The organism is Dyadobacter sp. SRI_021 (assembly GCF_057586235.1).
Map to the genome: position 1 here is coordinate 1267325 of NZ_JBYCZM010000001.1, position 52066 is coordinate 1319390.

General features: G+C 49.4%; 46 protein-coding genes (1 of these 46 only partly in view). 27 read left to right on the top strand and 19 right to left on the bottom strand.

Features of this window, described 5'->3' with window-relative positions; genetic code table 11:
* From AC2YIT_RS05180 to AC2YIT_RS05200, 5 genes are all read right to left on the bottom strand, one after another.
* Positions 1-511: the 5' end (the start) of a hypothetical protein gene (locus tag AC2YIT_RS05180; RefSeq protein WP_487278454.1), read on the bottom strand. The gene continues 782 nt to the left of window position 1, outside the view; 511 of the gene's 1293 nt are visible here — the first part of the coding sequence; its start codon is at positions 509-511; its stop codon lies off the left edge, out of view.
* A 93-nt stretch (positions 512-604) separates the two neighbouring features.
* A complete protein-coding gene (locus tag AC2YIT_RS05185; protein WP_430841778.1) occupies positions 605-2248 on the bottom strand; it encodes a SusD/RagB family nutrient-binding outer membrane lipoprotein in 1644 nt (547 codons plus the stop codon).
* Positions 2249-2285: 37 nt separating this feature from the next.
* Positions 2286-5678 carry a SusC/RagA family TonB-linked outer membrane protein gene (locus AC2YIT_RS05190; protein ID WP_430841776.1) on the bottom strand — a complete coding sequence of 1131 codons (3393 nt, stop codon included), beginning with the start codon at positions 5676-5678 and terminating at the stop codon, positions 2286-2288.
* Positions 5679-5973: 295 nt separating this feature from the next.
* A complete protein-coding gene (locus AC2YIT_RS05195; protein WP_430841775.1) occupies positions 5974-6171 on the bottom strand; it encodes a hypothetical protein in 198 nt (65 codons plus the stop codon).
* A gap of 141 nt (positions 6172-6312) precedes the next feature.
* Complete coding sequence (locus AC2YIT_RS05200; protein WP_430841773.1) at positions 6313-7464, bottom strand: hypothetical protein; 1152 nt, start codon at positions 7462-7464, stop codon at positions 6313-6315.
* A gap of 277 nt (positions 7465-7741) precedes the next feature.
* Between AC2YIT_RS05200 and AC2YIT_RS05205 the strand changes: the two genes are divergently transcribed.
* From AC2YIT_RS05205 to rfbD, 4 genes are all read left to right on the top strand, one after another.
* Positions 7742-9166: a BamA/TamA family outer membrane protein gene (locus AC2YIT_RS05205; RefSeq protein ID WP_430841771.1), complete on the top strand. Its 1425-nt coding sequence runs from the start codon at positions 7742-7744 to the stop codon at positions 9164-9166.
* A gap of 116 nt (positions 9167-9282) precedes the next feature.
* Positions 9283-9879: a hypothetical protein gene (locus tag AC2YIT_RS05210; RefSeq protein ID WP_430841769.1), complete on the top strand. Its 597-nt coding sequence runs from the start codon at positions 9283-9285 to the stop codon at positions 9877-9879.
* A 5-nt stretch (positions 9880-9884) separates the two neighbouring features.
* Positions 9885-10592 carry a peptidylprolyl isomerase gene (locus AC2YIT_RS05215; protein ID WP_430841767.1) on the top strand — a complete coding sequence of 236 codons (708 nt, stop codon included), beginning with the start codon at positions 9885-9887 and terminating at the stop codon, positions 10590-10592.
* Position 10593: 1 nt separating this feature from the next.
* Positions 10594-11496 carry a dTDP-4-dehydrorhamnose reductase gene (gene rfbD, locus AC2YIT_RS05220; protein ID WP_430841765.1) on the top strand — a complete coding sequence of 301 codons (903 nt, stop codon included), beginning with the start codon at positions 10594-10596 and terminating at the stop codon, positions 11494-11496.
* Positions 11497-11567: 71 nt separating this feature from the next.
* Here rfbD and AC2YIT_RS05225 read toward each other — a convergent pair whose 3' ends face one another.
* From AC2YIT_RS05225 to AC2YIT_RS05245, 5 genes are all read right to left on the bottom strand, one after another.
* Positions 11568-12149, bottom strand: coding sequence for a Uma2 family endonuclease (locus AC2YIT_RS05225; protein ID WP_487278455.1), 582 nt, complete (start codon positions 12147-12149; stop codon positions 11568-11570).
* Positions 12150-12298: 149 nt separating this feature from the next.
* Positions 12299-13948: an alpha-glucan family phosphorylase gene (gene glgP / locus AC2YIT_RS05230; RefSeq protein WP_487278456.1), complete on the bottom strand. Its 1650-nt coding sequence runs from the start codon at positions 13946-13948 to the stop codon at positions 12299-12301.
* Between the two features lie 84 nt (positions 13949-14032).
* Positions 14033-14749 (bottom strand): RNA polymerase sigma factor, encoded by a 717-nt coding sequence (locus AC2YIT_RS05235; RefSeq protein ID WP_487278457.1) that lies wholly within the window; start codon positions 14747-14749, stop codon positions 14033-14035.
* A gap of 95 nt (positions 14750-14844) precedes the next feature.
* Positions 14845-15414, bottom strand: coding sequence for a hypothetical protein (locus tag AC2YIT_RS05240; RefSeq protein ID WP_430841757.1), 570 nt, complete (start codon positions 15412-15414; stop codon positions 14845-14847).
* A 205-nt stretch (positions 15415-15619) separates the two neighbouring features.
* The gene (locus AC2YIT_RS05245) at positions 15620-16384 is read right to left on the bottom strand and encodes a 3-keto-disaccharide hydrolase (protein WP_430841755.1); all 765 of its coding nucleotides are present in this window, start codon (positions 16382-16384) and stop codon (positions 15620-15622) included.
* Positions 16385-16577: 193 nt separating this feature from the next.
* Here AC2YIT_RS05245 and AC2YIT_RS05250 point away from each other — a divergent pair, with 193 nt between their 5' ends.
* The 3 genes from AC2YIT_RS05250 (at position 16578) to AC2YIT_RS05260 (ending at position 23166) form a co-directional block, all read left to right on the top strand.
* Positions 16578-18425 (top strand): 3-keto-alpha-glucoside-1,2-lyase-like domain-containing protein, encoded by a 1848-nt coding sequence (locus AC2YIT_RS05250; RefSeq protein ID WP_487278458.1) that lies wholly within the window; start codon positions 16578-16580, stop codon positions 18423-18425.
* Between the two features lie 28 nt (positions 18426-18453).
* Complete coding sequence (locus AC2YIT_RS05255; protein WP_487278459.1) at positions 18454-20400, top strand: c-type cytochrome; 1947 nt, start codon at positions 18454-18456, stop codon at positions 20398-20400.
* A gap of 201 nt (positions 20401-20601) precedes the next feature.
* Positions 20602-23166: an ATP-binding protein gene (locus tag AC2YIT_RS05260; RefSeq protein WP_487278460.1), complete on the top strand. Its 2565-nt coding sequence runs from the start codon at positions 20602-20604 to the stop codon at positions 23164-23166.
* Here the strand turns inward: AC2YIT_RS05260 and AC2YIT_RS05265 are convergent.
* Positions 23154-24527: a sigma-54-dependent transcriptional regulator gene (locus AC2YIT_RS05265; protein WP_487278461.1), complete on the bottom strand. Its 1374-nt coding sequence runs from the start codon at positions 24525-24527 to the stop codon at positions 23154-23156. The two genes, AC2YIT_RS05260 and AC2YIT_RS05265, sit on opposite strands and share 13 nt — an antisense overlap.
* 140 nt (positions 24528-24667) lie before the next feature.
* Positions 24668-24970, bottom strand: a complete 303-nt coding sequence (locus tag AC2YIT_RS05270) for a hypothetical protein (RefSeq protein WP_487278462.1) — start codon at positions 24968-24970, stop codon at positions 24668-24670.
* A gap of 586 nt (positions 24971-25556) precedes the next feature.
* Between AC2YIT_RS05270 and AC2YIT_RS05275 the strand changes: the two genes are divergently transcribed.
* The 13 genes from AC2YIT_RS05275 (at position 25557) to cysM (ending at position 38669) form a co-directional block, all read left to right on the top strand.
* Positions 25557-26282: a ferritin-like domain-containing protein gene (locus tag AC2YIT_RS05275; protein ID WP_487278463.1), complete on the top strand. Its 726-nt coding sequence runs from the start codon at positions 25557-25559 to the stop codon at positions 26280-26282.
* Between the two features lie 28 nt (positions 26283-26310).
* Entirely contained in the window at positions 26311-27102 is a 792-nt protein-coding gene (locus AC2YIT_RS05280; protein WP_430841741.1) for a ferritin-like domain-containing protein, read from the top strand.
* Between the two features lie 225 nt (positions 27103-27327).
* Positions 27328-28560, top strand: a complete 1233-nt coding sequence (locus AC2YIT_RS05285; protein ID WP_430841739.1) for a sulfite oxidase — start codon at positions 27328-27330, stop codon at positions 28558-28560.
* A gap of 35 nt (positions 28561-28595) precedes the next feature.
* Positions 28596-28988 carry a hypothetical protein gene (locus tag AC2YIT_RS05290; protein ID WP_487278464.1) on the top strand — a complete coding sequence of 131 codons (393 nt, stop codon included), beginning with the start codon at positions 28596-28598 and terminating at the stop codon, positions 28986-28988.
* 48 nt (positions 28989-29036) lie between these two features.
* Positions 29037-29606, top strand: a complete 570-nt coding sequence (locus AC2YIT_RS05295; RefSeq protein ID WP_487278465.1) for a thermonuclease family protein — start codon at positions 29037-29039, stop codon at positions 29604-29606.
* 4 nt (positions 29607-29610) lie between these two features.
* Positions 29611-30309, top strand: coding sequence for a hypothetical protein (locus AC2YIT_RS05300; protein WP_487278466.1), 699 nt, complete (start codon positions 29611-29613; stop codon positions 30307-30309).
* 97 nt (positions 30310-30406) lie between these two features.
* Positions 30407-31639, top strand: a complete 1233-nt coding sequence (locus tag AC2YIT_RS05305) for a DUF4106 domain-containing protein (protein WP_487278467.1) — start codon at positions 30407-30409, stop codon at positions 31637-31639.
* Positions 31640-31719: 80 nt separating this feature from the next.
* Positions 31720-33111: a hypothetical protein gene (locus tag AC2YIT_RS05310; protein WP_430841729.1), complete on the top strand. Its 1392-nt coding sequence runs from the start codon at positions 31720-31722 to the stop codon at positions 33109-33111.
* 32 nt (positions 33112-33143) lie between these two features.
* Entirely contained in the window at positions 33144-33653 is a 510-nt protein-coding gene (locus AC2YIT_RS05315) for a GNAT family N-acetyltransferase (protein WP_430841727.1), read from the top strand.
* A 134-nt stretch (positions 33654-33787) separates the two neighbouring features.
* A complete protein-coding gene (locus AC2YIT_RS05320; RefSeq protein ID WP_487278468.1) occupies positions 33788-35506 on the top strand; it encodes an AMP-binding protein in 1719 nt (572 codons plus the stop codon).
* Positions 35507-35573: 67 nt separating this feature from the next.
* Positions 35574-36305: an alpha/beta fold hydrolase gene (locus AC2YIT_RS05325; RefSeq protein ID WP_487278469.1), complete on the top strand. Its 732-nt coding sequence runs from the start codon at positions 35574-35576 to the stop codon at positions 36303-36305.
* A gap of 84 nt (positions 36306-36389) precedes the next feature.
* On the top strand, positions 36390-37601 hold the full coding sequence (locus AC2YIT_RS05330; RefSeq protein ID WP_487278470.1) for an alpha/beta hydrolase family protein: 1212 nt from the start codon (positions 36390-36392) through the stop codon (positions 37599-37601).
* A gap of 195 nt (positions 37602-37796) precedes the next feature.
* The gene (gene cysM / locus AC2YIT_RS05335) at positions 37797-38669 is read left to right on the top strand and encodes a cysteine synthase CysM (RefSeq protein WP_430841719.1); all 873 of its coding nucleotides are present in this window, start codon (positions 37797-37799) and stop codon (positions 38667-38669) included.
* Positions 38670-38739: 70 nt separating this feature from the next.
* Here the strand turns inward: cysM and AC2YIT_RS05340 are convergent, their stop codons facing one another.
* Positions 38740-39159 carry a cytochrome B gene (locus AC2YIT_RS05340; protein WP_430841717.1) on the bottom strand — a complete coding sequence of 140 codons (420 nt, stop codon included), beginning with the start codon at positions 39157-39159 and terminating at the stop codon, positions 38740-38742.
* 68 nt (positions 39160-39227) lie between these two features.
* On the opposite strand from AC2YIT_RS05340, the gene AC2YIT_RS05345 reads away from it, so the two are divergent.
* The 3 genes from AC2YIT_RS05345 to AC2YIT_RS05355 all read left to right on the top strand — a co-directional run bounded on the left by AC2YIT_RS05345 (position 39228) and on the right by AC2YIT_RS05355 (position 40652).
* Positions 39228-39530 (top strand): DUF4286 family protein, encoded by a 303-nt coding sequence (locus tag AC2YIT_RS05345; RefSeq protein WP_430841715.1) that lies wholly within the window; start codon positions 39228-39230, stop codon positions 39528-39530.
* Between the two features lie 231 nt (positions 39531-39761).
* Positions 39762-40139 carry a ribosome hibernation-promoting factor, HPF/YfiA family gene (hpf, locus tag AC2YIT_RS05350; RefSeq protein ID WP_430841713.1) on the top strand — a complete coding sequence of 126 codons (378 nt, stop codon included), beginning with the start codon at positions 39762-39764 and terminating at the stop codon, positions 40137-40139.
* Positions 40140-40238: 99 nt separating this feature from the next.
* Positions 40239-40652: a MaoC family dehydratase gene (locus AC2YIT_RS05355; protein WP_309990245.1), complete on the top strand. Its 414-nt coding sequence runs from the start codon at positions 40239-40241 to the stop codon at positions 40650-40652.
* Positions 40653-40712: 60 nt separating this feature from the next.
* Here the strand turns inward: AC2YIT_RS05355 and AC2YIT_RS05360 are convergent, their stop codons facing one another.
* A complete protein-coding gene (locus AC2YIT_RS05360; RefSeq protein WP_430841709.1) occupies positions 40713-40892 on the bottom strand; it encodes a histone H1 in 180 nt (59 codons plus the stop codon).
* 260 nt (positions 40893-41152) lie between these two features.
* Positions 41153-42424: an aminotransferase class I/II-fold pyridoxal phosphate-dependent enzyme gene (locus AC2YIT_RS05365; protein WP_430841707.1), complete on the bottom strand. Its 1272-nt coding sequence runs from the start codon at positions 42422-42424 to the stop codon at positions 41153-41155.
* 176 nt (positions 42425-42600) lie between these two features.
* On the opposite strand from AC2YIT_RS05365, the gene accC reads away from it, so the two are divergent.
* From accC to AC2YIT_RS05380, 3 genes are all read left to right on the top strand, one after another.
* On the top strand, positions 42601-44106 hold the full coding sequence (gene accC / locus AC2YIT_RS05370; protein WP_487278471.1) for an acetyl-CoA carboxylase biotin carboxylase subunit: 1506 nt from the start codon (positions 42601-42603) through the stop codon (positions 44104-44106).
* Positions 44107-44372: 266 nt separating this feature from the next.
* Complete coding sequence (queA, locus tag AC2YIT_RS05375; protein WP_430841703.1) at positions 44373-45422, top strand: tRNA preQ1(34) S-adenosylmethionine ribosyltransferase-isomerase QueA; 1050 nt, start codon at positions 44373-44375, stop codon at positions 45420-45422.
* An 88-nt stretch (positions 45423-45510) separates the two neighbouring features.
* Positions 45511-46191, top strand: a complete 681-nt coding sequence (locus AC2YIT_RS05380) for a 2-C-methyl-D-erythritol 4-phosphate cytidylyltransferase (RefSeq protein ID WP_487278472.1) — start codon at positions 45511-45513, stop codon at positions 46189-46191.
* On the opposite strand, the gene AC2YIT_RS05385 is transcribed toward AC2YIT_RS05380, so the two are convergent.
* The 4 genes from AC2YIT_RS05385 to AC2YIT_RS05400 form a co-directional block, all read right to left on the bottom strand.
* Positions 46175-47485 carry a dienelactone hydrolase family protein gene (locus AC2YIT_RS05385; protein WP_487278473.1) on the bottom strand — a complete coding sequence of 437 codons (1311 nt, stop codon included), beginning with the start codon at positions 47483-47485 and terminating at the stop codon, positions 46175-46177. The genes AC2YIT_RS05380 and AC2YIT_RS05385 overlap by 17 nt on opposite strands.
* 3 nt (positions 47486-47488) lie before the next feature.
* Positions 47489-48631: an acyltransferase family protein gene (locus AC2YIT_RS05390; RefSeq protein ID WP_487278474.1), complete on the bottom strand. Its 1143-nt coding sequence runs from the start codon at positions 48629-48631 to the stop codon at positions 47489-47491.
* A gap of 66 nt (positions 48632-48697) precedes the next feature.
* Complete coding sequence (locus tag AC2YIT_RS05395) at positions 48698-49471, bottom strand: glucosamine-6-phosphate deaminase (RefSeq protein WP_487278475.1); 774 nt, start codon at positions 49469-49471, stop codon at positions 48698-48700.
* 6 nt (positions 49472-49477) lie between these two features.
* A complete protein-coding gene (locus AC2YIT_RS05400; protein WP_487278476.1) occupies positions 49478-50881 on the bottom strand; it encodes a Gfo/Idh/MocA family protein in 1404 nt (467 codons plus the stop codon).
* Positions 50882-51032: 151 nt separating this feature from the next.
* On the opposite strand from AC2YIT_RS05400, the gene AC2YIT_RS05405 reads away from it, so the two are divergent.
* The gene (locus tag AC2YIT_RS05405; RefSeq protein ID WP_487278477.1) at positions 51033-52046 is read left to right on the top strand and encodes a LacI family DNA-binding transcriptional regulator; all 1014 of its coding nucleotides are present in this window, start codon (positions 51033-51035) and stop codon (positions 52044-52046) included.
* The last annotated feature ends 20 nt before the right edge of the window (positions 52047-52066 follow it).

Sequence of the window (52066 nt, forward strand, 5' to 3'; positions counted from 1 at the left end):
AATAGTTGTACGCGATCTTGCCTTTCGCATCGGCTACTGCTATTTTCAATGAAGCATCTTCCAGTTTCTCAACGGCCTCGTTCACGGCGTCGGCAATTTGCTGAACACAACGGTCGAGGTAGGCCATATCGGCAAACGACTCCCCTTTCTCATTGGGAAAGCCATAAGCATCAGGCCCGCTATGCGTATGCGTGGCGCCTATGAGCACGTTGTCGGGCGCGATGCCCTTGATCAGTTTCCGCGATTTGTTGCCCAATGCAGCCGGCCAGCCCAGGTTATCCACATTCACAACAGCAATCCTTACCGCCCCTTTCTCCATGACAAATGCCCTCGCATATAACTCCCCGTTCTTTTGCGTGGCTTTTTTAGGAGTACCAATCCCCCCGGAGACTGGCAAAAGCGGATCGGGCGTGATCACCCGCACAGCTGCCGCAGCCCTGAAATGCTGTCCGAATGCGACCTTGCTCAGGCACAGACATAAAAAGCAAATGAGAATGTTCCTCGCTTTCATTTTTGGGAGTGGTTTACCTGTTAAAACTAAACCGGAACTGAGGGATAGCCCCGACAGCCCCGGTTTTAAATACTCACCTTAAAACAAATATGACTACCACGGCTTGCCGGTTCCTTGCAAAAGCCATTGTTTAGACCATGCGCTGTTGCCGTTGTCGGCCTGCGAATAGTTGGTCACTTCCAGCTTGCTTACGGCAGCTTCCGCATTCGTTTTGTTGATACGCAGTTCATCCTGCATGTAATAGAAGCGTACTGGCAACACTTCGCGCTTAGCCGCAGGGCCGGCTTTCAAAGCAGGCAGGCCGGTCCGACGGAAATCGAACCACGCTTCGGTGGCAGCCGTCCAGCTGGCGATCCATTTCTGTTCGAGCACTTGTTTCAATGTATTGTCGAAAGCCACACCCGGTGTCGCAATGTAAGCGGCATACTTATCGCCTACTGTCCAGGTTGTCATCGAAGCCTTTATTCCGGCTTCGTAACGGTCTTTCGCTACACCGGCGGCCCAGCCTTTCAATGCGGCTTCGGCGAGAATGAAGTTCACTTCCGCAGCCGATATCAGCCGTGCGCGGAGCAACGGGCCTTTTGCTGCTTTGTAAATGTTATTCAGAAACGATACGTGCGGATTGAAGGATGTCTGGCCCGGCGTCGGGTTCAGGTTATAAGCTGACGGCAATGCTGAGAAACTCGGCGGCAAGCCAACGTATTCCGGATCCGTATCAACCAGTGTATTCTTCACTTTGTCCGGCGAAAGAATCCGCTTGCCATCCACGATTTTATCGGTTCCGGCTGGCTGTGTCGGATCTACTACCAATGGAATTTCAACCTTGTTGGCCCAGATTCCCAGGCGCGGGTCTTTCAATGTCTGCAATCTTTCTACCAGTGTAGCGCACATTTTAATGCGGCGGTAGTTGCTGCCGCTGGCGTCGGTCACGGTGTTGGCCGGCCACGAATCCGCTTCACTGTTTCCCGGGAAGCCCATGGTGGCATCATCAGCATTAGAAGTGATGATAGGATAATTTGCTGCATTGGCTACGATTTTCTCGATACCTGCCTTGGCAATATCAGGCTGCTTGGCCGAAATCCGCATGTAGTAGCGAAGCAAAAGCGAATTGGCCATCTTACGCCATTTGGCAGGATCTCCGCCATAGTAAACGTCTACATTGTCGACAATACCTTCATATTCGGCTTTCGATTTCGAAAGCAGCCCGTTTGCTTTTTCCAGGTCGGCGATGATCCCCGCGTAAATCTTATCCTGACTATCGAACGACGGTAGAATGTCGGCTGTCGAACCTGCTTCGCCTTTCAGCGCACTTGTGTAAGGTGCGTCGCCCCAGAGATCGGTAATCAGGCCGAACATGAACGATTTCATTACTAAGGTAACCCCCTGATGAAACTCGTAATTCGCTGCCACTGACCGTTGATACACGAGATCATTGTTGCGCAGTACATCGTAATAGGCATTCCAGCTCTGGTCCCCGCCCCAGTCGTAGTCGTTATGCCCGCTCGACCATGCGTCTTTCTGCGTATGCTGCACTACGCCCGCGATGTCCTGGTACCCCAGGTTGACGTACAACTTCGCAGCCTCCGTCAAAACGGTCGGCAACACCAGGTTAGGATTTACCGTTTCCGGGGCTACCCCATTCGGGTTTTCATTGAGCTCCGTCAGGTCTTTACAGGAAAAGACCATGCATGCCAGCAGCAGCGGTATGATGACGAATTTGTTATGAAGCTTTTTCATGAGTTTATTTATATTAAATAGACTATATGATTCTATATCAGAAAGTTAAACCAAGCTTAAAACCAACAGGTATCACCCACGGAGTTACGTTGTAACGCTCGATGCCCTGCTTGAACTGGGTACCAGCCTGCGCGCCCGACTCTTGCTGGAATGCCTGCTCGGGGTCAATACCGATTTTAGCTTTGGTCCAAAGAATGATGTTGCGGCTGTAAACGGCGATGTTGGCATTTTGCAAGCCCAGGCGTTTTACAAAAGTGGAGGGCAGGTCATATCCGAGCGACACCTCCCGCAATTTCACAAACGAAGCATCGAATGTAGCGGCACGGGTGAAATCCCAGGGGTAGTTGTCGCCGTAAGGAATGTATTTCGTACCAGGTCCGCCCAGGTTTTCAGTATACCCCGTGATTTCGCCGGCTTCGTTGTACTGCGCGATCACACCCGGGTTGAACACCGCGTAGTCGTAGGTATTCCCTCCGTATTCAAACGGGAAACCGCCATACTCTTTGGTAGGACCACCCACGATATTGAATTTGTTTCCGGTAACTACCACCTTGTTATTGTCCACGAGGTAGTTGCGCAGCTGATCGCCGGTCATGCCGTTCGGGTTGATCAGGTTATCCAGGAAGCGTTGGGATTTCAGGTCGGATTCACCGTAACGGTAAGTTTGCGACACGAAATTCCCGCCCTGACGCCAGTCGAACGACATGTTCAGTGTGAAACCTTTGTAGGACAGGGATGTTTGCAAACCCAACAAGAAGTCCGGATTGAAATTACCGATCTTGTTCCTGGTTTTAGAAGCGGAAATCGACTGCCAGGAACCGTTTTCGTCCAGAATAGGGTAGCCATAATAAGGCGAGCTTTTATCTTTCACAGTAACGAGCTCGGCATCGTAAATATCCCCGATCTGCTCGCCTACGTATGTCCATGCGCCACCTTTGGCATCGGTCCAGAGCGTGTAGAATTCAAGTCCGTCCGACAACGACTTGATCGTCGTGCGGTTTCTCGACCAGTTGGCATTGATATCCCAGCGCCAGCCATTTTTGTCGATCGGTGTGCCTCCTAACGTCAATTCAAGTCCTTTGCTCACGAGCAAACCTGCATTGATGTTTTTGGAACTGAAACCGCTGGATCCCGGAAGCTTGGTCGGGATAATCTGGTTGCGGTTCTCCACCTGGTAGTAAGTGGCAGTCAGCCGGACGCGGTTATGGTAGAGATTCAGGTCGAGCCCGTATTCATACGAAGTCGCGATCTCGGGTTTCAGATCGGGAAGCAATATCGATCCCGATTTCGACAAACGCGTAATGCCGTCCCAGGCACCTGAGTTCCCCAAAGTCGCCAGCAAGTTGTACGGCTGCGTATCGTTACCTACCTGCGCCCAGCTACCTCTTGCTTTGAGCAAGCTGATCTGATTAGGCATCCTGAACATCTCATTCAGCAACACGCTCAACGAAGCCGACGGATAGAAGTACGAACGGTTCGCTTTCGGCAACGTACTCGACCAGTCATTACGCGCGGTCAGATCGAGGTAAATCATGTCTTTAAAACCGATATTCGCCAAGCCGTAGGCGCTGAAAACAGCCCTTTTCGAGAGGTAGCTCGAATATGTGAGGTTCTGCGGTGCGATGTTCGACAGCGTATAAAGCCCCGGGATAACCAGCCCGGTACGATTTCCACTCGCCGTACTCAGATCCATGTTTTTCTGGTAACGTGTATTACCACCACCCGACACCGAGAAGCTGAAATTGTTGATATCGCGCTTGTAGCTCAGGAGGAAGTCTGCGTTGCGCTCAAATCTCGAAAGGTTGATTATCCCGTAACCGCCTCGACTGTCGTTGGTATAGCTATTGCCTATCTTCGTCTCACGCTGTTCTCGATAGGTATCGAGCGCGTAGCGACCCATCAGGCTCAAATGCGGTGTAATCTGCCAGTCAGCCTTAACATTCCCGAAAACACGGTCACGGACGAAGCTGTTGTTGACTTCGTAAGCCAGGAACCATGGGTTGTTATAATCGCCCGGGCCTTGCGACAGCTGCTGCAAGCCTTCCTGCCCCGGCACCCAGTAGTTGCGCAGATCGCGGATATCAATGTGAGGAGACACGGCATAGGCCCATTGCAGCGGGTTCGTACCGCGGTTGGTCGCCGGGCGGTTGTTGGAGTTGTTGCGGCTGATATCGACGTTCGTGCTGAGCGTCAGTTTTTTGGCCAGCTTCACCGCCGAATTGATATTCAACGAATTACGGAACAAATCCGAATTTGGGATAATACCGCGGTTGGTCATATTCGAATAGGATAGGCGGTAAGTCACCAAATCATTACTGTTTGAGATTGCTACGCCGTTGGTAGTGGTAATACCGGTGCGTACAAAGTTCTTCACATTATCCGGGTGTGAAACCAGTTCCGTCGGGATCGGTTTGCCATTTGCATCCTTCGGACTGTTCCACTGAATAGCCTTGTAGCCTTTGTCGAGTTCCGGCCCTACCCCGCCGGCAGACCCCTCGTCGATCATCAGCACACCACCTGGATACGGGTTGTTGTCCGGTGTAAAGGGAAGAATACCCGTTGCAAACTTGTGGTGCATGTTCAGGTATTTGTAAGGCTTGTCGAAGACAGTATTAGAGTTCACGGAAACTGTCATTTTTTTCGACTTACTACCGTTTTTAGTAGTAATGAGCACCACCCCGCGGCCTGCGCGCGAACCGTAAAGAGCCGCAGCATTCGGACCTTTCAGAATGGATACGTTTTCGATATCATCGGGGTTAAGGCTTGAAATGGCATTGCCATAGTCAACCCGGTTGTCGTTACCTACCTGGCTCACGTTGTTCAACGTATTGGCAATGGGCACGCCGTCGACTACGAAAAGCGGCTGGTTATCGCTGCTGAGCGACGTAGCTCCGCGGATGATCATACTTACTGACGAACCTGTGCCACCCGTGGAGCTAATTGTAACGCCCGGAACCCTGCCGGCCAGCGAGTTCAGCACATTTTCCTGTGCCACCCGGCTGATGTCTTTGCCATTCACCTCGGCCACCGAATATCCCAGTGAGCGTTTTTCTCGCGAAAGGCCCAAGGCCGTTACCACGGTTTCGTTGAGCGTTTCAACACCTTCCGCCAGCACCACGTCGATCACCGACTGATTTCCTACGATTACCTCCTGGGTTTCATGCCCGATGTAGGAAAATACAAGAACCGGCTTGGAAGCCTCGTTGACATTGATTGAATAATTACCGCCTGCGTCGGTGGAAGTACCAAGCTGGCTCCCCTTCACGACAATACTGACGCCGGGCAGCGCCGCACCGTCTATTTTGGAAGTAACTTTTCCCTTGATGGTCTTGTCGAGATTTCTCGCCGCGAATGCCGGGCCGACGAGCAAAACAGCCACGAAAATGCATAAGAGCAGCTTTCGCAGGCTAGCAGTAAAATTTGGATCCATAGTTTTTGCGTTTAAGGTGATGGGCACTGTTCATGATACTGATAAATAGAGCTTTATGTTAAAAAAATAGAAAACACAACAGACTTATATAATCCGTGTAAGCGGTATTAATAACATGGTATCAGGTGAGTAGCGGATCGCCTTCCGCGAGGTTTGCTCACGGGAAAAAACTTCTTGAAATCCTGCTCACATTACTAGAGATGGTGTCGTTTGGGCTATTCTAACGGATTTGACTTTTTATTTCTGAACAAACTATTGATAGAGGAGAGTGAGTAATTGTAAAATCTGTAATCTGCTATAATTCCTTCGGCCCGGCCTCACCGTTCGGCCGGTTTTCCTTCAATAAACGGTTGAAATAAATTTCGAGGGCGTCGGAGTAAGTTTTACCTCCTTCATCATCAGAAATCCCCGCGAGCAACTCCGCCAGTTCCTCCTCGGATATCTTATTGCTGATAAGCTTGTTAATCAAAATTTCAGCCCGGGAGAATGACATGGTGTTAGTTAGTTTTGGTATGTGACAAGGATACTCGCAAAGCTTGCGAACAGACTACTACCATGCGCGGATTTTTTTCCTCACGCCGCTTCTTTTTTGCGAGGCCCGCAGCCTCCAAATTTTCCTGCTTTTCGCCATGTGTTAACGCACCCTGTTCTGCCCTAAACTCAAACTGGCAAAATAGTGCAAGCTAATCCGCGGCTGAATAAGGAAGCTGGTCTTGGTCATGAAGCAGTAGAAGTTGGCAAAATGCCCGACTTCCACGCTAATTAGTCGCTTGTAGCTTATACCTGCATTCATTCCCAGGAAATCACTGCGGTAGCCTTTATTGACGATGCTCGCGTTAAGACCCAAAAAAGGTCGCACCTTTCCGGGGCCGAAGTAGCGTCCCAATCCCATTTCAAGCGTTCTCAACGTCTTTTTGGACAAAGTCCCGGACGGAAATCCCACGGGGAGGCCGGGCGTAAACAAAACACTGGCTTTCACATACCTGTTACGAAACTTGCGTGGAAAGTCCATCCGCAACCCAAAGCCATAGGTAGCCTTGTTGTGAATAACCATCTCCTCTCGCCAGTTCTCAATACCTCCGATGAGCTCCAAGTTGAAAATTAGCCTGTGGTTTTCTGCCAGGTATCGGATACTGTCTTTGGTAAAAAACGCATTGTACGACTTTATATACGCTTTCAAATACTTTTCCTGATATGGCGGCAGGGGTTCGCGGAACCGCTCTGCATCCGCACATAGCATCGCGAGCTGCTTTTTATATTCGTCGTAAACAACCAGGTAATTCCGATCGTTGACCGATTTGTAGAACGGATAGTAGAACAGTTCTTTCAGCTGATGCTGCTTTTCAATAAAGAAACGGGAATGCTGCGTCTGATCCAGGAACTCAAACAATGTTGCCACGCCGCCACTCACCACTTCCTGCAAAAACACCGTCGTTGAGTCCCTGGCCTCCAATGACGGTGCAAGCATATACGATTGCATGAGGCTAATATTCAATATCCCGATTTTCCTGCTCTTATAAATTTCCTTTGCCGCAACAAGTCCAAAACCAGCAATACGCTCCGCCGCGCAAGTCGATACCTCGCCATTCAGATTTTTAAACGCAATACGCTCCGGACTCGTCGCCCAACTCTCATCCCGGACAAGTCCCCATATAGTGTCTTTTTCATTAGTAATGATGTACCCATCGACAAACTTGCCCTGAGCGAAGGCTTGTGACAGTGTGATTAATTGAATTATGACGAGGTAAGTGATTATATAATGGAAGTAGTGTGTATAGTTCTTCATAATGTATGTTGAATGTGTTTTTAATAGCTACATGCGCACAGCGCGCGGCACGAGTATGAAAGTGTCTCCCGTTCCGCACTAGTTAAGCTCCGGAGTTCAACTAGTGCTATGCCGGCAAACATATACTGCTGCCGCTTGCTTGAAACTATATAATTATCAAGCAGCCCTTTTCGACCACCAAACGGCCTGATGTTCGGCGGGAACCCCTATTTTTGCTAAAATTTTATCATATTAACAGAAAGTATCGTTTCTATACCGAAACTCGGAACCGTGAAGAATGAACCCTAAGAAGTGCTGTCAGGAGATTTACTTTCTGCTTTTTATCCTGTTTTTTTCCCCTTTCGCCTCCGGCCAGACGGTCGTTGCCGACAGTGCCGGCAATGTGATCGTAGGCGACATTACGGTGGAAGGGAACCATCGTACCCGTACAGGCATCATCATGCGCGAAATGGCGATCCAGCGGGGCGATTCACTTACGACCGAAACGCTCCGGGAAAAGCTCGAAATTGACCGCAGGAAGGTGATTAATACCAACCTGTTCGTCACCGTTGACCTCCTGACCAAACCAAATCCAGACTCGGTTCATACCGACATACGCATTGTGGTGAAGGAACGCTGGTATTTTATTATGCTCCCGGTTTTCCAGCTCGCCGACCGAAATTTCAACGAGTGGTGGTACGAACGCAAGCGGGATCTTTCCAGAACCACTTACGGCGTATACCTTAGTTACGGTAATGTGACAGGACGGGCCGACAAGCTCCGTTTCCTGGCTGAATTCGGCTTCATCCCCAAGTTCGAACTAGCGTATACGTTGCCGTACATCGACAAAGCACAGAAGACGGGAATTACCGTCGGAACGTCGTATTCAATTAATAAAAATACCGCGTTCAGAACCTGGCGTGACAAGCTGCAATACCTCAGCAGCGAGGAAATCAACCGGGAACGGTTCTACACCTACGTGAGTCTGACGCGACGTAACAAGTATTATACATTCCATTCGGTGGACCTCCGGTGGAGTTACCTTACTATCTCCGACACGGTAGCAAAGCTCAACCCCAATTACCTTTTGAATGGGGATAAACGGCAACGCTATTTCCAATTGACCTACACGTACAGCTACGACAAGCGTGACAATGCGCAGTATGCATTGCAGGGCCAGACTGCCGGGTTACAAATTTCCAAAACCGGACTCCTGCCTTCCGACGACGTCAACACGCTGTACCTCTACGGATCCTATCGTAAATTCATTCCGCTTGGCAAGAAATGGTTTTTCAACACCAATGTCCGGGGACGAGTATCGTTTCCAAAGCGCCAGCCTTACACCCAAACCGTGGGCCTGGGCTATCGCAACGATCTCGTACGCGGGTATGAGCTCTATGTGATCGACGGGCAGGACTATGCATTGATCAAGAATGAATTGAAATACAGGCTTTTCTCGATCCAAAAGCATTTTTCATTCATACCTGTGAGACAATTCAACACCATTCCGCTGGCGGCCTATATCAACACTTTTGCGGATGCAGGTTATGTCAAAAACAGCTATCCGGAATTCAGCAATACCAAATTGGGCAACTCGACATTGTATGGTGCCGGGGCAGGACTGGACGTGGTGACATTCTATAATATCGTCGCGCGCTTCAATGTAACCCTGAACGGCTTGGGCGAACGCCGGTTCTTTTTTAACCTCGCAAGAGAGTTTTAACCGGAGTTCCGAAAGTGTTAAATATGTATAAATTGCAATTGACCCACAATCGAACTAGTTACAAGGCACGATAATTTCTCAACTTTAATTAACCGCATGACACAACCTCTACGATTATGAATACGCTGAAAAACGGAATCGCATTGCTGGCGATGGCATTACTCGCTTCGGCTTGCGACACTAAAACAAACGAAAAAACCGAGGCGGCGGCAGACTCGGTGGTCCTGCACGAAGCTGCTCCTGCTGACCTGAACAGCGACCAGTCGGCACTGTTGAAAACGATCCTCGGACCAGCCGAGCAGAATCCCGCCGGTGTAGTTCTGAGAGGCATTGCATTCGGTGATGCAGTTGCCAAAGTGAAGGCCACCGAAACCTTCGAGATGTTTGAAGAAACACCCGACCATCTAGGATACACTTCGGAAACGGCGCAACTGGAAACCATCGACGTGCAGTATTTTCTGACACCAGAAAAGAAGGTGAACAAGATCACGATCGACGTTTACCTGAACAGTCCGGATGCTACGAAACAGCTCTGGAATGCCAGCAAACAGTATTTTAGTGAGATCTATGCTTCCCCGAAAGAAGAAACCAAAAAGATCACCTGGAACAGCAAGACGATCAGGATGGACATGGAGGATGTTTCGGAAGGGAAAGATTATGGACTGAAATTTCAATTCTTCCCGGCCGACAAAAACGTTCTGGCCGCCAAATAACACCTATGAAAACCAAAAGATCAATTATCCTGGGCGCGTTGTGCCTTATTGCACTGAATGTTTGTGCGCAAAAATCTTCCAAAAAAGACGAGGTGATCACCATCGCTACCGACAAGGGCACGATGCGCTTCATTCTTTTCGACGAAACGCCGAAGCACAAGGCCAATTTCATAAAACTCGCCAAGGACAAATTCTATAACGGGCTCCTTTTCCACCGCGTCATCGACGACTTCATGATCCAGGGCGGCGACCCCAATTCCCGTAATGCAAAGCCCGACGAAATGCTGGGCCGCGGCGACAACGGCTATAAGATACCTGCCGAATTCAATGGAAAACTATTCCATCAAAAGGGTGCATTGGCTGCTGCGCGCGATAACAACCCTCAAAAAGAGTCCAGCGGATGCCAGTTTTATATTGTGGAAGGCCGCAAATGGAGCAAGGCCGACCTCGAAAAGCAATCTGCTCGCGCAGCACGCAAGCTGACGGACGCTCAGAAGAAAGTGTACGAGACCATCGGCGGCACACCGCACCTGGATGGTGCATATACCGTTTTCGGCCAGTTGATTGACGGTATGGACGTAATTGACAAGATCGCCTCAGTGGAGAAAGACGAGCGCGACCGCCCCGAAAAGGACATTTTGATGAAAGTGTCTGTCAAGAAGATGAAAAAGAAAAAGATTACCCGCAAATACGGCTGGAAATACGAAGCTTAAATTGGAAAAGAAAAAAATCCTGATCACTGGCTCCAACGGGTTACTGGGGCAAAAACTGGTGGAACTGCTGGTTTCAAAAGCACACATTGAAACAGTTGCCACGGCCAGGGGCGGAAACAGGTTGCCATTCAGCAAGGGATATCGCTATGTCGAAATGGACATCACCGACCCGGATGCGGTTGATCGGATACTTGACGCAGAGCGCCCCAATGTGCTGATCCACACCGCCGCAATGACGAATGTGGACCAATGCGAAGCGGAAAAAGACGCCTGCTGGAAGCTGAATGTCACCGCAACCGAGACGCTGGTAGCAGCCTGTGCGAAATACCAGATCTTTCTGGAACATGTCTCTACCGACTTCATTTTCGACGGCACTTCGGGGCCTTACCGGGAAGAAGACATTCCGAATCCTATTAGTTTTTACGGATGGAGCAAGTACGCAGCCGAAAAGGCCGTCAAATCTTCGGACATTGAGTGGGCCATTGCCCGCACCGTGCTCGTGTACGGGATCGCGCACGACATGAGCCGGAGCAACATCATCCTTTGGGTAAAAAAATCATTGGAGGAAGGCAAGGCTATCAAAGTGGTAACCGACCAATTCCGCACGCCTACGCTAGCCGAAGACCTGGCCATGGGCTGCTTTCTCATCGCGGACCAGGAGGCGAAAGGCATTTACCACATTTCCGGTAAGGATTTCCTGACTCCCTACGAAATGGCGCTCGCTACTGCCGATTACTTTGGACTCGATGCTTCTTTGATTTCCCCTACGGATGCATCGGCATTCACGCAGCCTGCCCGCAGGCCGCCTAGAACCGGTTTTAATCTAACCAAGTCGAGGAATGTGCTGGGGTACGAGCCGCATTCGTTTCGGGAAGGGATCGAGATTTTGGCGGGACAGATTTAAAGTTTTAATGCCACGAAGGCACGAAGAAACACGAAGCATATTCGTGTTTCTTCGTGCCTTCGTGGCATTCTTCACTTTTCTATTTCAGCCAGATTCAATACAAAGCCAGGGAAAAGCGGCTCACCTGAAAGCTGAATATCAAGGCTTGGATATTCGACAATGGCACGTTCAGGTTCGTAAACATACACCTTCTCACCATACCGATCGATCAACCAAGCGAGGCGGCAGCCATTGGACAGATATTCCTGCATTTTGTTTTGCAGGTAAATCAGGCTATCGGATTTAGAACGGATTTCGATTGCGAAATCGGGGCACATTGGAGAAAATCGCTCTTTATCATTTCTAGATAAAGAATCCCATTTTTCACGGCTCACCCAGGCAACATCCGGGGAACGGACTGCCCCGTTCGGAAGCGTGAAGCCTGCCGATGGGCCGAATGCCTTTCCGGATATCTTATTCTCCCGCAACCATGAGCTAAAAAGACCGAGAATGTCGGCATTGAAACTATCTGAAAAACATCCAGCAGGTGACATAAAGATAATGTTGCCTTCGCTGTCCCGTTCAAAACTGAGCGTATCGTTCATCTGGCAAAAACGGAAGAATTCGTCCTCGCTCATGATATCTCCCACAATGAATGTAACAGGCGTGTCCATAACTTAACGATGTCTTTGGAAGTCTTTCAATAATGCTATTTCAAATATAACGATTTGCTGCCAAGGCTACACGGCGGCCAACAGTCAATTTTCACCGGATAGATTCATCGGGATTAACTGCCGGCCGCCACTTTCCTGCGGACTAAAATTTAATTATACAGCAATTCATAATACTCCCGCGCCATTCTGTCGGAATTGAACGGTCCGGAAACGTCGTTCATACTGTTCAAAATCATCCTTTGCCACTTCTTAGGTGCATTGTAGTAAGTCGGGATCACCGTGCTTTGCAGGGTTTTCATCAGATTATCACAATCCTGCTTATTGATATCCTCTCCCTGGGCAACCGGCAGCAGAAACGCATTGTGCCCGTCCTTTGCGAACTCGCAAATCCAACCATCGAATGTGGACAGGTTCAATGCAGCGTTCATTGCCGCCGTCATACCGCTGGTGCCGGAGGCCTCCCGCGTCACGACAGGCGTGTTGAGCCAGATATCGGCACCGTCTTTGAGCATCTTGGACAATGCCAGTTCGTAGCCGGTCAGCACAGCCATATTGGGAAACAAATGGCTCAAATAGAAGAGATGGTTAAACGTCGCAATCGCTCCTTCATCTTTCGGATATGGTTTACCGGCCCATATCACCTGCACCGGCTGTTTCGCATTCTCCATAATCTTTTTAAATCTTTCGAGGTCCCAGACGAGCATATCCGGCCGCTTGTAGGCTGCAAACCGTCGCGCCCACACGATCGTGAGCACATCCGGGTCGAACAGCTTTCCGCTTTGGTCGGCAACGGTCTTGAACAATGTCCTTTTCAACTCCTTTTTACGTGCAACGATCGCGTCGATATCCTTTCCAAGCCTGGCCTTTTCCAAGACGGGGTCAACCCAGTAGGCATTGTTCTGCGCATTGGTAATGTGGCCGATCGGCGCAATTTTGGGATGCGATTTCCACATTTTCCTGGAGACCTCCCCATGCAGTTTCGAAACGCCGTTCGCTTTGCGGCTCAGGCGCAATGCGGCCAATGAGTGGTTGAACACGCTATCCCCTATTCCGCTGATCTTCCCCACCGTTTCGAGGTCGATACCGGAGAAAAAGCCCAGCTGCTCCAGAAAGTGAATGTCATGTTTTTCGTTACCAGCCTCTTCCGGCGTATGCGTCGTAAAAACAACCCGCTTCTGTACCTCGGCGACTTTTTTATATTTCTTATACAAATGGAAAAGGGCTGAAACGGCGTGTGCCTCGTTCAAATGGTATACTTCCGGCTCGTATTGCAGCGCTTCGAGCAGCCGTGCACCACCGATACCGAGCACCATGCATTGCGCCACTTTATAGGTTACGTCGGAATCATACAGCGAATAGCTGATCGCCCGCGTCGACTCATCGTTGCCGTCGGTATCGGTTGTAAGCAGAAATATTGGCGCCGAACCGAATGTTTCCGGGTCGAGGTAATAGGCGGCCACCCAAACGTTTTTGCCCATGATGGGTATCTGAAAGCGGATTTGGGTATCGACCAGGTAGGAATACATTTTCTCCCGGAACTCCGGCTCCATACTGCCGTCTTTCTTACGGCCCTGGTCGTAGTAGCCGTATTTCCACAGCATTCCGATACCCATCAGGTTCTGTTTGAGCGCGTACACGCTGCGCATATGTGAGCCCGCGAGGAAGCCCAAACCGCCCGAGTAAATTTTTAAAGCCTGATCGACAGCAAATTCCATCGAAAAGTAGGCCACCGATTTTTTGTACTGATTATCCGTCGCAAACGGATGACGGTAGGGAAGAGCGAAAGCTTGCTGTGACATTAGAAGCGATTTTGATAGAATAGAAGCATTGCATAAAAAACCCGGCCTATCGAAAAGGGCCGGGTCCAATCATCTTTTAAGGGCCTATTTGCCGAAGAGCCGCGCCCAGAATCCCTTCGCCTTGGTTTTCGTCTCGACGACCTTCTCCGAGGCTTCCTCCTTCAACTCCGCTATTTCCTCCGCTGCCTTCGCTTTCAGTTCAGCAGCCTTGGCCTGCGCTTCGGCCAGCTTCTCGGAAGCGGCCTCTTTTGCATCTTCAAATGCTTCGGCCGCATCCTCCCTGATATCCTCATACTTGTCTGCTGCGGCCACTTTAATATCCTCGAACTTCTCCGAGGCAACTTCCTTAATATCTTCAAACTTGTCGGCCGCGGCCTCTTTCAAGTCCCCGAATTTCTCTGCTGCTGCATCTGTCAGTCCCGCGAGTTTCGCTGCGAAACCGGATTGCACCTCCTCGACTTTTTCCACAACTTCCTCTTTTACAGCATCTACCTTAGCCGCAGCCTCTTCTTTCACGTCCTCCACTGCTTCCCCTGCAGCCGCTGCCTTGGTCTCGGCCTGCGCTTTGAGGTCGTCGATCGTTTCGTAAACTTCGGTCTTAATGCCATCCGCGGCTTCCTCGGCTTTCATCTCTACGGCAGCCACTTCTTCTTTCACTGCTTCGGTAGCTTCATTCTTCACTTCCTGCGCCTCTTCCACAATTGCATCTTTGGCATCGGCAGCAGTGGTTTTGAGTTCTTCAACTTTATTTTCCAGCGATTCTTTTGCATCTTCTGGTGTAGGTTCGGTATTCTCGGCCATGGGAAATGAGGTTTTAAGGTAAGAACAGTTGATACGATGAATGCGTAAGCTACAAAGGAGTTGCCAAGGTTGCAAGCAATACCCGCAGCTTTGTACTAGGTTAACCTTCTAACCATCAAATTTTTAACCAACCCATAAAATGGCTCCGGCTGCAATGTGCGCCAGTTATTGAGGTGCAGCGTACCACCGAAATTGATATAATAATCGAGCCGGTACTTCTTCCACTGCTCTTCCACATGCTCGCGGAAATTAATGGCGACAATCCAGCCGTCCTCCACGTCGTCAAACCATTCTGCATAATAGTCGTCCTCATTGCCTCCGTGAAAATCGAGCACATTTTCGCCCAGTAATATAAACTGGTTAATGCCCTGGTTCGTTAGCGGGTCAATGACCTGCCTTTTGAAGAACATGATGTCGTTATGCAGCGCGTCGTTCCATTCCCCGAACATTTCGATGATCACAAAGTGCTTATTGTAATCTGCAAACAGGATTTTCACATACAGCGTTTCCGACCCGATATCATCCCACAACGGGTGGATGTAGTAGCCGTAGATCGCATTTTCGTAATAATCCAGGTTATAGGTACGGCCATAGAAGGGCGAACGCTCGTCGTGGCTGGCCACATAATGCTTTTCCCAATTATAATAGGGTTCTATCTCCTGCATGGCAACGGTTTTGGGGTGACATTGAAAGCGAATATAAATGAAAACAGAAAAGACCTAATCTATGTTTCCAATCATTTAAGGCTTAAAACTAATATGCCGGCATTATGTGCCAGTGACCAGATTTAATTACGCTAGTGGGTCATAAATTAAAACGGGCTGCCTCTATTTGAAGCAGCCCGTTTCGGCATTCTATCTCTTCCGAATCCTACAACTCGCGGATCCAGATATTGCGGAAGCTGGTCGTGTTGTTGTGGTCCTGCAACTTGATAGGGCCTTTCCCGTGCGGCTCGATCGTCGGTTGGCCGATGTAAGGAGTAGTCCCCTGGATTGCGGTGTGGTTTTGAACCAATACACCGTTATGGATAACGGTAATGTATGGCGGATGTGTCATCTGGCCGTCTTTGTTGAAATGCGGCTGGGTATAGATCACATCATAGGTCTGCCATTCACCCGGGCCAACCGATGCATTTACAAGCGGCATTGTTTGCTTGTAGATCGAGCCAGCCTGACCGTTGGAATAGGTCGGGTTGTTGTAGCTGTCAAGCACTTGCAGTTCGTAGATTCCCTGCATGAAAATACCGCTGTTACCACGGCCTTGTCCGTTTCCATCCACTTTTGCAGGGGTCCTCCATTCGATGTGCAGTTGGTAGTCACCGAATGTTTGCTTGGTTTGGATGTCGCCTGATTTAGGGGCTACGGTCATGGCGCCGTCGGCCACGGTCCAGGGAGCGGCCGATTTACCGTCTTTTCCTGAAACCCACTGGTCGAGGTTCTTACCATCGAACAGGACGATCGCATCGGAAGGGGCTGTGAAGCCTGAAACCGCCGAAGACCCTTTACCGGGCGTCACCACGCGGGGAACAGGATTCCACAATTCGCTGGACTCAGGAGTTTGCTTCGCAGGCTGCAATTGCGCGTGTGCGGCAAAGGCAGCAGCCATGCTGAACGCGGTAAGCATCAATTTTTTCATTTGAAAGGTAACCGTTTTAGTCTAAAAACTCTTTGAAATAGTATCAAAACACAACATTAAGGAAAAAGCAACAACAAAAAGGATTCTCATCTATATAAATGTAATTTTCCCGATTCTTATCACGTAATTTGCAGGGCTAAAGGCATTCGTAGCCTGGATTGCTAATCTAAAACCGACTAAGCTTACTGCAAGTATGTCTAAAACCAACCGTTCACTTTTTCAATTAATCGCCTCTGGGGTAGCGGCTTTTGCCATGCACACCGCCTACGCCCAGCAGCCTATTCCCCTCGACGACCTCAGTGCTTTTACGACCAAGTCCAGTGACTGGAAAATCGTCGGCAATGCATCGGCCGATCTCACCAAGGAAAACGCGCTGCTAACCAGCCCAGGTAAAGGTGTGCTGGCCTGCCTCCACGAAAAAGGCAAGTATGGCAGCGACTATGAACTGATTTCCAACTTCAAACACGGCGATCTCGACCTTGAACTGGATTTCATGATGAGCAAAGGTTCCAACTCGGGAATCTATCTGCAAGGCAACTACGAAGTACAGCTTTTCGACAGCTGGGGTAAAAAAGGTGCTAAATACAACGACTGCGGTGGTATTTACGAGCGCTGGAACGACTCCAAGCCGGAAGGCGAAAAAGGCTACGAAGGATATGCACCGCGTTTCAACGTGGCCAAAGCGCCAGGTTTGTGGCAGCATATCAAAATCTCCTACCAGGCTCCCCGTTTCGACGCCAGCGGTAAGAAAATTGCGAATGCGGTATTCCTTTCAGTGGTACTGAATGGTGTGACAATTCATGAGAACGTAGAAGTTAGCGGCCCTACCCGGGGTTCACTCACGGCTGAGGACGTGCCAATGGGCCCGATCCGCATCCAGGGTGACCACGGTTCACTGGCGATCCGCAATATTGTAGTTAACAATTTTGACAAGAAACCGGCGACTCTTTCCGAACTGACCTATAAAACGTATTACGGTGGTCTATCGGAAACCGAAGACCTTTCAAAACTCACTCCTGCTGAAACCGGCAAATCGGAATCGCTTAACTGGGAAATTTTGAAAGAAAACAACAATTACTCCTTCGTTTACAACGGCCGTTTGAATGCAGCCAGCGAAGGTGAATACACTTTCCGTTTGCAGGCTTCGGGTAATGCTTACCTGAAAATTGACGGTAAGGATGTGATCAAGCCAGAGTGGAAATCGAACAATGAATTCCGTGTGGGCAAAGTGAACCTGACCGCAGGCGACCATAAGCTCGAATTTTTTAACAACAAGAGAGATGGCTGGATGCGTCCGGTATTGGGGCTTTGGGTAAGTGGACCAGGCTTCCGTGAAATCGCTTTCCATTCGAAAAGCTCGGCGATGGGCGGCGGTTCTACCGACCCAATCCTGATCCAGGCATCTACCAACACCATTACCCGCTCTTTCATGGATTTCCGCAAGGATGAAAAAGCGAAAAGAACCCGCGTAGTTCATGCGGTTTCGGTCGGCAGCCCGGCAAGCCTGCATTATACATACGACCTCGACAAAGGCGCGATCCTGCAAGTTTGGCGCGGTGAGTTCCTCGATGCTACCCCAATGTGGCACGACCGCGGTGACGGCTCTTCGCGCCCGCGCGGCAGCGTGACGTTGCTTGGCGACGATATGTTCCTGGGTAAATCAGGGAAATCTAAATGGGAAGCGGACACAACCGGCAGCGGTTACCGTCCGAAAGGTTACGTACTCGACGATTCGGATGTTCCTACATTCCAGTACCAGGCATTCGGTTCTTCCATCACCGACTACGTTTCTGTCGTGAACAACCAGTACTTCGAGCGCATTGTGAAGGTGAATAACCCTGCCAAAGACCTCGTAGCACGCCTGGCTGATGGTGCATCTATCGAAAAAATCTCGGAAGGACTTTATGCGGTAGACGACAAATCGTACTACATCCAGCTGGCCGACAAGAAACTTAAACCAGAAATCAGAGGTGCCAAAGGCGAGCAGGAACTCATCGTGCCTGTCACCAACGGCGAAGTGAAGTATTCTATCCTGTTCTGATTTAAACCTTATTATTCCTGATTGAACAATGAAAAAACTTGCTCATATAGCATTTGCTCTTTTGGCCTCCCTGTCTACGCTGAAAGCGCAGGAGTCTCCGAAAGAAGAAGATTTTTACAAGATCGTCACCCCACCGATTCCCGAAGGCATTATCCTTGAAGTAGGTGGTTTGACAACGATGCCAAATGGCTCCCTGGCGATTTCAACCCGCCGTGGTGAGGTCTGGATCGTGGATAACCCTACCAGCCGTACGCCGTACTTCCGCAAGTTCGCGACCGGTTTGCACGAAATCCTTGGTCTGGCTTACAAAGAAGGCGCACTGTACTGCGCACAACGCGGCGAATTGACCAAGCTCGTTGACAAAAACGGCGACGGCAAAGCGGATGTTTACGAAACCGTGTACGCATGGCCGCTTTCAGGTCACTACCACGAATACTCGTTCGGTCCTAAACTGGCTCCGGATGGCAGTTTCTTCGTGAGTGGTAACGTTGCATTCGGTGACGAAGAATGGTGGAGAGGCGAAAGCCGCGTTCCAGGTCGTGGCTGGATTTTCCACATCACCAACGACGGCAAATACGAACCGTACGCAACCGGCGTGCGCTCCCCCGCGGGTATCAGCATGCTGAACGGCGAGCTGTTCTACACCGACAACCAGGGCGACTGGATGGGTACCGGTGCGATTTTCCAGGTAAAAAAAGGTGGCTTCATGGGTCACCCGGCAGGATTGAAATGGGCCGGATTGCCTAACTCTCCTGTAAAACTGACTGAAAAGCAATTCTTCGCAGAGCGTGACAACCGCCAGCACCGCAACGAACAAGGGCGCGCGATCAAGCCTGAAAATACATTGGGAGAAGAACCACAGTTCCTGTACCAATTGAAACAGAAATACGACATGGTACAGCTTCCGGCTGTATGGTTGCCTTATGGCGTACACGGCGTTTCTACCTCTGAATTGATCCTCGACGATACCAAAGGGAACTTCGGGCCATTTACAGGCCAGGTTTTCGTAGGCGACCAGGGACAAAGCAACATTATGCGTGTTGTTTTGGAAAAAGTAAAAGGAGAATATCAGGGCGCTAGTATCGGTTTCCGTAGCGGATTCCAGTCGGGTGTGTTGCGTATGGCGTTCGATAAGGACGGATCGATGTTCGTAGGCGAAACCAACCGGGGTTGGGGCTCAGCCGGTGATGCCAACCAGGGCTTGCAGCGTTTGGTATGGAATGGCAAAATGCCTTTTGAAATGTACACTGTGAAAGCACAGCCTGACGGTTTCGAAATCGAATTCACTATGCCGGTTGACCGTAAATCGGCGGAAGATCTGGATTCTTACAAAGTGAGCAGCTACCTGTACAAGCATTACCCAGTTTACGGTAGCCCGCAAATCAACCTGGAAGATGTGAAAATTACCGGTGTGAAGGTATCCGATGACAACAAGAAAGTACGTATCGTGCTCGAAGGAATGCGTCAATATTACGTACACAAGATCTCTCTGGAAGGCGTTCGCTCGGCTTCAAACAGCTGGTCGCTCGTACACCCGGATGCGTATTACACGCTGAACAACATTCCTGACGGTGAAAGATTGAAGGTTTCCGACCTGAAAACTACCCGTTCGGGCAAAGCACAGGCATCTGTTTCGGCTGAACCTGCAAAAGAACACGTTTCTCCGGATGGTAAAGGCAAAGCAACCCCTGCAAAAGCCGGGGCAGCAGCCAAAGCGCCAACCTGGGAAGAAGTGAAGCCATTGCTGGCGAAAAACACTTGCCTTGCTTGCCACGCGCCGGACAAAAAGGTAGTAGGACCTTCTTACGCTGACGTTGCGAAACGCAAATACAGCAACGAGAAGATCGTAGAGCTGATTTACGCGCCGAAGCCTGAAAACTGGCCTGACTACGCTACGCCAATGGCGCCTATGCCCCAGGTTCCTAAGGCGGAAGCGGCTAAAATCGCGGCGTGGATCAATTCACTTGCGAAATAATCGTAATGGTACCGGGCTCGGCCCGGCATTAGTCCAAAAGGCTGCTTCCCCATCGGAGGCAGCCTTTTTTTAGTTGACGATCAGCCTGTTCAGAATACATTTTAATGCATTATCTTCACATTGCGAACCAGACTAATGCAGTACAAATCGCACGTTTTATCCTTGAAAATGCGTTAGTTGTAATTGAATGTAACTAAAACTATGTTTACGCTGCGTGGCCCGTCTTTCTTGAATTCGGTAAAAGGAAAAGTCGTTGTAGGCTTTTTCATTGCCTCTCTCGCCCTGGCTGCATCCTGGGTAACCAGCAAGCTGGCATTCGACAATATGCTCACCACGCTGGATACGCTCTCCACTCCGGATGACAAGATGCGGCTGGTTAATAAGATATTTCAGGACATCCTTACGCTCGATCACCTTCAGAACGAACGAAAGCTGAAAGGGGAAGAACTCAACGACGAGGTACTTGCCCAATCGGTGGAATTGATCGCCACGCTCGATACCCTCAGTTATCTTAGCCTGGAAGACCCGTTGCAGGTAATCCGGATCGATTCCATGAAGAAGATCCTCAAAGAACGCGAGAAGATCTATGGCGACTATGTGAAGGTGCGGTCCAAACTGGTGAGCAACAAAGCACTGGAAGACGAGGTTAAATCAATTTCCGGATTGATTACCACGAAGACAGTCAAACCAGACAGCACGGTGGTGAAAACCGAAAAACGTACGACTACGACCACTGTTTACACCGAAGTACCCGACACCAGCCAGAAAGCCAGCACCAAAAAAGGCTTTCTCAGCAGGGTATTCCGTGGAAATAAAAAGAACCAGGCACCAGCCAAAGAACCGACAAAACTGGTGCAGAAACAGGAAGTGAATGTACAGGTCGACACGATCCGCGTGGCCAAAAAGGACAGCACAATCGAAAAAGTAGGCGAGGCCGTTCACGCCATCGAAAAATCACAGAAAAAACGGGCGGTAACATTCGTCGACAGGGAGCAGGAGCTGGCAACGGCCGGCAACTCCCTTGTAAAGCAACTGCTAGGTGTTATGCAGGATGTTCAACGGGACGTAATGCAGGATTCCAATAAAAACAACGCCAAGGCGAAGAGCATGGTGGAAGGTAGCGTGAATTATCTTGAATGGATCATGCTGGGTTTCTTTTTCCTGACAGCAGTAATGGCCTACTTCATTTTCACAGACATTACCAAAAGCAACGATTACCGCCAGCAGCTCGAAGAAGCCAAAGAAGAAGCCGAATACCACAGCATGGCCAAACAACGGTTCCTGGCTAACATGAGCCATGAGATCCGCACCCCCCTGCAATCGATCATCGGCTATGCGGAAGCATTGAAAAACGAAGAGAAACCGCGGAAGCAAGACCTCGAAACGCTGCATTCGGCCTCGGAGCACTTGCTATACCTTGTTAACGAAGTGCTCGATTACAGCCGCATCATTTCCGACCGCTTTACATTCGAGGACAGGGTATTTTCTATTAATTCACTCCTGAATGAGGTAGTACAGGTACTCAGGCCGAATGCCATATCCAAAGGTTTGGTATTGAGGCTCGAAAACTCCCTGAAACCCAACCTGTACCTGCACGGCGACCCTTTCCGACTGCGGCAGGTACTGTACAATTTGCTGACTAATGCAATAAAGTTCACCGAGAACGGCGAAGTAGTCCTCAAAGTAGCTGGTCATGAAAGCGGTAATCTTGTTAAAATCGAATACCAGATTTCCGATACAGGTATCGGACTGTCGAAAGAGCAAACAGAACGCATTTTTAACCAATTCGAGCAGGCCGATCCCTCCATTCAGCGTCGTTATGGCGGTACAGGACTCGGCCTCAGCATTGTAAAGGCGTTGGTAGAAGGCATGTCGGGTAGTATCCATGTCACCAGTAAGCCGGGAGAAGGCACGACTTTTTTTGTCACCACCAGTATGAAAAAGGCAGACACACTGGAATTGACAGAAGAAGCGCCGGAACGGAACTATCGGATTAATGGTAAAGTCTGGCTCGTAGACGACGATGCCTTTATTCTCAAATGGTGCTCTTCGGTACTCGAAATGAACGGCATTCAGCATGCTGCATTCTCCTCGGCTGAGGAGGTGCTGAGCCGGCCATGGAATGATGAGGTCAAATTCGTGCTCACGGATATGCGCATGTCGGGCATGAATGGGGCCGAGCTTGTGAAGCGCCTCCGCAAATCGGCACCAGAGGATGTAAAATTCTTCGTTCTCACTGCTCAGGCATTGCCGGAGGAACGCAAAAAACTACTGAGTATGGGTTTCGACGGTTACCTGATGAAACCTTTCCATTCCAGAGATCTGCTGGAATTACTCGAATCGTCCTCGGCACCGGAAAGAGATTCTCCCGCGGTTATACCCGCAGAGGCGAAGCCGGGAAACGGCTGCACAGCCCACAACCTGGATTTTGATTTCACGATGCTCACCGAAATGACTTTCGGCGACGAAAGCCTGTTGCGTGAAATCCTCGACCAGTTTGTGAAAGATTCCCGCGCCGATATTGAGTCACTCCGGCAGCATATTACTGCCAACGAGCCCGATTATACACAAGAACTGATGCACCGCATGGCCGGCCGCACCGGGCAAATCGGCGCCCGTGACCTGTCGGCAAGGTTCAGGAACCTGGAAATCGCATTGCGTGAGAACGCTGCGGAAGTCTCGGAAAAAGAAATGACGCAGGTCGTGAATGACGCTGCGTCAGTGATTGAGCAAGTAGAGGAAAAAGCGCTCTCTTACTCGATATGATATTTTTCGATTTTATAATACAAAGTCTTGCGATCGATATTCAATAATTTGGCCGCTTTGCTTTTGTTGTAGCGCACTTCCTGCAATACCTTTTCGATCATTTCTTTCTCATGCGTCTCCTGCAATGCCTTCAAGTCAGAACCGGGAGCAGGTTTCTGCTGGTCTTCCATAGCGGTAATCATTTCCGACGGCAATGCACTTAATGTAGCCACCTCTTCTTTGGACAAGAGCACCAGGCGCTTGATCACATTGTTGAGCTCACGGAGGTTACCGGGCCAGTCGTATTTCTGAAAAACATCCATGACCTCTTTCGAAAGCTCCCGCACATTGCGGTCGAGCTCTTCATTGGCTTTATCTACAAAATGCTGGACAAAAATCGGCAGGTCTTCGCCGCGCTTGCGCAATGCAGGCACTTCGATTTTAAATTCATTCAAACGGTGATAAAGGTCTTCGCGGAAATCACCTGCTGCTGCGCTGGAAATCAGGTCCTCATTGGTCGCTGCAATGAGGCGCACATCTACTTTCACCTGCTGAGTACTGCCAATCGGAACGATAATACGCTCTTGTAATGCGCGGAGCAGCTTGATCTGCACATCGTAGCTCAGGTTTCCGATCTCATCGAGGAATAGCGTACCGCCATCTGCCGCTTCGAACTGCCCAATCTTATCCTGCAATGCACCGGTAAATGCCCCTTTTTTATGACCGAAAAGTTCACTGGCTGCCAGGTCTTTCGACAACGAACCACAGTCGATCGCTACGAACGGCCCGTCGGCGCGCTTGCTGAGGCGGTGAATCGACTTCGCCACATGCTCCTTGCCGGTACCGCTTTCTCCCTGGATAATCACCGACATATCTGTTGGTGCCACCAGGCGCACATATTCGAAAAGTTGTTTGGCAACTTTGCTTTTACCTTCGATATAATCAAGTGATTGTTTCTCCGTCTTGGAACTATTTTTGGCTTTCGGCGCAGTCTTCACGCTCGTCACCTCTCCTTTGTTCAGCGCTTCCCTGAGTACCATAAGCAGTTCTTCCGGATTCACCGGCTTGGTGATATAATCGAAAGCCCCGATTTGCATGGCGGTTACAGCAGTCCTCACATCGTGAAAACTGGTCATGATAAAGGCCGGGGTACGGTTTCCTTCGCTTCTGAGCGTTTTGAGAAAATCTACGGAATTACCATCCGGTAGACGGTAATCGAGCATCAGCACTTCCAACGGCCCGTCGGAATTACTCTTTCCGAGTGCTTCTCTCGCCTCTTTTATGTTTGTACAAACTTTTACCTGATGACCATGCTTGCCGAGGAAATTGGTGAGCAACTTTGAAAATGTAGAATCGTCTTCAACGAGGAGCAGATGAGCCATGGGTGATACTATTTCTAAGAAAAATAAATACTATTAAACGAGTGGGTATTATGTAAAAGTACAAAAAACAAACACCAAAAAGCCGGAGAAGTCTCCGGCTTTTCATTATGAGCCTGTCAGACGCCGGGAATGGCCTTTTACTAGTCGATTTTCTTCCCGTACTTGTCCAGATTAAGTGTAGATGTTTCTTCCGCTCGTTTGATATTTACTTCGTAATACTGTGAGTTATCGTCCCGCGTGACCAGGTATGCGCTGGTTACTTTCCATTCGGCATAGGAGCCGGACAAGGTACTTTTAACAGCCTCCGGAAGGTCTTCCGGGCGCACGGCAACCTTGCTATGTTCGGCAATAACGGCCACATCCGCAAGAGATTGTACGGCTGCCTCAGCATCCGGGGTCACTACTGCTAGCAAGAGGGCAAAGGTTGTCGGGGTTATTCGCATGATGGATCGGGCATTTAATTTTTAACGTAAACTAAAAGAGATATTCGTGCCAATGGGAATATGCTACAAAAAAAGTTGATAATCAGATATTAACCAATTTTACCTCGCAACTATGTAGCCAGACGTAACGGGAGCTATGCCTCAGGTTGTGGAATTTCACATCAGTTATGTGAAATTTAATAATCACTTTGACCACATACACGGATCTTATTACCCAAACTAAAAAAAATTCAAATTTTTTTACCCATTATTGTTTTGTTCGGAACATATTGTCTTATATTTGCGTAGTAATTATTTATCTGCAATAAGTAGCACAACTACTACACACCACCAGAGACTTAACGCTATACATTCATATATTGAATTATATCTCAGGCATTATTTACTCAACGTTATTTAAGAATTCCATCGGTTAGTCTGAAACATCAAGAGTCCCCACCCGGGACTCTTTTTGCGTTTTTAAACCCACATCATTTCGGCTTCCTTCCTCCTTTTTCTCAAAGCCCGATCTAAAGCAATCCATCCCACGTAGGTCTGTCAAAACTCTTCCGACATACGGAGAGTGGCTCAATAACCTTTTATTGCTATGAACAAACACACGAAAACGAAGAACACCTCCCGCAATGGAGAAGGGGAAATTACCTCACTTGTTAACAGGCGACTCTTTCTGCGCTCGGCAGGATTAGCCACATCGTTAGGTACCATCGTGATCGCTGCGGGTTGCAACGACGATGATGACGACCCGATGATTCCCGGCACTGGCGACACCGTCGATCTCGGCTCGGGTGACATTGGTGTGCTCAATTACGCATATGCGCTGGAACAACTCGAAGCCGCGTTTTACACACAAGTGGTACAAACGCCTTACAATGGTATCACCGACGCAGAGAAAGCCATCCTGACCGACATCCGCGACCACGAGATCATTCATCGGGACTTCTTCAAGGCTGCATTGGGTGACAAGGCTATCAAGGGACTAACCCCTAACTTCGCCGCCATCGACTTCACCAAAAAAGAGGCCGTTCTTGGGGCTGCCAAATTATTCGAAGACACCGGCGTAGCCGCCTACAATGGCGCCGGAAAGCTCATCAAAGATCCGAATTACCTTTTGCTTGCAGGCAAGATCGTCTCCGTGGAGGCCCGTCACGCGGCCGTTATCCGTGACTTGATCAACCCGAAATCCGCCGATTTTGCCGGAGACGACATCATCGACGCCAACGGAATGGATAAGGCCATCGCGCCTGCCGACATTCTCGCGGCAGTTAAGGGCTACGTGAAGGATACCATCACCGGTGCCAACATAGGTAAATAATCATTCACACTAATAGGAGGCAGAGACAATGGATATTTTCAAAATCATACATCAGTTTCAGCAAATTGACGGTGATGCAGTCGGGAGACTCGAATACGCGTCGCGCCGCCACTTTATGAACAAAATAGGAAGCAAGTTGGCCTCGGCGGCAATCCCTACCACATTCGCGGCAATCGTCAACAAGGCATTCGCACAGTCGGCAGCCGCTGTGGACGTGCTGAATTATGCCCTGACGCTGGAATACCTCGAAGACGAGTTTTACAAAGCCGGCAATGCGGCTGCAAACCTCATTCCGGCATCCGACAAGGCCATTTTCATGCAAATCGGTAAACACGAAACGCAGCACGTGGCATTTCTGGTGAAAGCGCTCGGGAGCAAAGCCATTGCAAAGCCAACTTTCGATTTCCAGTACGGCGGTGCATTCGGCGATGTATTTACCAACTACAAAACGTTTGTAACCGTGTCGAGTGCGCTTGAAGATACGGGCGTACGTGCCTACAAGGGCCAGGCGGGTGCGTTAATCGCCGACCCGCAGATTCTCGAATACGCATTGCAAGTGCATTCCATCGAGGCGCGGCACGCAGCTGTGGCGAGGCGGCTTGCTGCCACCTTGTTGGGCAACACAGCGATGAAAGGATGGATCACAGGCAAGGAAGGCGCAGTAGCCGCCATCTACGCCGGCGAAGATAACATGACGCAAGGCGGAGTAAACCTCAAAGGACTCGCTTCCAAGAGCGATGCCGCCATTACCGAGGCGTTTGACGAGCCGCTGACCAAGGAGGCGGTACTCGCAATTGCCGGGCCATTCATCAAAAAATAATCGCACCGATAACGTAAACTTTCCCTGTTAGGCTTATACATGCACTTTTCAAAGAGCTATGGCTCAGAGTGCCCTACTACACACTATTATGAATCAGGAGGTTACCGGCAACGGTAGCCTCTTTTTTATAGGTAAACAACCCGATTTGGCCCGAAATAATGGTTTAAGCCGCTCGGTTTATGTAAATTTGGAAATAATGTTTTACAAGTTTTCCTGAACCAGTTAATGAATTCCGAATTAAACAGAAGAGATTTTCTCAGAAAAGGGAGCCTCACGGCACTAGTTACAGCAATGGGCAGCCAGATCGTTTTTGCTAACCGGATGCCCGCCGGGTACCGTCCTATTTTCCTCGATGAGAAAGATGCGTTGAAAGGCAAGAATGCGGAAATGATCGTGCAGGGCGATAGACCCTGGAACGTGGAAACGCCGGTACATTTGCTCGACGACCGTATAACACCGGTCGAAAATATGTTCATCCGTAACAACGGTCTTGTTCCGGAAAAAATAGATGCAGCCAACTGGACGCTGACAATCGACGGCGAGTCGGTGAAAGCACCTAAGACCTACACATTGGCCGACCTCAAAAAGAAATTCAAACAATATACTTATCAGCTGGTGCTGGAATGCGGCGGAAACGGTCGCTCGGGCTATCAGCCACAAGCCTCGGGTAATCAATGGGGCCAGGGTGCAGTGCATTGCGCACAATGGACGGGCGTACGGCTGAAAGACATTTTGAATGACGTAGGCATTCAAAGCGATGCCGTATATATAGGTTACCACGGCAAAGACCTCCACCTGAGCCGCGATCCAAAAAAAGAAGCGATCTCGCGCGGCGTGCCCATTGCGAAAGCCATGGAAGACGAGACGCTCATTGCATGGCAGATGAATGGCAAGGACATTCCCGAATTCCACGGCTACCCGCTCCGGCTCGTGATCGGTGGCTGGCCTGCTTCGGTTTCCGGGAAGTGGCTGAGCGGCATTTCGGTACGGAACAAGGTACACGACGGCCCTAAAATGGAAGGCCACAGCTACAAACTGCCCCGCAACCCGGTAGCGCCTGGTACTGAAATTCCGGCTACCGATGAATATTACAAAATCATCGAATCCATGCCGGTGAAATCATTGATCACCTATCCCAAGACCGGTGCGATGATCGACCCGGGGAAGGAGCTCGCATTGCGCGGACACGCGTGGGCGGGAGACCATTCCGTTAAAAAAGTAGAGGTTTCGATTGATTTCGGGGCTACCTGGAAAGAATGTAAACTCGAAGCGCCGGTGAACCGCCTGGCGTGGCAGCATTGGAATACCCATATTAAATTTCCGACTAACGGATATTATGAAATATGGGTGAAAGCCACCGACGAAACCGGCGTTGCGCAACCAATGCTGGCACCGGCCTGGAACCCTGGTGGGTATCTGAACAATGCTTGTGAAAGAATTGCCGTGAAAGTAGGATAATGTACCACAATGCTCCCGGGCAAATACGATAGTTTATGAAAGTCCTTTTAATTGCCATGCTCGGCGCGGGTATTGTTTTTCAAACCCTCCCCGAAATACCGGCCAAACGTCACAATGCGGGCGCGGCAGTGGCCGATACCACTAAAAAAGATCCCGAAACGGGACTCATCGTGGACGAAAACCTGTACATGGTGAAAGCGCAATGTACCAATTGCCATTCAACCAAGCTGATCACGGCTAACCGTTTTACACGCGACGGCTGGAAGCAGAAGATCCGCTGGATGCAAGCCAACCACAACCTATGGGAGCTGGGCGATGCCGAGAAACCGGTACTCGATTATCTCGAAAAAAATTATTCGCCAACTGCCTCAGTGGCAAGGAGAGCGCCTTTGAAGGACATCAAATGGTACAAACTGGAACAACACTGATCGGAAACAATAGCTATCTTTGGCACTCAAACTTTATGAATATTACGCGTGCCTGATTTCCGTTTTCTCGTTTCCCGATTTGCATTTTCCAGCCTGCTGTTCCTCGTTCTCACAAGCACCCCGACCATGCTCGCGTCGTGCGCGCTCGCATCTGAAGAAGGCCGGCAACTAACCAGTAACAGCGATTTACCTAATCCACTCAAAGCGGAAGTGATCGGGATCCAGGATGGTGATACGATCGAGCTCAAATATATTTATTCCGGCAAAAGGGCGGGGCGCAGAATGGGCAAGAATGTGCGGATACGTCTGCAGCATATCAACTGCCCGGAACGCAATATGCCTTTTTACAACAATGCGAAGCAGTTTACGAGCGAAAAATGCTTCCGGAAGGTGGTTAGTATCCGTCACAAAGGTGAATTCGATAAATATGGCCGCTTGTTAGGTGAAGTGGTACTACCGGATGGTAAGGTGCTAAATAAGGAATTGGTCAAGAAAGGCCTGGCCGTGCATTTCAAAAAGTATTCGCACGATCAGGAATATGCCAAACTTGAAATAGCCGCTAACAAACAAAAAATAGGCATCTGGACCCAGCCTGGAATGGAACTGGGGCATTTGTAATAATATGGAGCATTCGTCGGTAGCACTTTTTCAGATCCTTTATCAGAATGAAACTTTGTTTCAGCTGGAAGATCGTGTGCCGACCGAACATTCCATACATGCCGCGGCAGAATTTCAGTCCGCATCACAGGTACCCGAACCTGCCCATGTACAGGCGCCCGTGTCCTCATTGCCGGCGACACCTGCGGTTCCGACGCAGCCTCCCATCTCATTGCAGGCAGCAACGCCGGCAGTACCGACCAACACCCCTGCATTACCTCTGACACCAGCAGTACCGGCCCCAACGCCTGTAAATACGCTCGTTCATGCGCCTTCCCCTGCGTTCCCCGCATTGAAGCACAAGGTACTTGTCCTCACCGATGAGCCGAAGCAGGAGGAAATGCTCATGTCCGAAGCATTATTCCTTGATAATATCCTCAAAGCCGTCGGCCATTCGCTCGAAACGAGCGATGTCTTGAATTTCAGTTTCATGCCCGGCCAGGATGCGCGTAAGGTGCTTTCGGGTAAAAAGACCCACTTTTTCATATCGTTTGGCGTACCGCTGATCAAGCTCAATCTCGACCTCTTGCTGGTGCCTTATACGCCTAAGAATCTGGAAGGTATATGGTTCCTGCTCGTCGATCCGCTCGTGGTGATCGAGGCCGACCGGAACCTCAAGAAGAAACTCTGGCAAGCGTTACAGAAGATGTTCGAAATGTCCTAATTCCCAGGCGCTTACCTATTTTAATAGCCGGTCATCACAATATTATAGCGAATTTGTTTGTTTTCATGGATAATCGCAGGCTAACCCATGAAAAACTATGGCCAAACTGACTGAATTAATTGCCGGCTGGTTTCGTCCGAGAGAGTCCGACGAAAACGAATTTTACGATGATGAGCCTGTTCAGGCGAACGACACCCCTACTCGATCAGTGGAACAAAATCCGATCAATCAACCAACCGTTACCCACAACAGGCAACCGGTAATGGCTGCTGCGCCGCAGTCTCAGCAACCAGCCTTTCAGGCACCTATGCAGGCCGCATCTCAGCCGGCCGCACAGCCCGTACCTCAACCATTTGTAACGCAGTCGACAGCGGCCCAGCCCATTCCGCAAAATCCGGAGCCACAAAGCGTGGAGGTTCCTATTCCGTACTGGCTCGAAGACGAGGACACATTGCGTGATGAGGGCGTGCTTTTCGGCCTTTCGGAGTCCGACCCGCACGAGAAAACCGACATTATTCACAAATATTTCTCAAACCTGGCCGCGTGGCATATTGCGGATATCGAGCAGCATAACGAGCGCATTCAGGAGCTGAATCTTTTCATTGGTCAGAAACAAAACCGGATCGATGAATTGCAGGAACGACTGAAAACACCGGGCTCCCGTACGGAAGGCGAACATCATCTCCCGCGCACGCTCATAGGCATTACACTATGCGCGGCCATGTGCGTGGGTAACTTCTTCCTGATCCGCGAGTCGCTCAAACCCGCGTTTGCGGATAATTCGTGGATCGCGCTGGGTGTATTTCTGGCGGGGATGTTCAGCTTGTTCGGCCGCATTTCGCTTTTCCACGATACCGATTCGAAAGTGACCTGGAAATCGCTGCTGGAAGAAATAGGATTGCCGTTCGCATCTGCCTTGTTCGTGTTTGCGAATGTAATTACGTACCAGACTTGGTGGCAGGCGTTTGCGTTGTTCGTTTTCGTGTTTTTCCTCTTCCTTTTTGCTGGAAAACTCCTGCTCAGCAACATTACCGTGCTGCGTAATGACCTGCAAGTTTGGTTAAATATTCGTCGCGATCGCCAGGATTTTGTTGAAAATAACTACAACTGGGAGTCGGAATGCCAAACATTACAGGAGGAGATCGATAATCTGCGGGTAAATAAATGGCAGGTACTCCGCGAGCAGAGCCACGCCGAGACCGAGCGCGACCGCCTTTTTGCCAAGCGGGACATGCTGATCAAGCTTTTTGAGAGCGAATTTTACCTTGCGCGCCGCATGAAAAACGAGCTGACCACCCGGCAGCTTAACCTGATCCAGAAGGGCAAATAGTGGCGGAAAGATGATCAGGCGGTGCGCCGATGGCGCGGTTTTTTACCTTAACTCACATTCGATCAACCCTAAATAGGATCATGAACGAGCAAAATCTAAATGAAAACGGAGATTACCAACACGGTTACACACGTGGAATGGAAGGTATCGACCGTGAAGTATATGAGAATTATTTGTCCAGTAATGTAAATCATGGCTGGATCCAGGACCGGCTCAATGAGAAGAGACAAGAGCTCACGGAAACGCGGTCACGGAATCAGCAGGCGCTGACAGAACACAAAGCTGCATATGGAAGACTGCAAAACGAGGTAATGGGCCTCAACAATGCAGCCACGCAAATGAAGGACATGGAACGCTCGATCAACGAAATCGACACGCAGACGGAGGAGTTGAAAGAGAAACGTGCTGAGAAAGCGCCTTCCTATTCGCTTATCGCCGGCTTGATCTTCCTCGCCGCCGGTATTTCATTCATCGCCGGTGACCTGATTATCTCGCATGAAATCGTAGCGTATGCATTAAATATCCGGAACTCCAACGAGGCCTGGGCATTTGCGATCGGTTTGGCGATGCTTTCGGTATTGTTGAAACCGGCCTATGACCGACTGGTGGAAGAACCTTACCACAAGGATGAATCGCCGAAAGCGAAATCGCGGTACGCGGGTTTCAAGCTGGTATTATCCATTTTCGCGATCGTTACGCTGATCGTGCTCGGCTGGTTCCGGTACGAAGCCTACCGCACGGATAAGCTGAAAGAGGCGATCAACAAATCGGTTAAAAACCTGCAATTGAATGCGGTGGACCCATTGACCGGTGCGCCGGTAGATAGTCCAGCCCTGACCAAAAAAATCGAGCAGGCATTGCAAAATTCCGATCAGCTTAACCTCGACCTCGTAAACAGTCCGTGGGCATTGCTGTCGTTCGTGTTGAGCGGCGTGCTATTCGCGATCGCGGGTGCGGTATCGCTGGGTATGGCGTTGCCGGTGTTGCAAGGCTTCTGGTACCGCTGGTTGCAGGTCGACCCGAAACTATGGCGACTCCGCAGAAGAAGAAAGCGGATCCTGAAACAAATGGAGCCTTTGCAGCAGACTGTTACGCAGCACATGACTCAGAAAACCGTTCTGGAAAACGAAATCGAGCTTTTGCCTAAACTGGAAGAGCTGAAAGCGGAGGAAGCGAAAATCAGGGCCGAAATAGAGGCGCTGGAAAATGAACGCAAGCAAGCATTGACCGACAGCCGTATTCAATCGTTCGGCGACGGTTATGCACACGGACAGGTAACCCGCGATGTGATGAACGAGGAAGAATACGATGCCTGGCGCAACAGCCATCTGACGGTTTCGAACCTCGCATTACGTGCCAAATCGAATGCCTCCGCCGATCGTGCCGTGCCGCGTACCCGCAGCACGGGAATGCGTCCGCACCAGGCCATCCGCAAGGCAATCACCGACCGCTTTGACGAAAACAATTTATAGTTTCTTAAATTGGGGGGCTCATTTCCTTTATTATGATTTTGACCCCCCATTTAAGAATTATCTCCTGCGACGATACGCTTTATGATGCTATCCGCATGGGAAACAATACATTAGCCCGCGTTATGGGTGTAAACGTCCCTAAAAAGTGGACGGATTTCCGCGATACTTTTACACCATCTTATCACCGTTGGAAAGCCCACCCGCCATTGCGCGACTGGTGGGTTTATCTCATTATACACGTTCCTGACAATATGCTGATCGGCTCCTGTGGCTACAAGGGCGAACCCGATTCGAATGGCGCAGTAGAGATTGGCTATGAAATCATTCCGTCGTACCGGGAGAAAGGGTTAGGCACGGAAACGGCCAAAGGCCTGACGGATCACGCGTTTCAGCACCCATCCGTACGTAAGGTGATCGCTCACACGCTGGCAGAAGAGAATGCTTCCGGGCACATTCTGGAAAAGTTGGGTTTTGCCCAGATCGAGGATGTCAACGACCCCGACGAAGGGTTGCTCTGGCGCTGGGAAATTAACCGCCGATAATCGGAATGTCCGCGATCTAACTCAAATTCGCGGGTTTTCAAGGTCAAAAATAAATTGGATTGGTTCGATATTTTTTTGGCTTAATTGATTATCTTAATTCACAAATAGTCATTCTTACCCTTTGCTCTGAAATTATGGTCTCGATCTCGAAGGATACCTATCCATGGCTTAAAAACTACCCGGAAGGCATTCCCTATGAAATAAATCCCGATGCGTACTCGTCCTTACTCGAACTGATGGAGTCGAGTTTCCGGGAAAATGCTGATAAGGCTGCTTTTACGAATATGGATAAAAAGCTGACTTTCGGGCAATTGGATGAACTTTCAAAGAATTTTGCCGCCTACCTCCAAAGCATCGGCCTGAAACAGGGTGACCGCATTGCCTTACAAATGCCTAATCTGCTACAATACCCCGTCGTGATGATGGGCTCGCTGCGCGCAGGGCTAACAATCGTGAATACAAACCCCTTGTACACGCCGCGTGAAATGCAGCACCAGTTCAAGGATTCGGGAGCGAAGGCAATTGTCATACTGGCCAATTTTGCGTCAAACCTGGAAAAGGTCATTGCCAATACTGATATCGAGCACGTAATCATTTCCGAAATCGGCGATATGCTGGGCTTTCCTAAAAAGCTGATCGTGAATGCCGTGGTGAAATACGTGAAGAAGATGGTGCCTGCTTACCACCTTAAAAACACAGTGACACTCGCCCAGGCCCTATTGGCCGGCTCCGGCGTCACTTATCAGAGACCGAACGTTTCCGGTCTCGATATCGCATTTATTCAATATACCGGGGGTACCACTGGTGTATCTAAAGGCGCCATGCTTACGCACAGGAACCTGATCGCCAATGTGGAGGGCATTAATGAATGGCTGATGTCCAAAATGCGCAACTCGGAAACAACCGGGCAGTTGACGCTCATCGCCGCGTTACCGCTGTATCACGTCTTTGCTATGACAATCAACGGGTTGTGCGGTATCAAATGGGGAGCATTGAATGTGCTGATCACCAACCCGAAAGATATTCCTGCATTTATTAAAGAACTCAAAAAATACACTTTCCATATTTTCCCGGGCTTGAATACCCTCTTTAATGGCTTGCTGAACAACCCGGAATTTGCTTCGGTCGATTTCTCGAACCTTAAAATAACGATCGCGGGCGGCATGGCGCTGCAAAAGATCGTCGCGGAGCGCTGGGAAAAAGCGACCGGCTGCCCGCTGGTGGAAGGCTATGGACTTTCCGAAACCTCGCCGGTACTCTCGGTGAACCCCTTGAACGGCAAACACAAGCAAGGTACCATCGGCTTGCCCTTCCCGAGTACCGAAATGCGTATACTTGGTGAGGACGACAAATGGCTGCCGGTAGGAGAGCGCGGCGAAATCTGCGCGAAAGGCCCGCAGATTATGTTGGGCTACTACAACCGCCCCGATGAAACCGCCAAAGTAATCCTCGAAGACGAATCTGGCCGCTGGTTCAAAACGGGAGACATCGGTATCGAGGACCCTGACGGTTTCTTCAAGATCGTAGACCGGAAAAAGGATATGATCCTCGTTTCGGGTTTCAACGTTTATCCCAATGAAATAGAAGATGTGGTAGCCCAATGCCCCGGCGTTGCGGAGGTGGCCTGTGTGGGCATCCCGGACGAAAAATCAGGGGAAATGGTGAAAATTTTCGTAGTCAAAAAAGACCCCGAACTGACTGAGGAAAAGGTAAAAGCATACTGCAAGGAAAACCTCACGGGCTACAAGAATCCCCGGCAGATCGAGTTCCGGAAAGAGCTTCCCAAAACCAATGTAGGCAAGATCCTCCGCCGCGCGCTGCGCGAGGAAGAAATGGCGAAAGTTAGCCACTAGGACCGCAAACGGGCGAAGGTTTAGTATATTTAGGCAAACAAGTTCTCAACCTTGAATGCAAATCTATATGAATCTACACCGGAAAACTTTGGTATTACTACATGGTCATGGCATAGATGACACGATTTGGGACAGCCTCGACGCTGCGATCAACGACTCTTACACGGTAGTAAGACCGAACATTTCGTTACTTACTTCCTGCCATTCGGTGGAGGAATATGCGGACGAACTGCATCGCTTCCTGACCAACGCCAACATTCAGAAATGTACATTGATCGGCCATTCGATGGGAGGCTATATTTCTCTTGCATTTGCTGAAAAATACCCCGATATGCTTGAAGGTTTCGGGCTTTTCCATTCCACAGCGTACGCCGATGATGATGCGAAGAAACATCAGCGCGGCCAGATGATCGACCTGCTAAGGACCTACGGCACCGAGTCCTTCGTCAAAAGTACTGCCGCAAACCTTTTCGGTGAGCGTTATAAAGAACTTTATCCGGAGCGTATCAAAGAACATATCGCATATTTTGGGAAACTCCCGGCCGAAGCGCTCATCGCCGGTATCACAGCCATGCGCAACCGCCCCGACCGCACCGCGGTGCTATCCGGCCTGCCCTTCCCTGTTTTGTTCATCATCGGAATGCAGGACAAGCTAATCCCCTTCGAGAGCGTCATCGAACTCGCCGAATATCCGAAAAAGAGCTATCCGCTGATCTTCGCCGAAGCAGGTCATATGGGCATGGTGGAACGTCCGGATGCCACGGCCAGGATGATCAATTGGTATATGAGTAAAATTTAACAGAAGAAAAAGGAGAATTTCTCATCAAAAACAGGCCATTATGCGTTACCACTGATATACTAATGGCCTGTTTATCTTTTAGCTATGCAAAAATCTATCCCTTCCCTTTCATTTCGATACCTTGGCTTCCTGCTCATTTGGAGCCTGCTAATCCTCAACTCATGTAAGGATGATGATACCAAACTGGTACCGCCTACCGAGGAGAATGTCTATTTGAAGGAAAGTACTTCGATTACGACGTTAACCAAAGAACAAATCATTCAAAAAGCCGGAACATTAGGCGGGTTGGCGAGTGCGTATGTAAAAAATGGGGTTAGGGTTTATAAAATCACCTACAAAACCAAAAACACCGATGGCGCTGAAATAACTGCTTCCGGAGCGCTGGTATTGCCCGTGGTTACGGGCCCGGTATCAATGATCAGCGTGCAGCATGGAACCATCACCAACAAGAATGAAGCACCATCCCTCTTCCAGGATGGTACTGAGGGGGCATCGTTCGGGTCTCTTTTTGGCTCAATGGGGTATATTATAGCATATCCCGACTACATTGGCTATGGCGCTTCCGACAATCTCCCGCACCCGTACGAGCATGCTGCGAGCCTCGCATCGGCATCCCTGGATATGATCCGCGCCTGCAAAGAATTTCTAAGAGGCCAAACAGAAGTCAAATGGGATGAGAAATTATACATTGCAGGCTACTCGGAAGGCGGATACGCGACGATGGCACTGCAGAAGAAGATCGAAGAAGAGGCTGCGTCGGAATTCAATCTTCGGGCGTCGAGTTGCGGGGCAGGTGCATACGATAAAACCGCGTTCATGAAATACATCATCAATTCTCCCACGCAAGGCATTTCATCTTACAACTCCCTGTACCTGTGGGTGCTATTGACGTATGACAGAATATATAAGCTGAATAAACCATCCACATACTATTTCACCGATAAGTACGCGTCCCAAATCGCAAAAAACGGCGTTAATGTGGCAATCAACGAAAGTTTCAGCAACATCCTCAACGATTCTTTCAAAAGACAACTCAACGACGGTACCGATAAGGGATTCATCGATGCCATTGCTGATAACGATGTTTACAATTGGAAGCCGAAAACGCCGACAAGGCTCTATCATGGCGATGCGGATCAGCTGGTTTTCTTTTTCAATTCCCAGAATGCCTACAATGCAATGCAAAAACTGGGCGCTACCAACGTGGAGCTGTTCAAGTATCCGACAGGCACTCATAGCAGCACAGTTCTTTTCTTTCTCACCGGCACTCAGGATTTTTTCGCCAATATTCAGTAAATATTCAGATATATTTGCATCCCACTAGTTTCATAGGGTAAATATGCTTTTTGCAACCAAGTTTTCTACATTTTCTTTCCGGCGGGCATTCTTTCAGTCCGTTCGATGTTGTTGATTTACGCTTTCCGAAAGTCGCCGGACCGCCGGTAACTTTGTATACGTACCTTTTTTGAATCACAACATCACGAATACACCATGTCATCATTACTGGATCTGGTAGGCAATACACCCCTGGTTGAATTACGAAGAGTTAATCCCAATCCCAACGTCCGCATATTCGGCAAGCTGGAAGGCAACAATCCCGGCGGCAGCGTGAAAGACCGCGCGGCGTACAGCATGATCAAAGGCGCGCTCGAACGCGGCGAAATAAAGCCCGGCATGAAGCTCGTAGAAGCTACCAGTGGCAATACCGGCATTGCACTGGCCATGATCGCCCGGCTTTTCGACCTCGAAATAGAGCTACTGATGCCGCAGAGCTCCACCCGCGAACGCGTGCTCACGATGGAGGCATTCGGAGCAAAGGTGATCCTCACGGAAACGATGGAAAGCGCCCGCGACCTGGCCGAAGAAAAAGCGGCCGCCGGCGATTATTTCATGCTCAACCAATTTGCCAATCCCGATAACTGGAAAGCGCATTACCGGACCACAGGGCCGGAAATTTACCGCGATACCGATCAGCAGATCACCCACTTCGTATCTTCAATGGGGACGACCGGCACCATTATGGGGGTATCGCGCTATTTGAAAGAGCAAAACAGCAACATCCAGATCGTAGGCTGCCAGCCCAACGACGGGTCGAATATTCCTGGCATCCGCAAATGGCCGGTGGAATATCTCCCAAAAATATTTGAAAAAGAGCGCGTAGACCGCGTGATCGAAGTGTCGCAGGACGATGCCACACTCACTACCCGCCGACTGGCCAACGAAGAGGCAATTTTTGCCGGAATGAGCAGCGGAGGCGCTGCCTGGGCCGCCATAGAGCTGGCGAAGGAATTGAAAGAAGGCGTGATCGTCTTCATCATCTGCGACCGCGGCGACCGATACTTGTCGAGCGAGCTGTTTGGGTAGAACTTCGGCTATCGGCTGTCGGCTATCAAACTAAAAAAGCCGACCGCCGATAGCCGACGGCCGAAGTACCTTAAAACCATCCCGATCCCAGATTCCGGAAAGGCCAGGGAATAGCTACCAGGATAATGATCAGGGCCAATGCGTAGAAGTACAATACCGTCCGGTGCTTGTCGGCACCGGTGAGCTTCTTCGAGCGCACCCTTCCCACAGTAATGAGCACAATGGCGATCAGCATCATGAATACGTGTTCTATCGAATAAAACCGAAATACTTTCTCGCTGATCAGATCGAAGTTAACTTTGGGGCTCATGAAATACAGCACCAGTCCGATCAACAACTGAGTGTGGGTTGCGATGAGGGTAAAGAGGTACAGCTTGCTGTCGTCCTGGCTGCCCTTCTGCCAGTTGGAGTACGCCGTAAAAATCGCTGCAATCAAAAGTCCTAACACCACATAACGGAGCCCCGAATGGGCGTGTAGAAGAATATTCATGATAATACTGGTTACGGTGAATAAGTATATGCATGCAAATGTAACTCGCAAACATAAATTTTTATAAAATGATCGTCTATAACATCACAGTCAATATCAGTTACCAGGCCGAAAAAGATTGGCTGCATTATATGAAATCGGTGTATATCCCGGAAATCAATGCTACGGAGCTACCGCTGGAATGCAAGCTGCTGCGGCTTCTCACCGAGATCGAGAACGAAGGTTCGACCTACACTACCCAGTTTAAATTCAGGACGATGGAAGATTTTCTGGCATATCAAACCCATTTTCAACCGGCCATGCAGGAGCGCCATCACGAGCTTTTCAACGGGCAATATGTCTCTTTCAGGACACTTTTGGAAGAGGCGTAAGACCCGTATACGTGGTTTTTACAGGCAAATAAATGTACCTTAAAAACCACGGTTATTACTTGACATTAACTTAATATTTCCTTTTATTTAATCTACCGTTAAGGCAGATTCAACCAGGAGATCAGCCCGGATAGTACGCGTTTTTTATAACTATCCGAAGATGAATAAACCTCCGGTCCGAAATCTGGAAAACGGTTGGAAATATGTTTTACTTTAAAATGATGTGTGCTTATGAGACTGCAGATGCAAGCAATTCACTTTGATGCCGATCCCAAATTGCTGACATTTATTCAGCAAAAATTGGATAAACTGGATACGTTCTATGACCGGATCACCAGTGGAGAGGTATTCCTTAAGCTCGACAGGAATGAAAACACCAAGTTGCATACCAAACTCCTCGAAGTGAAGCTCTATGTGCCCGGCGGGACGATGTTTGTGAGGGAGCAGGGAACCACCTTTGAAGAAGCAACCGACTTAGCAATAGATACCCTGAAAATGCAGGTTAAAAAATTCAAAAATAAAAGGAACAATGCCAGGGCTCCGAAAGCCCTTGACGGACTATCCGAAGACAATGGGGTAGTCGTGCTGGCCGAAGATATAGAAGAATAGACCAGCGTTCAATTTGAAGCAGGAAGCCGCCTACCGTCAGGCGGCTTTTTGCGTTTTAGATGTATTTTTGAAATTCCAATCTAAGTAAATGACCCATTTATGCAAATAGAACCTGTTGTCGACTCGACATTCGACCATCTTTTCAAATTCACGCAAGAGCAAGTGCAGGCATTCGCTGATCTGACTGGTGATAACAACCCGGTCCATCTCGATGCTGAATACGCTGCCACCACGCAGTTCAAAAAACCGATTATCCACGGAATGCTGGGTATCACGGTTTTCACGAAAGTACTCGGCACGCAGTTCCCCGGTTTCGGCTCCATTTATCTGAAGCAAACCGTGGAGTTTTTGCGACCCATGTATGTCGAAACGGAGTATCGCGCCGTTTTCAAGATCGTATCCATCAATCCAGCCAAGCATATCGCGGAAATATCCACCGAGATTTACGACGCCACTACCAAAAAGATCGCCGTCCGTGGTATTGCCACGATGGTGAACGAAGCAAAATTCTGAAAAAGGAAAAGCCCCGGCGATCATCGTCGGGGCTTTTAAAGTCTTCCGTGTGCTTGCTGATTATTCGCCTGCGTTCTTTTTGTTCTGAACTTCCGCGCGAATATCCTGAGCCAACGTTTTCAGGTCCTGCATGCCCTTACGTACACGAGTTCCGGCAGCCTGGTTACCTTTGTTATAGAACTTATCGAAATCGCCCTCCAGTGAAAGAACCAGTTCTTTTACTTCATCGAATCTTGCCATGTTTTCTTTGTTTTTTAGTTTTAAAAAATGCCTCTCACACGCTAAAAACGCATGTTTTGACCGAAATTTAGTAATTAAAACCATTTAAGCAACCCAAAAAACAAAAAAAAACACTTCTAAAATACAATTAAACACCCAACCAAAGATAATACACTCATTAACAATGAGTTAAGATTGGCAGGTTTTATTGTCCGATAGTAAATAAAAAAGAGAGCTTTTTCAAAAAAAGCCCTCTGTACGCAAAAAAAGCGGTTTTATAACTATTCCACGACTTCTTGTACTGCGTCGCTCTGGTAAACTCTGTTTTTGAGTTTTTCGGCGAGCGTCGTGAAAGCGTTCAGCGTATATTCAACATCTTCGAGCGTATGCGAAGCAGTCGGAATGATGCGGAGCATGATCTGGCCCTTCGGTACTACCGGGTAAACCACGATCGAACAGAAAACTCCCATGTTCTCGCGCAAGTCGCGCACCATGCGGGTAACCTCAGGCACACCGCCCTCGCTGTGAAGGAAAACCGGTGTTACAGGCGACTCAGTTTCACCGATATTGAAGCCACGGGCACGCAAACCGTCCTGCATAGCCCTGACGTTTTCCCAAAGCTTCGCACGCAGTTCCGGCATTTGCTTGATCATCTCAAGACGTTTGCGGCCGCCTTCTACGTAAGGCATCGGGAGTGCCTTCGCGTAGGTTTGCGAACGCATATTGTATTTGAGGAACATGATGATTTCCGGATCGTTCGAAGCGATGAACGCTCCGATAGCCGCCATCGACTTCGCGAATGTAGAAAAATAAAGGTCAATTTCGTCTTGCACACCCAGCAACTCGCCTACACCGGCACCAGTTTCGCCCATTGTGCCGAAGCCGTGCGCGTCGTCTACGAGCAAACGGAAGCTGTATTTCTTTTTCAATTCGGCAATGGCTTTCAGATCGCCTACTTTACCTGACATTCCAAAAACGCCTTCGGTAATCACCAACACGCCGCCGCCTTTCTCCTCTGCGAGTTTGGTCGCACGGATCAGATTCTTTTCAAGGCTCACCATGTCGTTATGGTTGAACTTGTAATATTCACCCAGTTTCGCTTTGTGCAGGCGGATACCATCGATCAGACATGCGTGCGATTCGGCGTCGTATACGATCACGTCGCGGTGGTCGCAAAGACATTCGATCGCGGACATGACGCCCTGGTAACCGTAGTTGAGGAGGAATGCATCTGTTTTACCGACAAACTGCGCCAGTTCCTTTTCAAAAATCTCATGCAGGGTAGAGTTTCCCGACATCATCCTTGCGCCCATCGGGTACGCGAGGCCCCATTTGGCAGCGGCTTCGGCATCCGCTTTACGAACCTCCGGATGGTTCGCCAGACCCAGGTAATTATTGAGACTCCAGTTCAGCACTTCCCGTCCCATAAATCTCATGCGCGGCCCAAGCTCTCCTTCCAGCATCGGAAACGAAAAATAATGGTGGCTGTTCAGCATTTTGGCTGGCGTTCCGATCGGACCTGAGTTGTTGCGCAATTTCTCGAAAATATCCACTCTCTCTTTTTTTATGTGGGTAACTGATGATTTAAATGTTAGATAAATGCAAAAATAAAAAATTTACATTTAACTAAAAAAAGACCTTCGTCATTGCAACCTACGGTAAGTTAGTAAATTAATGGGAAGAGTGCCTTTATTCGGCACTCGGTATTCCAAACCTTACCACCATTTTTATGCCCCAAATCCGAAAAATTCTAATCGCCAATCGGGGCGAAATTGCTTTGAGAATCATGCGTACCGCACGGGAAATGGACATCGCGACAGTCGCCGTGTTCAGCGAGGCGGATCGTGCGTCCCCGCACGTACGCTACGCCGACGAAGCCGTGTGCATAGGCGCGGCCCCATCTTCTGAGTCCTATCTGAATATTGATAAAATCCTGAAAGTCTGCGAAGAACTGGGCGTCGACGCGATCCATCCAGGCTATGGGTTTCTCTCCGAAAATGCAGGTTTTGCGAAACGGGTAAAGGAGGCCGGGCTGATCTTCATAGGTCCTTCGCCGGAATCAATCGAGATCATGGGAAGTAAGCTCGCTGCGAAGCGAGCGGCTTCGAAGTACAATATCCCGATGGTACCCGGCACACCGGACGCCATCGACGACCGCAACGAGGCCAAACGCATTGCCGACAGCATTGGTTACCCGATTCTCATCAAAGCCAGCGCCGGCGGTGGCGGGAAAGGCATGCGCGTCGTAGAAAACGAAGCAGAATTCGACGAGCAAATGGACCGGGCAGTGAGCGAGGCACAGGCGGCATTCGGAGACGGGTCCGTTTTCATTGAAAAATACATTACCTCGCCGAAGCACATTGAAATCCAGGTCCTGGGCGACCATCATGGCAACATTATCCACCTTTTCGAAAGAGAATGCTCTATTCAGCGGCGGCATCAGAAAGTGGTGGAAGAAGCACCGTCGATCTCCATTACCCCTGAAATTCGCGAGGAAATGGGACGCTGCGCAGTGGACGTCGCACGCTCCTGCAACTATTACGGGGCGGGTACAGTAGAGTTTATCATGGATGAGAACCGGCATTTCTACTTCCTCGAAATGAATACCCGCTTGCAGGTAGAGCACCCGGTAACGGAAATGATCACCGGCGTGGACCTGGTAAAAGAGATGATCAGAATCGCGGAAGGACAACCCCTGGCCATCGCACAGGAAAATTTACAGATCCGCGGTCATGCCATTGAAATCAGGGTTTACGCCGAGGACGCGTCCAATCATTTCCTACCCGACATCGGCACTTTGCATACGTACGTGAAGCCTGACGGCAATGGCGTGCGGGTGGACGATGGTTTTGAACAGGGCATGGAAATCCCGATCTACTACGATCCGATGATCGCCAAGCTGATTACTTATGGCGAAAACCGGGAAACGGCGATTCGGAAAATGATGAGAGCCATTGACGAATACCAGATTACGGGTGTGCAGACCACGCTTCCATTCTGCCGGTTTGTGATGCAGCACGAAGTATTCGTGAACGGCAGCTTCGATACCAATTTTGTGAGCCGGCATTTCAATCCGGATGTGTTAAGTACAAAAAACGATGAAGAGGTCGCGGGCCTTGCAGCGCTGATCTCCGCCCTTCTTAGCGATACTTTGCATGAAAGCAAACCTGTTCAGAATGAGGAAGTGAATGCAAATGCATCCAAATGGAGAGCTCGCCGCTTCACGGCACATTAAAACTGTCGTATTTCTTGAAATTTTTTAAAAAAATTCCTACTTTTGCGGTCTTATTTTAGATAAGGGCTGATTATACAAATTTTTTGGGCAATTTGAAACGCCTGCAAGTATTCCCGCTATGAAATTTTCTTTGAAAGGTGAATGCTTATCTAGTTAATAATTGCTATAATTCAGTTGTAATAAGTGCCGGAATCCGCCAGAAATCGGGATTTACCCTTTTTTCCTGACATTATCTACGACCAAAGAAATTCACAGAATATCCAGCTATGAAGCTATCCGAATTTAAGTTTGATCTTCCCCAGAGTTTAATCGCACTTCATCCTTCCGACCGCGGAGAGTCCCGCCTGATGGTCGTTCACCGGAAAACAGGAGAAATTGAACATAAAACATTCGCCGATGTGATCAATTATTTTGACGACGGCGATGTAATGGCTATCAACGATACGAAGGTATTCCCTGCCCGCCTTTACGGCCAAAAGGAGAAAACCGGCGCGAAAATCGAAGTTTTCCTGTTGCGCGAATTGAACCGTGAAATGCGCCTTTGGGATGTTCTGGTTGATCCAGCACGTAAAATCCGTGTGGGTAACAAGCTGTATTTCGGCGACAGCGACCTGGTAGCTGAGGTAATCGATAATACCACTTCCCGCGGCCGTACGATCCGTTTCCTTTACGACGGCGACAACGACGCGTTTATGAAGCTGGTCGACGAGCTGGGCGAAACTCCGCTTCCTCCCGAAATTATCTCCCGCCGCAAGGTGGAAAGCGCCGATCGCGAGCGTTTCCAAACCATTTTTGCGGAGCACGTAGGTGCCGTAGCCGCCCCCACTGCCGGTATGCACTTCACCAAAGCCATCATGAAGCGCCTGGAAATCAAAGGGGTTAGCTTCGCTCCTGTTACTTTGCACGTAGGTTTAGGCACATTCCGCACCGTAGACGTGGAAGATCTGACCAAACACAAAACCGACTCCGAAAACTACCGCATTACACAAAGTACCGCCGACGTTGTGAATAAGGCAATTGATGGTAAAAAGCGTATTTGCGCGGTGGGTACCACGTCTTTGAGAGCTATCGAGTCGTCGGTGTCAGCGAGCGGCCATTTGAAACCGGTGGAAGGCTGGACGGACAAGTTCGTGTTTCCTCCGTACGATTTCAAGATTGCCAATGCATTGCTATCGAATTTCCAGCTGCCCGAATCGATCCTTTTGATGGCCGCTTGCGCCTTCGGAGGTTTTGATCTGGTGATGAAAGCTTATGATATCGCCATCAAGGAGAAATACAAATTCTTCACGTACGGCGATGCGATGCTGATCATTTAACATACAACCCTGAAATCCAATGGTCATTTATGATCAGCGACGCCCGTCCTGAGCCGTAAATGACCATTTTTTATGAGTCCTGAATCCAATGCAAGAATACGTCATCATCGTGGCCGGCGGAACCGGAAGCCGCATGAAAAGTGATATCCCGAAACAGTTTCTCTCCGTAAACGGCGTGCCCGTGCTGATGCACACGATCCGTGCATTTGCCGGTTATTCGCCCAACCTGCGCATTATCGTAGTACTACCATCAGAGCAGTTCGGTTTTTGGGAAGAATTGTGTAAAAAACATAGCTTCGCCATCGCCCATCAGCTGGTAGCGGGCGGCAAAACCCGTTTTCACTCGGTCAAAAACGGATTGAATTGCATTGTCGAGCAGGACGAATTCCTCGTGGCGGTTCACGACGGCGTTAGGCCGGTTATTTCGCGGGAGATTATCGCCGAGAGTTTTACAAAAGCCGCATCACACGGCGCTGCGGTGGTGAGTGTACCTTTGAAAGATTCCATTCGGATTGTGGGCCAGAACGAAGGCAACAAGGCGATGGACCGCACGCTCTTCCGACTTATCCAGACCCCCCAAACTTTTAGATCGTCGTGGATGAAAGCCGCATTTACCGCCGATTACCACGAATCGTTCACGGATTGCGCGAGCGTGCTCGAAGCCTGGGGTTACCACATCCAGCTTATCGATGGCGCTTACGAGAATATTAAAATCACAACACCGGAAGACCTTCGCTGGGCGGAAATTTACCTCACAGCCACTTCTTAAACCATTCGAAGGCCTCCTTCTGCATATCTGCGTCAAATTTGTGCGGCCCGTCGTAAAAACTGGCTTTATATTTGTCGGAGGCCCCCGCTTTTTTGAAAACTTCTGTCAGGATAGCATCCGCAGCCTTCATTTCTGGAAGTGTGTACAGTTCGTCCTGGTTATTGTTTAAAACTAATGTAGGTAATGGCACCCTCAGGCCCAGAATCTCGGGAAAATCAAGGTACTTGGGCAGCAACGGCGTGTAGGTCATCCAGGTATGATTGAATGATTTATTCAAGATCAAATCCTTCCAGGTCGTCATAAAACCGACGCAAACGGCGCATTTAATGCGGGGATCGAGGCCGGCCAGGTACACCGTGCGTAAACCACCTCCCGAAAGCCCGCCGCAGCCAAGGCGGTTGGCATCTACTTCTTTCCGGTCTGCCAGAATATCGAGCGCAACTTGATCTTCTGCCAGAAACACACCCGGCCAGGTGGTACCGGCCGAAAACAGCGATTTGGACATCACATGCTCATGCTCCGATGACCACGCATTGTAAGTCTTGATATTCTCGGGTTTTTCGGGATCTACGTCCGATTTGCCTTCAGTGCTTACGGCGCCCCAGTTCAGTCCTTTTGTGTCTTCATAATAGACCCGGCGGCTACCGAACGCAAAAGTATCATGCACCAACACCACGTGACCTTGCTTTGCAACCTCATTCGCCCAAGCCTTACCACCGTAATCCGTTTCCTGATGCTCTTTCAATATCGGATGCTGGTCACCGGAAGTTTTGACAATCTTTCTTAATCCGAAATACTTCATTCCCGCATGATCATGAAGTCCCAGAATGCCCGGCAAAGGTTTGGTAACGCCTGCCGGTCTGAGCAAAACCGCTTCGGTAGGCCGCCCGTAAGGTAATTGCCACGATAGTTCTTCTATTTCCAGTCCATCGTAGGTATACTTTTTCTTGACAGTAACCTTTGGCAATGCCGGTTTCGCAGGAGCAGACACCAACTCTATCGTTTTCGCCAAAGCTTCTTTCCGCCAGGCATCGATATTATCCCATTTTTTATTACGAAAAGAAAGCGGAGGCTGCGCCGGAAGCAATGAGGCGGCCCAGGGACCATAAGCGCCGATAAGGCTTTTATCTGATGCCATAGAAAGCGGATTATTACTGTGTGTATTAAAAATCGGAGCTGCTGCGGTTACCGGAGCGTCACCCGCCATCGACAGCGCTACCGAACCGGCAGTGTTTTTTAAAAACGATCTTCGGGATATTTCACCAGCATTGCGTTCCGTGTCGACGGTTTTCATAGGCTATACTTTAACGAATATTTTATGACGATACAAGAAGTAGAGGAACAGCCATACCAGCACAAAACCGCCCAACGTGTTGTACACCTCGTGCCAGTTTTCCGGCGCATGTTTATAGATGCCCGCAAAAAGCAGTCGCGATGATTCGTTGAAATCCACAAACCGCACGGCCAGGTAAATAACCAATGAATTCAGCCCTATTACGCGGAAGAAAAACGCCCATCTGTGGTACCCCTGCACATCGATGATCCAGTAAAACAATGCAAGCATCACAAACGCCATTCCCGAAGTAAGCATAATAAACGAGCTCGACCAGAGGTGTTTGTTGATAGGAAACACGAAATTCCAGACCAGTCCGATAACGATTCCCGCAAAACCGAATAGGAATAGTTTTCTGAGTTTGGGATTTGCATTGCCTTGTCCCAGCAAAATGTCACCCGCCACCGTTCCAAAAAGTGTGAGACATATCGCCGGAAATTGGGTAAGTAATGCGAGCTCGTCGTAAGTACCCTGCTTCAATATGCCCGGCATGAAATTACGATCAATCCATCCCACCAGGTTTCCCTCAAAGGATAGGTCGCCGCTGCCAAAGCCCGGCACAGGCACTACTAGCAATGTCAAATAATAAGCGACCAGGATGCCCGCAGCAATATACAACCGTTGATTTGCCCCACATTTCATATACAAAATAGCGGAAATAAACGTCGCGAGCCCGATGCGCCCGAGCACGCTTCCGTAGCGTATATGTGCGGGGTCGAAAATATCCATCGGCGCATTCTTGTCAAGAATACCCAATGCGATCAGGATCAGCATCCGCTTGAACACTTTATTTCTGATCACTGAAGGTGAAATACCCTTCGCCAAGCCGCCCGTGACGCTGAATGCGAGCGAGGTACCGGCCAGGAAAAGAAACAACGGGAAGATAAAATCGTAAAATGTAAAGCCATTCCACGCCGGGTGCTCGAACTGCGCAGCGACAGCGTCGATGAACGGAATGCCCGTCTTTCCGCCCAACGTGGCTATAAACTGCCCGCCACCTGCGATCATCAGCATATCGAATCCCCGCAATGCGTCGATCGACGCCAGCCGGCCCGGTGCATTGGATTGCTTTACTTCTTTTGGAACAACAATAGACGGTGCTTCCATAGGTTTAGGGATAACGGTTTGGAATAGAAGCTACTGTACCACTATTTTTTACCCGTAAGGGCGCTGCTATTTCGGCATTTCGATATTTTTATCGGCAGTTTCGATGGCCGACAGCAAGCTGGCCGATTCTCTGTCCAGGAAAAACGTACAATTCGGATGAAGCTGCAAAATACTCGCCGGGAATGCATTGCTAACCTCGTTTTCCAGGCTATTCTTAACTGCTACCGCTTTTCTTTCATCGGGAACCGAGCAAATGATGTGCGTCGATTTCATGATCTGCCGCACCGACATACTGATTGCCTGCAACGGCACTTCTTCCAATGATCCAAACCACCCCTCACCCATTTGCTGACGGCGGCAAGGCTCGTCGAGGTTTACTACTAAATACGGCGAATCTGTCTCAAAATCAGCCGGAGGATCGTTGAAAGCCAAATGTCCATTCTCGCCAATGCCTACCAGCGCTACGTCTATCGGGCGCTCACCAATTTCCCGGGCCAGGTATTCCAGTTCCTTTTCCAGATTTCCTTCTCCATTAATAAGATACGAAGCGCGCAAAGAAGGCACTCTCGACAAAAACCGCTCGGCCAGATATTTCCGGAAACTCGCCGGATGTGTCACGGGTAGGCCAATATATTCATCCAAATGAAACATCGTGACTTTCGACCAGTCAATATCCTTCTCTTCGATCAGCTGGTTCAATGTTTCAAACTGGCTTGTTCCCGTTGCCAGAATTACATTGGCATACCCCTGCCGGGTAATCGTGTCCCGGATAATCATGGCGGCATATGCCCCCGCACTTTGCCCTAGCTCCTCCTTTGTCTCCGAAATAATAACTTTCATACGCTTTTATGATTTTACTTCTGTATTACCGCCCTCCTTCAATGCAATGTCCACGGGCTTGTTTTTCTTCCACGAACCATTGGTAAAGTCCGGCACATCGATTGAATTCGATCTGTTCGCCACCGACCATTCCGTTAAAGGCGATATCACACTCCATGACGCTGCATCGTATACGTCCTGGTCCAATGGCAGCCCGTTGCGGAGGCAGTCAATCAATCGCCAGTCCATCAGGAAGTCCATTCCCCCGTGACCACCTACCTTTTTCGCCAATGCACCTACGCGCTTCACGATTTCGGGCTGATATTGCTGTTCAAGCGCTTTGAATTCCTCAGGTTTAATCCAGTCGTGCCCGTGCGAAATGCGGCCCTGCGTGCCATCTTCGGGCAGCGGATATTTTTGAGCGGCACCTTTCGTACCGCTGATCAGGTGTAGGCGTGAATAGGGCCGGGGAGAAGAGACATCGTGTTGTAACATGATAGTCTTTCCCTTATTCGTTTTGATAACGGAAGTATTCATATTGCCACGGAACGATTTTCCTGCAAATTGCTTGAAATCGGGGTCTTTGGCAGCCAGTTCGTTGGCCCTCGCCTGCAACATATAGTCGTTGCTGCTCATCGAGACCAGATAATCCATTTTATCGCCACGATTGATATCCAATACCTGGGCAATCGGGCCGAGTCCATGCATCGGGTACAAATTCCCATTCCGCCGGTTCTCCTTCAAGCGCCAGAGTTCGAAACGTTTGTCCTTTTGGAAAAGTGATTCGAAAATGTCGTGGATATAGGCGCCTTCAACGTGTACAATTTCTCCGAAATAGCCTTGCCGGGCCATATTTAATGTAAGTAATTCAAAAAAATCGTAGCAACAGTTTTCCAGCATCATGCAATGCTTTTTGGTTCGCTCGGAAGTTTCAACCAGCTTCCAACAGTCTTCAACCGTGGTAGCTGCCGGGATTTCCGTCGCGACATGTTTGCCGTGCTCCATCGCGTACAGCGCCATGGGTGTATGCAGGTTCCATGGCGTGCAAATGTAGATTAAATCGATGTCGTCACGCTCGCACATCTTCTTCCAGGCGTCGGGTGAACCGGAATAGGCATCCGGTGTGTGTCCGGCATCCGTCAGGAACTTCTTTGCATTGTTGGCCTTTTCAGGCACAATATCAGCCACGCCCTTCACATGCACACTCGCAAGGTGCACAATACGCTTAATGGCCCCGCCCCCACGGTTTCCCATACCGATATAGCCTATACGCACCGTATCCATTTTGGGCGCTGCATAACCGCTCATGTTGAAGAGCTGCTTTTTGTCGGTTGGAACGATGATCCCCGGTTCACCAGTAACTTTCGCATTGGCTCCCGCTATGCCAAGCGTGCCCAAACCGGCTATTTTCAAAAATTCCCGCTTTTTCATTTGCTTTGAGTCGTTGTACAATCCAAAAAAACGTTTGCAATCGTACAATTTTACAATGATTTATAGCGGCATTCCAGATATTTGCTTTAAATAGTAGCGAGAACGTTATCGAAACCAGAATTTCATTCCATGCCATGAAGCGGTTAGTTCAATGACAAGAAGATTAACTACGATCAAAGACATAGCGAAAGCACTCGGAATATCGGTAGCAACGGTCTCGCGGGCGATGAGGGATACTTACGATGTAAGTGCAGAAACGAGGCAACTGGTGCTCGATACGGCTGCCAAAATGAATTATCGCCCCAATTTTAATGCGACCGGGCTGGTCAAAAGCGGGACACATAAGATTGCCGTGATCATTCCGGCTATTACCAATTACTACTTCTCTACTGTCATCACGGGTATTCAGGAATATGCTTTGGAACAAAATTATCAGGTAATGCTGTACCTGACGAATGATTCGGCTTATTGGGAAACGAAAGTTGTTCGTGAACTATCCCTGAGCAGCGTCGACGGCCTGCTTGCCTGCATTACCTATGAAACAACCGATTTCAGCCATTTTGAGGAGCTGATCGAAGCCGACGTGCCTTTGGTATTCTTCGACCGCGTCCCTGAGGCTGTCAGAACATCTGCTATCGTTCAGGACGATTACACCGGCGCCTGCATGGCCACCGAGCATCTGATTGCCCAAGGTTATTCCAAAATCGCCCACCTCGCCGGCCCACCAGGCCTAAATCTAACCCAACAAAGGCTCCGAGGCTATCTCGATACATTGAAAAAGCACAATCTCGAATCATACGGAGTAATCCACTCCGGTTTCAGCGATGAGAACGGGCGCCAGGACATAGAAATATTGTCTAACAGCACATCACCGCCGGACGCAATCTTCTCCGTGAACGACCGTAAGGCATTCGGCGTGATCTTATGGCTGCGGGAGCACGGTATTTTGGTAGGTGAAGAAGTGGGGGTTATAGGTTTCACCAACGATCCAACGTCCAAAATCATATCACCATCTCTTTCTACAATTGCTGAGCCCGCCTATGAAATTGGCCGCAAAAGCTGCGAGGTACTGATCAGGCATATTCAAAAGCAGAGTTATCCAACACAGGAAATTTCACTGCCTACGGAGCTAATTGTGCGGGAATCTACAAGGAGGGGTAGGTAATGGAACCGAACAAAGCCCCC

What these genes read in the sequence shown, in the direction of transcription:
- AC2YIT_RS05185 (WP_430841778.1), bottom strand. Translation starts at nt 2,248, where the DNA reads ATGAAAAAGCTTCATAACAAATTCGTCATCATACCGCTGCTGCTGGCA.
- AC2YIT_RS05190 (WP_430841776.1), bottom strand. Translation starts at nt 5,678, where the DNA reads ATGGATCCAAATTTTACTGCTAGCCTGCGAAAGCTGCTCTTATGCATT.
- AC2YIT_RS05195 (WP_430841775.1), bottom strand. Translation starts at nt 6,171, where the DNA reads ATGTCATTCTCCCGGGCTGAAATTTTGATTAACAAGCTTATCAGCAAT.
- AC2YIT_RS05200 (WP_430841773.1), bottom strand. Translation starts at nt 7,464, where the DNA reads ATGAAGAACTATACACACTACTTCCATTATATAATCACTTACCTCGTC.
- AC2YIT_RS05205 (WP_430841771.1), top strand. Translation starts at nt 7,742, where the DNA reads ATGAACCCTAAGAAGTGCTGTCAGGAGATTTACTTTCTGCTTTTTATC.
- AC2YIT_RS05210 (WP_430841769.1), top strand. Translation starts at nt 9,283, where the DNA reads ATGAATACGCTGAAAAACGGAATCGCATTGCTGGCGATGGCATTACTC.
- AC2YIT_RS05215 (WP_430841767.1), top strand. Translation starts at nt 9,885, where the DNA reads ATGAAAACCAAAAGATCAATTATCCTGGGCGCGTTGTGCCTTATTGCA.
- AC2YIT_RS05225 (WP_487278455.1), bottom strand. Translation starts at nt 12,149, where the DNA reads ATGGACACGCCTGTTACATTCATTGTGGGAGATATCATGAGCGAGGAC.
- glgP (WP_487278456.1), bottom strand. Translation starts at nt 13,948, where the DNA reads ATGTCACAGCAAGCTTTCGCTCTTCCCTACCGTCATCCGTTTGCGACG.
- AC2YIT_RS05235 (WP_487278457.1), bottom strand. Translation starts at nt 14,749, where the DNA reads ATGGCCGAGAATACCGAACCTACACCAGAAGATGCAAAAGAATCGCTG.
- AC2YIT_RS05240 (WP_430841757.1), bottom strand. Translation starts at nt 15,414, where the DNA reads ATGCAGGAGATAGAACCCTATTATAATTGGGAAAAGCATTATGTGGCC.
- AC2YIT_RS05245 (WP_430841755.1), bottom strand. Translation starts at nt 16,384, where the DNA reads ATGAAAAAATTGATGCTTACCGCGTTCAGCATGGCTGCTGCCTTTGCC.
- AC2YIT_RS05250 (WP_487278458.1), top strand. Translation starts at nt 16,578, where the DNA reads ATGTCTAAAACCAACCGTTCACTTTTTCAATTAATCGCCTCTGGGGTA.
- AC2YIT_RS05255 (WP_487278459.1), top strand. Translation starts at nt 18,454, where the DNA reads ATGAAAAAACTTGCTCATATAGCATTTGCTCTTTTGGCCTCCCTGTCT.
- AC2YIT_RS05260 (WP_487278460.1), top strand. Translation starts at nt 20,602, where the DNA reads ATGTTTACGCTGCGTGGCCCGTCTTTCTTGAATTCGGTAAAAGGAAAA.
- AC2YIT_RS05265 (WP_487278461.1), bottom strand. Translation starts at nt 24,527, where the DNA reads ATGGCTCATCTGCTCCTCGTTGAAGACGATTCTACATTTTCAAAGTTG.
- AC2YIT_RS05270 (WP_487278462.1), bottom strand. Translation starts at nt 24,970, where the DNA reads ATGCGAATAACCCCGACAACCTTTGCCCTCTTGCTAGCAGTAGTGACC.
- AC2YIT_RS05275 (WP_487278463.1), top strand. Translation starts at nt 25,557, where the DNA reads ATGAACAAACACACGAAAACGAAGAACACCTCCCGCAATGGAGAAGGG.
- AC2YIT_RS05280 (WP_430841741.1), top strand. Translation starts at nt 26,311, where the DNA reads ATGGATATTTTCAAAATCATACATCAGTTTCAGCAAATTGACGGTGAT.
- AC2YIT_RS05285 (WP_430841739.1), top strand. Translation starts at nt 27,328, where the DNA reads ATGAATTCCGAATTAAACAGAAGAGATTTTCTCAGAAAAGGGAGCCTC.
- AC2YIT_RS05290 (WP_487278464.1), top strand. Translation starts at nt 28,596, where the DNA reads ATGAAAGTCCTTTTAATTGCCATGCTCGGCGCGGGTATTGTTTTTCAA.
- AC2YIT_RS05300 (WP_487278466.1), top strand. Translation starts at nt 29,611, where the DNA reads ATGGAGCATTCGTCGGTAGCACTTTTTCAGATCCTTTATCAGAATGAA.
- AC2YIT_RS05305 (WP_487278467.1), top strand. Translation starts at nt 30,407, where the DNA reads ATGGCCAAACTGACTGAATTAATTGCCGGCTGGTTTCGTCCGAGAGAG.
- AC2YIT_RS05310 (WP_430841729.1), top strand. Translation starts at nt 31,720, where the DNA reads ATGAACGAGCAAAATCTAAATGAAAACGGAGATTACCAACACGGTTAC.
- AC2YIT_RS05315 (WP_430841727.1), top strand. Translation starts at nt 33,144, where the DNA reads ATGATTTTGACCCCCCATTTAAGAATTATCTCCTGCGACGATACGCTT.
- AC2YIT_RS05320 (WP_487278468.1), top strand. Translation starts at nt 33,788, where the DNA reads ATGGTCTCGATCTCGAAGGATACCTATCCATGGCTTAAAAACTACCCG.
- AC2YIT_RS05325 (WP_487278469.1), top strand. Translation starts at nt 35,574, where the DNA reads ATGAATCTACACCGGAAAACTTTGGTATTACTACATGGTCATGGCATA.
- AC2YIT_RS05330 (WP_487278470.1), top strand. Translation starts at nt 36,390, where the DNA reads ATGCAAAAATCTATCCCTTCCCTTTCATTTCGATACCTTGGCTTCCTG.
- cysM (WP_430841719.1), top strand. Translation starts at nt 37,797, where the DNA reads ATGTCATCATTACTGGATCTGGTAGGCAATACACCCCTGGTTGAATTA.
- AC2YIT_RS05340 (WP_430841717.1), bottom strand. Translation starts at nt 39,159, where the DNA reads ATGAATATTCTTCTACACGCCCATTCGGGGCTCCGTTATGTGGTGTTA.
- AC2YIT_RS05345 (WP_430841715.1), top strand. Translation starts at nt 39,228, where the DNA reads ATGATCGTCTATAACATCACAGTCAATATCAGTTACCAGGCCGAAAAA.
- hpf (WP_430841713.1), top strand. Translation starts at nt 39,762, where the DNA reads ATGAGACTGCAGATGCAAGCAATTCACTTTGATGCCGATCCCAAATTG.
- AC2YIT_RS05355 (WP_309990245.1), top strand. Translation starts at nt 40,239, where the DNA reads ATGCAAATAGAACCTGTTGTCGACTCGACATTCGACCATCTTTTCAAA.
- AC2YIT_RS05360 (WP_430841709.1), bottom strand. Translation starts at nt 40,892, where the DNA reads ATGGCAAGATTCGATGAAGTAAAAGAACTGGTTCTTTCACTGGAGGGC.
- accC (WP_487278471.1), top strand. Translation starts at nt 42,601, where the DNA reads ATGCCCCAAATCCGAAAAATTCTAATCGCCAATCGGGGCGAAATTGCT.
- queA (WP_430841703.1), top strand. Translation starts at nt 44,373, where the DNA reads ATGAAGCTATCCGAATTTAAGTTTGATCTTCCCCAGAGTTTAATCGCA.
- AC2YIT_RS05380 (WP_487278472.1), top strand. Translation starts at nt 45,511, where the DNA reads ATGCAAGAATACGTCATCATCGTGGCCGGCGGAACCGGAAGCCGCATG.
- AC2YIT_RS05385 (WP_487278473.1), bottom strand. Translation starts at nt 47,485, where the DNA reads ATGAAAACCGTCGACACGGAACGCAATGCTGGTGAAATATCCCGAAGA.
- AC2YIT_RS05390 (WP_487278474.1), bottom strand. Translation starts at nt 48,631, where the DNA reads ATGGAAGCACCGTCTATTGTTGTTCCAAAAGAAGTAAAGCAATCCAAT.
- AC2YIT_RS05395 (WP_487278475.1), bottom strand. Translation starts at nt 49,471, where the DNA reads ATGAAAGTTATTATTTCGGAGACAAAGGAGGAGCTAGGGCAAAGTGCG.
- AC2YIT_RS05400 (WP_487278476.1), bottom strand. Translation starts at nt 50,881, where the DNA reads ATGAAAAAGCGGGAATTTTTGAAAATAGCCGGTTTGGGCACGCTTGGC.
- AC2YIT_RS05405 (WP_487278477.1), top strand. Translation starts at nt 51,033, where the DNA reads ATGACAAGAAGATTAACTACGATCAAAGACATAGCGAAAGCACTCGGA.